The following is a 57,671-nucleotide window of genomic DNA, read 5'->3' on the forward strand; positions in this document are numbered from 1 at the left end:
CGGTGGTCGCGGTGGTCGCGGTTCCACCCAGGGCGCTTTCGGGCGCGGCGGCGGCGCTCCGCGGGGACGCAAGTCCAAGCGGGCCAAGCGTCAGGAGTTCGAGCAGCAGAGCGCGCCGTCGATCGGCGGTGTCATCGTCCCGCGCGGTGACGGCTCCACCCCGGTGCGCGTGCGCCAGGGGGCCACGCTCACGGACCTGGCCGAGAAGATCAACGCCAATCCCGCGGCCCTGGTGACCGTCCTGTTCCACCTCGGTGAGATGGCCACGGCCACCCAGTCCCTCGACGAGGACACCTTCGCCCTCCTGGGTGCCGAGTTGGGCTACAACGTCCAGATCGTCTCACCCGAGGATGAGGACCGTGAGCTCCTGGAGTCCTTCGACATCGACCTCGAGCCCGACGAGGACGACGCCAACCTCATGCCTCGGCCCCCGGTGGTCACGGTCATGGGTCACGTCGACCACGGTAAGACCAAGCTGCTGGACGCCATTCGCTCCACCGACGTCGTCGCCGGCGAGGCCGGGGGCATCACCCAGTCCATCGGCGCCTACCAGGTGCGCGTCAACCTGAACGACGAGGAGCGCCCGATCACCTTCATCGACACCCCTGGTCACGAGGCCTTCACGGCCATGCGTGCCCGCGGTGCCGAGGTGACCGACATCGCCATCCTCGTCGTGGCCGCCGATGACGGCGTCATGCCCCAGACCGTCGAGGCCCTCAACCACGCCCAGGCGGCCAATGTGCCGATCGTCGTGGCGGTCAACAAGATCGACAAGGAGGGCGCCAACCCGGACAAGATCCGCGGCCAGCTCACTGAGTACGGGCTGGTCCCCGAGGAGTACGGCGGCGAGACGATGTTCGTGGATATCTCCGCCAAGCAGCGTCTCCACATCGACGAGCTCCTCGAAGCCGTCCTGCTCACCGCGGACGCCGCTCTGGACCTGCGGGCCAACCCGGAGACCGAGGCCCGAGGTGTCACCATCGAGGCCAAGCTCGACAAGGGGCGCGGTGCCGTGAGCACCATCCTGGTCGAGCGCGGCACGCTGAGGGTCGGTGACCCGATCGTGGCCGGAAGCGCCTACGGGCGTGTGCGCGCCATGTTCAACGAGCACGGGGAGAACCTCACTGAGGCCGGACCCGCACGTCCGGCCCTGGTCCTGGGACTGACGAACGTGCCCAGCGCCGGCGACTCCTTCATCGTCGCCCCCGACGACCGCACGGCCCGCCAGATCGCCGACAAGCGTGAGGCCGCCGAGCGCGCCGCCATGCTGGCCAAGCGCCGCAAGCGGGTCTCCCTGGAGAACCTCACCGACGTCCTCAAGGAGGGCAAGGTCGACACCCTCAACCTCATCCTCAAGGGCGACAGCTCGGGTGCGGTCGAGGCCCTGGAGGACTCCCTGCTCAAGATCGACGTCGGCGAGGAGGTCGCTCTGCGCGTCATCCACCGCGGCGTGGGTGCTATCACGCAGAACGACGTCAACCTGGCCACGGTGGACTCCGCCGTCATCATCGGCTTCAACGTCCGGCCCGCCGAGCGCGTCTCGGAGATCGCCGACCGCGAGGGCGTCGACATGAAGTTCTACTCGGTCATCTACAACGCGATCGAGGACGTCGAGGCCGCTATGAAGGGCATGCTCAAGCCCGTCTACGAGGAGGTCGAGCTCGGCACAGCCGAGATCCGGCAGATCTTCCGCTCCTCGAAGTTCGGCTCCATCGCCGGCTCCATCGTCCGCTCGGGCATCATCAAGCGGGGCGCCAAGGCCCGTCTGGTGCGCGACGGCGTCGTCATCAACGGCGATCTGTCCATTGAGACGCTGCGCCGCGAGAAGGACGACGTCACCGAGGTCCGCGAGGGCTACGAGTGCGGTATCAACCTGGGCTACAAGGACCTCGCCGAGGGCGACGTCATCGAGACCTGGGAGATGCGCGAGAAGCCTCGCGACTGAGCGCGACCGCGTTCATCGATGGTGGCCGGCCACCCCGCACTCGGGTGGCCGGCCACCATCATCAGTGATGGGCTCGCGTCGACTGTCTTTACGAGGATGATCCAGTGCCGTGAGGACGTCAGATGCGCGCGTTGACGTCCTGGTACCCGGAGTCCTCGCGGGTCCCGCCCATGCCGTCGCCGACCTCGCTGTAGTGACGGATCAACGTCACCGACCGGACCCACTTGATCATCTTGTAGCCGTGGCTCGTCTCGCAGCGCAGGCGCAGTGGAGCGCCGAACATGCCTGACAGCGGCTCGTCATTGCGGTCCCAGGCCAGAATCGTGTCATCCTCAAGGGCCATGTCCAGAGACAGGCACGTGTAGTACGGCTCGACCGGGCGTCCGTCGTGCATGCTCTGGGCCATGCCGAAGGACTCGAACATCACCCATCCGGCCTCGGGATCGATCTGACCGACCTGCTCGAGCAGGTCTCTCACACGGATCCCCGTCCACTTGGCGATACCCGTCCATCCCTGCATGCAGGTGTGCATGGTGATCTGTGACTGGCTGGAGATCGCCTTGAGCTCCGCCAGGGAGAAGGACGCCGGTGCCGAGACCATGCCACCCACCTCGAGGCGGAAGTCGGTGAAGTCGTTAGCCGCCAGCTTCTGGTACTCCGGGGACTCCTCCCGTGAGGGGGTGCGGGTGTTGACCCAGTGGAACTTGGAGATGTCCTTCTCCGTCCATGGCTTCTTGGCCGCCTGCTGCGAGTTGAAACGGTCCACCGTGACACCGCGGATTCCCCGCGTTGCGTCCCACAGGATCCGTTGGCTGCGGCGAGTGTCCGTCAGCGTCCAGTAGGACATGGCGATCCACAGCGCCACAACGACGACGATCGTCACGATCACGGTGACGTAGGCCTGGCCCACCCGGTTGGGGTCGTAGGAGCCGAAGACGAGGTGGGTGAGGTTGTGAGGAGCGTGAACGATGAACACCAGGCCCACGTGGACGACGGCGAAGCCCAGGTAGATGAACATTCCGATCAGGTGCAGGGAGCGAGCGGCCTGGCGGCCACCGAACATCTTGGCGTACCAGGGGAAGCGCCCGACGACGGCCGGAGACATGACCGGCCCCGTCACGATCATCAGCGGAGCGGCGATGAAGACGATGAAGAAGTACCCCAGCTGCTGAAGGCTGTCGTAGGGGGTGAAGTCGCACAGGGACGGGGTGCGCAGGTGCGCGTAGGTCAGCAGGGAGTCCCAGGCGTCGGGCAGGATCTGCCACGTCGTCGGAACCAGACGCCGCCACGCCCCAGTGCCCACGAGGAAGGCGACATACACGACGCCGTTGAGCAGCCAGAAGCTGGTGGCTGTCCCGTGCCAGGCGCGCCCCAGTCCGATCTTGGCTCGACCGGGTAGGGACAACACGGGGGAGAGGTCTCGCTGGTCGTCCCGGGCGGTGAAGGCGCCCTCCTCGAGTGGCACCTTGTCCTTGGTGAACCGGATCCACTCGGAGCCGGGCTCGCACTGGTCCTTGAAGTAGAAGCGCGGGTGCGAGGCGATGATCTCGATACCGGAGCGGATGAGGACGCCCATGAGGAGGAAGTTGATGAAGTGGGTGACTCGCAGCCACAGCGGAAAGGTCTCGGTGTCGACGCACTGCTGGGCGACGTCGTTGGCGGTCTGTGCGGCTAGGGGCAGAAGAGACATCGTCGTGCCTTACTAACGAACGAGGGTGACAAACTTGCCGTGTGAACTAATTGTACTGCTCCTTCTCGGTTCTATATAGGGGGTAGTGACAAGATGTCGTGATCAAGGGGTTGGGTGCGACCGGGTAGAAGTTAGGTAAACCTTGTTTAAATAAGTAATGAAAAACTTGTTAAAAAATGTGACACCATCGCGGTCGCGTCGTTCCACGTGTTGAATACAGACGGAGAGAATCTGATGAAATGCGACCAATCGGTCGGTATATCGACGGAGGGGCCACGGATCGTTCCGCTAGCAGGCTTCGTGAGACTTGTACGGTGACTGGTGGGACGCGGAAGACGTCCGCCGTCTCCTGAGATACACGGAGGTAATCTCATGTCATCGGCTGCCGTGACTGAAGGGACGGATTCCCGGCGAGCCCGCCTCATCGGCAAGGGGTGGATCCAGGGTGTCGCCCTGGTCATGCTCTTCGGATTCACCGTCATGGGCCTGCTGGCTTATCGCACCTACACCAATTCCATGCCGCAGCCGCAGAGGGTGGTCACCGAGAGCGGCGAGACCGTCTTCACGACGCAGGACATCACCGAGGGGCAGAAGCTCTTCCAGGCCAGAGGGCTCATGGAGTACGGCTCCATCCTGGGGCACGGCGGCTACCTCGGCCCCGACTTCACTGCCGAGTACCTCCGCATGGAGGCCACGAGCGTCAAGGAGCAGCTCACGGCCCAGGGGGTCGATGACCCGGCCGCCGCCACCAAGGAGATGCTGCGGACCAACCGCTACGACCCCTCCACGGGAACCCTGGTGTGGACCAATGAGCAGGTCAAGGCCTACAACGAGGCCGTCGGCCACTACACCAAGATGTTCGGGCCCGACGCCCACAGCCACGGCCTCAAGCCGGATCTCATCACTGATCCCGTCCAGGTCAAGCAGGTGACGGCCTTCTTCGGCTGGACCGCCTGGGGCTCGTCTGCGCAGCGCCCGGGTCACGACTACTCGTACACGAACAACTGGCCTGCCGAGTCCCTGGTCGGCAACGCGCCCACCGGTGACCTCATGATCTGGTCGGTCCTGTCGCTGATCGTCCTCATCGGTGGAACCGGGGCCATGTTCGCCATCTACGGCCGCTGGAGTCGGAGGATCGGTTGGCACTCCGAGGAGGCTCCGGCCCTGTCCTTCCGACAACCCGAGGAGATCGGGTTGACCAAGTCGCAGAGGGTGGTTGCCTGGTACGTCTTCACCATCGCCGCCCTGTTCCTCGTCCAGACGCTCCTGGGAGCCCTGGCCGAGCACTACCGGGCCGATGTGCTGTCGTTCTTCGGCCTCGACCTGGGCCGGCTCCTGCCCTTCTCCCTGGCCCGCACCTGGCACGTCCAGCTCTCCTTGTTCTGGACCGCCATCGGGCTGCTCGCGGCCGGCCTGTTCCTGACCCCGTTCATCGCCAGGCGCGAGCCGAAGAAGCAGCACGTGCTGGTGTGGACCCTGTTCATCGCGGCCACGGTCGTCGTCGTCCTGTCCTGTTTGGCGGAGGGCGCCAGCCAGCACGGCCTGAGCTGGGCCAAGGGGCCGCTGTTCTCCCAGCAGTGGGAGTATCTCGACCTTCCCTTCGTCTTCCAGGTGCTGCTCACCCTGGCCCTGTTCGTCTGGGTGTTCATCATCTGGCGCGCCATGCGGTCGCGCCTGAGCAACGAGCACGTGGCGAACATGCCCTGGCTGTTCATGTTCGCAGCCCTGGCTATCCCCGCCTTCTACGCCGTGGGGATGATGGCGCGCACCGGTACCCACGTCACCGTCGCCGAGTTCTGGCGCTTCTGGGTGGTGCACCTGTGGGTCGAGGACTTCCTCGAGCTGTTCACCACCGTCATGGTCGCCTACGTGTTCGTCCTCCTGGGCGTCGTCCGGGAGAGGATCGCGCTGGGCATCATCTTCATGGACATCATCCTGTACTCCGCAGGCGGCGTTATCGGCACCATGCACCACCTCTACTTCTCCGGCACGCCGGTGGAGCACATGGCCCTGGGCGCCTTCTTCTCAGCCGCCGAGGTGATCCCCCTGACCTTCCTGACGGTGGAGGCATGGGCCTTCATGCAGCTGGGCGCCAACCGCCACGGCAAGGAGGCGGGCCCCTTCCCGCACCGCTGGGCCGTCATGTTCCTCATGGCCGTCGGCTTCTGGAACTTCCTAGGGGCCGGTGTCTTCGGCTTCCTGGTCAACCTGCCCATCGTGTCCTACTACGAGATCGGGACCGCGCTGACGGCCAACCACGCCCACGCCTCCATGATGGGCGTCTACGGCTTCATGGCGCTGGCGCTGGGAATGTTCGCCCTGCGCTACCTGGTGCCGGCCGACAAGTGGCCCGAGAGACTCGCCAAGACCTCCTTCTGGAGCCTCAACATCGGCCTGGCCTGGATGTGCTTCGCCACCCTGCTACCGCTGGGCATCCTCCAGCTGCGCTACTCGGTGGGCACTGGCTACTTCGAGGCCCGCCAGCTCACCTACGTCACCAACTCGGTCAACACGATCATCGAGTGGGGGCGGATGCCCGGAGACCTCATCTTCATCATCGGCGGAGTCCTGCCCTACCTCTACATCGCCTTCCTGGGACTGAGGAACTGGCGTCGTGGACGGACGGTGGACACCTTCGCCGAGGACGCCCTCTACGAGGAGATCCAGGGTGGGCGCAAAGCCTGGCGTGGTGAGCGCGCGGAGCTGAACGACTGATGGACTCACCCGACCTGAGCGTATGGCTCGTCTCCGCCTACGCGCTCATCATGCTGGCCGCTGGGTGGGTCGTGGACGTCCTCGGCTCGCGCAGCGCCCGGCACTCGATGTCCTGGCGGCACTCGGACTTCATGTACCACGACGACGTCGACGGCTGGAGGTGCCACGAGGACCAGTGGCTCTGGCCCACCGCCTTCGACCCGGATAAGCGCGTCATCCGCTACGAGGGGGCTCATGCTATCTGCGGGCGCTGTCCGTCCAAGGACAGCTGCTCGCCCACCCCCGGTCCGCGGGAGATCACCCGGCCCGTCGACCCGTGGCCCTACTCCGACGCCGGACGCTTCCATCGCGGTGTGGGCCTGGTCATCACCTGCGTCGGTGTCTTCATTCCGATGCTGCTCATGATGGCCTTTCACGCCACCGGCGACCTCATCGTCCTGGGCACGACGACCGTCGTCGTCATTGTCGCCGGAGTCCTGCCGCTGGCCCGCCATCTGTGGAACACCCCCGACAACGCGCCGGCCCACCTGCCCCACGTCGGCTCCAAGGAGTACCTCGAGGCCGAGGAGGTCCGTCGCTCGGCGAGCGCCGCCTCAACCGGGCCGGTGCCAGTGACGATCTCCTCACGCCCCTCGGGTTACCGCTCAGTGCGTGAGGCGGCCGAGGCGATCGCCGCCGCTCAGGCTCGTGCGGCAGCAACGGGGCGGACCGTGCGCGTCCCCTTCCTTGCCGACTCCGACGGCGCCGGGAAGGCGGACAGCGGGACTGCCGCCTCCGCAGAGCCCGAGCTGCGTCGCGTCACCGCCCTGCGCACCCGCAAGCGAGTCCCGGTCACCGGCGCCGAGCTCGGCTCTGTCGATGTCGGCGATGGTGCTCGCGGCGGAGCCCGGCGCTCATGGTCCTCGGTGTGGAACGAGGCCACCGACACCACAAGCAGATGATCCGGCCCCACCACTGAGCCGCTTCGACTCACCCTCCTGAAGGACCCTCCATGACTACTCTCACCACCGCCATCGTGGCCCTGGCCGTCCTCGTCCTACTCGCCCTGGCACTATCTCTCAAGATCATCACCCAGTACGAGCGGGGCATCGTCTTCAGGCTGGGGCGACTACGACCCGTCTACGAACCCGGTCTGCATCTGGTCGTCCCCTTCCTCGAGCGCCTGGTGCGGGTCGACACCCGAGTGGTCACCCTGACCATTCCGCCCCAGGAGGTCATCACTGAGGACAATGTGCCGGCGCGCGTCAACGCCGTCGTCCTGTTCAACGTCACCGACCCTGTCAAAGCCGTCATGGCAGTGGAGAACTACGCGATCGCCACCTCCCAGATCGCGCAGACCACACTGAGATCCGTCCTGGGCCGGGTCGACCTGGACACCGTGCTCGCCCACCGCAGCGCCCTGAACGCCGACTTGCGCGACATCATCGAGAAGCTCACCGAGCCCTGGGGCGTGGAGGTCAGCGTCGTTGAGATCAAGGACGTGGAGATCCCCGAGCAGATGCAGCGGGCCATGGCCCGCGGTGCCGAGGCCGAGCGCGAGCGCCGCGCCAAGATCATCAATGCCCGCGGTGAGCTCCAGGCCTCCGAGGAGCTGCGCCAGGCGGCGGACACACTCTCCAAGTCTCCGGCCTCCCTCCAGCTGCGCTACCTGCAGACCCTTCTGGAACTCGGCGCCGACCAGAACTCCACGGTTGTCTTCCCTTTGCCGATGGACATCATCGGCCCGCTCCTGGAGCGCTTCGGCTCCCAGGTCGCTCTGCCGGACGCTGACGAGGACGAGGACGGCGAATGAGCTGGCGCACCGCGTCACCGATGAAGACCGCAACCGCCGCCCACACCAGCACCATGGCTGCCCAGCGGGCCGGCAGGATCCGCTCATGGAAGGCGCCCCAGGCCAGCAGGAACTGGATGGTCGGCGCGATGTACTGACTCATTCCCACCACCGACAACGGCACCCGCCTGGTCCCTGCTGCGAAGAGCAGCAGGGGCACGGCCGTGACCGGGCCGGCCACCACGAGCAGCACCATCATCTGCCAGCCCTGGTCGGGGGCCTGCCAGACCGACTGCCCCTGCCAGGCCATGTGACCCAGGTAGGCGAGCGCGAGGGGAGACACGACGGCGCTCTCCACCGCAAGCCCGCTCAGAGCGTCCACCTCGGGGCCGATCCTCTTCTTGACCAGTCCGTACAGGGCGAAGGAGAAGGCCAGTACCAGGGAGATCCACGGCAACGAGCCCTGGAGCACCACCAGGAGGGCCACGGCGACGCCCGCCAGCGCGAGCGAGACCCGGTGCGCCGGCCGCAGGCGCTCGCGCAGCACCAGCGAGGCCAGTGCCACCGTCACCAGCGGGTTGATGAAGTAGCCCAGGGCCGCGTCGGCCGTGCGTGCGGTGTTGACGCCGTAGACGTAGACGAGCCAGTTGACCGACACCAGGAGTCCGCAGGCGGTCAGCGCCCCCAGCAGTCGGGGCGTGCGGCAGACGCGGGCAAGGCTTGCCCAACGGCGGCGCGCGACGATGAGCGTCAGACAGGTGCCCAGGGTCCACACGATCCGGTGACCGATGATCTCCACACTGCCGGCCGCGGACAACAGGTGGAAGTAGAGAGGGAAGGCGCCCCAGAGGGTGTAGCAGCCGATGACCAGGGCCATCCCGGTACCGTCAAGCACCCCGGAGGCCGACGCGGGCCCCCGGGCGCCTGCCGGAGAGCCCGGCGTCGCGGAGGCTTCAGGTTCCAAGGAGGATGCACTGGGGGAGGAGCTCATTGTGATCTGTTCCTGATCCGTTCGCGCTCGGGGATGGCGGCGGTGGCCGCGTCGCTGCTCCGCGTAGCATAGTGAGGCGCACTGGACTGCCTCGGAAGGTCTCGCTCTTTCGCGGGTGAGGACGGCGCGCCGAGATCGGTCCCGATCGCTCAGTCCTGGGCCTCACAGACCCGGCCCCCGCACGTGAAGGAGCCCTGCCATGGCCGACGCCGCCCGCGCCCGCAAGGTCGCCGACCGCATTCATGAGACCGTCGCCCGCCTCCTTCAGGGGCGTATCAAGGATCCGCGCCTGGGTTTCGTCACCGTCACCGACGTCCGTGTCACCGGCGACCTGCAGCAGGCGACCATCTTCTACACCGTCTACGGCAGCGATGAGGAGCGCGAGGAGACGGCCAAGGCGCTGCGCTCAGCCAAGGGACTCATCCGCTCCGAGGTGGGCAAGGCCCTCGGTATCCGCCTGACCCCCTCACTGTCCTTCCAGCTCGACGCCCTTCCCACCACAGCCAAGACCCTGGAGGACGCCCTGGCTCAGGCCCGGGTGCGTGACGCTCAGATCGCCAAGGTCGCTGAGGGGGCCACCTACGCCGGTGACGCCGACCCCTACCGTCATGACGAGCAGACCGAGGACGGCGCCCCGGAGGCCGAGGAGACCGATCAGGAATCCGCAACGGATGCCGAGGGCCTGTGAACGCCTCCGAGTGGGCTGAGCCGGTGGGGCTGTCCGGTCGCGATAGCGGCCACGACCGCGTACGTCGTCGCCCCGACGTCGCTCGCGGTGCCGTCCCGGCCTCCGACGGGATCCTTGTGGTGGACAAGCCCCAAGGGCTGACCAGCCACGACGTCGTCGGCGCCACCCGCCGCCTGGCCGCCACCCGCAAGGTGGGGCATGCCGGCACCCTCGACCCCATGGCCACCGGCCTGCTGCTGCTGGGCATCGGGCGCGCCACTCGGTTCCTCACCTACCTGGTGGGGGCTGACAAGACCTACGAGGCCACCATCCGTCTGGGGGCGGAGACCACGACGGAGGATGCCGACGGGGAGATCACCCAAGCCCGCGGCTGCCGGATCGACGACCTTCCCGAGGACCGCCTCCAGGAGGTGCTGACGGGGTTGACCGGACAGATCCAGCAGGTGCCCAGTGCGGTCTCCGCCATCAAGGTCGACGGCGTGCGAGCCTACAAGCGAGTCAGAGACGGGCAGGACGTCGAGCTGCGGGCCAGGCCTGTCACCATCCACGAGCTGCGCCTGGCAGGAGGGCCCCGAAAGGCGATCGTCGACGTCGACGGTCCCCAGACCGATGGCGGAGGCACGGTGGAGGCCGTGGACGTCGACATCCTTGTCTCCTGCTCCTCAGGCACCTACGTGCGCGCCCTGGCCCGGGACCTGGGGCGGGCACTGGGCTGCGGGGCTCATCTGACCGCGCTGCGGCGCACCGCAGTCGGCCCCTTCGGCATCGACGAGGCCCGCACCCTGGAGGACCTGTCCGAGCAGGTTGAGGCCGATGCCTCCGCCACCGAGCCTCGCGGGGTCGCTACGGTTCCGCTGGAGGAGGTCGCCCGGCGCTGCTTCGAGCAGCTGGTCCTCACGGAGGAGGAGGCGCGCGCACTGCGCTACGGTCAGCCTCTCGACGCGAGGGTCCTGGAGCGGGCCGAGGCCCCCGGCGGCAGGCGACCGCCGACCACCCAAGGGGCAGCCGAGCAACGCGTCGTGGCCGGATTCGCTCCCAGTGGGCGCCTCGTGGCACTGTTGAGGCACCAGGGCCCACGTGCGCGCCCGGTGCTGGTCCTGGACCCGGCCTGAGACGCGTACAACGGGCCGCCGGCCCGTCCGGCGAGAGCACACACGATGAGTACCTTTCCGTGAGGAGACATGATGAGCCAGACCGGCGGGTGCCGCTGCGGATGCGGCGGGCACGGCAAGCGCAATGAGCAGGACGAGCGGGCCGCCGCTCCCGCAGTCGCCCAGCCGGTGGGAGAGGGCTACCGGCCGGAGCCCGCACAGACCTCCCCGGAGAACGTCGACGCCGTCGCGATCGCCTCAGCGGTGACGACGGCGCTGGGGGCGGCCGCGCCGCAGGGCATCACCCCCGGGCACAAGGCCGGCAACCTGCTGGGCCTGCGCGATGTCTCCGCCTCCGCCTCGAGCGGTGGCGGCTGCGGCTGCGGAGGCCACTGAACCGGCCCGTCACACGCTGTGGTGCTGGAGGGCCTCGGTGACCGTCGTCAGGCGTGAGGGCCCCTCAGCCTCCACGTATCGGCCCAGGGCCAGGTCCTCCGTGATCTGCCCGTCCACGAGCACCAGGACGCGGTCGGCCCGGGCCGCCACCTGGGTGTCGTGGGTGACCATGACCAGAGTCGTTCCCGAGGCGTGAATCTCCCCGAGCAGGTCGAGGATCTGCAGCGCGGTGGCGGAGTTGAGCGCTCCGGTGGGCTCGTCGGCGAAGACGATCCCGGGGTCGTTGATGAGGGCCCGGCAGATGCCGGCGCGCTGCAGCTGGCCTCCGGAGACCTCGGTGACGCCGCTGGCGGCCAGCTCGGCGATCCCCATGCGCCCCATCAGCTCCTCTCCGCGCGCCGTGACCTCGGGGCGCGGGCGCAGACCCGCCAGGAACCCGGGCAGGACGATGTTGTCCAGCAGGCACAGGGTGGTCATGAAGTGCGTCTGCTGGAAGACGAATCCGAAACGCGTCAGTCGTAGCGCCGCCAGCTCCTTCTCACTCAGGCTCGTGATGTCCTGGCCGCCCAGGAGCACCGAGCCGGCATCGGGCCGGTCCATACCGCTCAGGCAGTGCAGGAGGGTGGACTTCCCGGACCCGGAGGGCCCCATGATGGCGACGAACTGCCCCTGCGCGACATCCAGGTCGAGGTCTCGCAGAACGGGGGAGTGGTAGCTCTTGGTCAGGTGCTGGGCCCGCAGAGCCGATTGCCCGGCTGCTGAGCCGGTGCGCATTGAAGAGCCCGATGGGGTGGAGGCGCGCATTCTGTCTCTCCTTACTCGCCGGTGGTCAGGGTCATGGTCAGGGGCATGGTGCGCAAGCGTCTGAGTGCCAGGGCGACGGCGCCGACGACGGTGGCCAGCAGTGCCCCCGGCAGGACGAGTCCGACCAGCCACCAGTTGGGAAGGAGCTGAAGGTCGGGGGCTCCGCGCGAGGCCATGACCGTCCCGATCGCGGGGCTGCCCAGAGTGGAGGCCCCCAGGAGCCCCAGGGCGGTCCCCACCAGCGCCAGGAGGCCGAAACGGATGAGGTACTGCCCCGCAACGGCCCGCCTGGTGCACCCCAGCGCCATCAGGACGCCGATCTGAGGCCGCTCCCGTGAGACGATGAGGACGGTGAACAGCATCGTGATGAGGAAGGACAGCCCCAGCGCGATGACGCAGGCCAGCGTGGTGACGACGCGGACCTGGGAGCCGGTGGCCCCGAAGAACTGGGCGGCGTACTGATTCATGCTGATTGCCTGGATCCCCGGGTACTGGCCGCTCAGCTGCTTGGCGAGGGCACTGGCCTGTTGGGGGGAGCCGGCGTCGGCGTAGACGATCTGCCACAGCGCGGGGGTACCGTCGTCGAAGGTGGCCTTGGCGGTGTGCCCATTATTGGTGATGTCCTGGTAGACACCCGTGACCGTCAGGTCCTTGTCGCCGTCGGCGGTCTTGACGGTGACCGTGGATCCCTCCTTGGCGCCCGCGTCCTGGGCCTGGCTGTAGGACAGGGCGACCTCGTCGTCGGTGGCGGGAGCGCGCCCGGAGAGGTACTCCATAGGGAAGGCCTCATGGTCCCCGATATCGATGAGCGCTGTCTCCCAACCGCCGGCGGCCGTGGACATCTTGTAGTTGCGGCGCAGCATGGTGGCGTGCCGGGTGACGCGAGGGTCGGAGTCGACGGCCTTCTCAACGGCGGCCAGGTCCTGGACCCCGGCGCGCACGTCGATGCGTAGATCGGCCCGACCGGCCCCCAGGTAGGTGGCCACACGGGGGTCGTTCAGGGTGGAGGAGACATTCGACGGCAGCACCATGGTGAAGGTGCACAGCGCCAGGACACCGAGCATCAGGGCATTGGAGGGGCGCAGCGCCTCGCGCGCCCCGAGCCATGCCTGAACCGGGAGGCGGCGAAGGGATGTCAGTCTCCAGTGCTGCCGGCGCGGGCGCAGGGAGGCGCTGGTGCCGCTGCGCAGGGCCTCGATGGCCGAGATATGGCCGATGCGCCGCAGGGCCAACCAGGTGAAGCCGATGACTCCGAGTGCCAGACCCAGCACCGTGAGGATCGGCAGTCCCACGCTCCACAGGGTTGTCGGGGGCCGACCCAGGTAGAGGGTCGTCGGGGCCTCCAGGGCGGCAGCCAGGGGCTGGCCTGCCACGTAGCCCAGGGTCGCCCCCAGTGCTGACAGAGCCAGGTACTTGGCCACGTAGAGGCGGCGTATCCGCCTCAGTGGTGCCCCGATGGCCTTGAGCACCGCGATCTGGGCCAGGTCCGTCTCGACGGCGGCGAGCACCGTGTAGCGCAGGGCGAGGACGGCGACAACCGCCAGAATGATCGCCACCACCAGGGCCACGGCCACGATGAGCATGGCGTTGAGTGAGTTCATGAACTGGATCATCGAGGCGTTGACGTTGATGCCGTTACTGGGCAGACCCGCCTCCTTGTAGGCGTCGATGACGCCGCCGGGACGGGCGGAGCTGGTCAGGGCCATCTCAATGAGGTACTCGGGCTCGGTGATCTGCTGCTCCAGGGCGGAGAAGTCCTCTGGCGAGACCACCAGGCGCTTGGAGGGGATCATGGCGGCATTCATCTGGGCGTCGCGTGCGAATCCCACAACGGTCAGGGTCGTTGTCTTGCCGCCGCTGCTGACGGTCACGGTGTCACCGACCTCGGCGCTCTTGATCGCCCGGTAGTGGATCGGCAGGACCACCTCTCCCGGCCCCGGGCTGACGGGGTTGCCATCGTCGTCGAGCAGGAGGTCGAGTTGCTTGGGGGAGGTGACGAAGGCAGGCTCGTTGTAGGACTCGGACTGGTTGACACCGTCGATGGACAGCTCCTGGCGCGCAACCGGCAGGCTCTTGATGACTTCGTGGTCGGTGACCTCGCTGCGCGCCTGCATCCACGTCTCGATCGCCTGCAGGTCGCGGTCGTCGATCCGGCCGGAGTGCATCTGCACCAGGTCCGGCAGCTTGGCCCGCTGCGAGAGCCGTTGCGTCGCCGACAGGCTGTCCACCACCAGGGACGTCCCGGCCGACATCAGTGTGGCCGCCAGGGCGATGAGGGCGGTCAGGGTAGCGGCCACAACGGCGCCGCGCGCCAGGTCCGCCTTGAGAAGTCGCATCAGCATGACAGCAGCCTCCTTGGAGTCTGTCCTCGGTCTTGCGGGCTCTTTCCCAGGTGAGGGAACGGTTCTTAACGCTAATCGACTGGCAGTCGGTATTGAGAATAGACTGACGGTCGAAACGCGTCAAGGCGTGTCGAGGGTGGCTGGTTCGCATCCGGCGGCGCCCCCGTGGCAGGGTTGTCCCGCGCAAGCACCTCTCCCGACCCGGCGGGGTGGGCGGGAGCGTGCGGATGCGGATGCAGACAGGGCGCGGTGCGCCCCACGGGCCGATGAGAGCAGGAACAGCGACAGTGGAGGTCTGGTACGGCGCCGAGCAGGTGCCAGCGAGCCTGAGCGCTCCGGAAGGACCGGGTGCGGTGGTCACGATGGGCATCTTCGACGGCGTCCACCGCGGGCATCAGGCGGTCCTGGGACGTGTCGTCGAGCTGGCCGACGAGCTCGCCGGCGACGGCCGGCGGCCCCTGGCCGTCGCGGTCACCTTCGACCCCCACCCCCGCAGCGTCCACCAGCCCGAGGCCGACCTGCCCCTCATCGCCTCCCTGACCGACCGCCTGGCCTCTCTCAAGGACCTTGGTCTCGACGCGGTCCTGGTCATCACCTACACCCTCGACTTCGCCGCCCAGAGCCCGCAGGACTTCGTGCGCACCTGGCTGGAGGAGCTGCTCGGGGCCCGCGCGGTCGTCGTCGGCGACGACGTTCGCTTCGGCTGGCGCAACTCCGGGGACGCCGCCACCCTGGAGCAAATCGGTCACGACGACGGCTTCGAGGTGGAGATCGTCTCCACCATCCGCTCCGACGAGGGGCGGCGCTGGTCCTCGACGTGGATCCGCCAGTGCCTCAAGGACGGGGACATGGGGCAGGTAAGCCAGGTCCTGGGTCGTCCCCACCGGCTGCGCGGCATCGTCGTGCGAGGCCTGCGCCGCGGCCGCGAGCTCGGGTTCCCCACCGCCAACCTGGAGGCCGCCACCGCCGGCGTCGTGCCGCCCGACGGGGTCTACGCCGGCTGGCTGATTCGCGGCTGCGCAGACGAAGGCGACGTCCAGCGGCTGCCCGCCGCCATCTCGATCGGAACCAATCCCACCTTCGATGACGTCCCCCAGCGCACGGTCGAGGCCCACGTCCTGGGACGTGCCGACCTCAACCTCTACGGCGAGGAGGTGGGGATCGAGCTCATTGAGCGCCTGCGCCCCATGCTCGCCTTCGACGGACTGGACCCGCTCCTGGTCCAGATGCGTGCCGATATCGAGGACACCGCCCGGATTCTGGGAGTGCCGGTCCCCGAGCCGATCCGTCCCGAGGACGTCACCGCGCAGTAGCTCTGGGGGCGGGGCGGGGCCATCGCGGGGCGCTCGTCGTCGAGCCCGAACGACATCCCGCTTCAGACCTGCAATTGTGCCGGTTCGCACAGCCTCTGACGTGAATGGAGGGAAGCGGCGCTGGTAAGGTTGGCGGGCCGTCGATCGGCCACGGATACCTCATGCCCGGGAGAACCTGCCCCGGCGCTCCGTGCAACGAGACCCGAAGGAGTCCGCATGTCGGTTACCGCAGAGCGCAAGCAAGAGATCATCGCCGAGTACGCCACCCACGAGGGTGACACGGGCTCCCCGGAGGTCCAGGTCGCCATCCTCACCGAGCGCATCTCCAACCTCACCGAGCACTTCAAGGGCCACGCCCACGACCACCACTCGCGTCGCGGCCTCTACCTGCTCATCGGTAAGCGCCGTCGCCTGCTCGACTACCTCATGAAGGAGGACATCGAGCGCTACCGTGCCCTCATCGCCCGCCTCGGCATCCGCCGTTGAGCGCGCTGACAGCCTCGAGCCGTGCGGCCCGGCACCCTGTAAGGGGAGCCGGGCCGCACGGCGTTTCCGGGACGCTTCGCCTACGCTCAGAGCAGTGAGGTGTAGAGCGCCTTGATGTCCTCGTGGGTCGCAGGGCGTGGGTTGCCCGGCGTGCACACGTCGGCGAAGGCATCGTCGGTCAGGGCCTCGATGCCGTCGGCCTCCACTCCGACCTCGGAGAGCCGGGTGGGGTTGCCCAGCTCCCGCGTCAGCTCGGCCACAGCCTCCACGGCCGCGGAGCGCGCTTCCTCCAGTGGCATCGTCTGGGCCCCCTCGACCCCGAAGGCCTCAGCGATATCGCGATACTTCTCCCCGGTGTGCTCGGCGTTGAAGGCCATGACCGGTGCCAGGAGGATCCCGTTGGCGACCCCGTGCGGGGCGTTGTAGCGCCCGCCCAGAGGGTGGGCCATGCCGTGGACCAGGCCGAGCCCGACGTTGGAGTAGGCCATGCCGTTGATGTAGGCGGCCAGGCCCATCTGCTCGACGGCGTCGGCGTCCCCGTCGGCAGCGGCCCGCAGGTTCGCCGCGATCATCTGGATGGAACGCAGGCACAGGGCGTCGGAGAGCTCCCACGCACCCGGCGTGATGTATCCCTCGATGGCGTGGGTGAGGGCGTCCAGCCCGGTGGCGACCTTGAGTGAGCGGGGCATGCCGTCCATGAGGTCGGGGTCCACGATGGCCAGGACCGGGATGTCGTGGGGGTCGACGCACACGAACTTGCGCTGCTTGGCGGTGTCGGTGATGACGTAGTTGATGGTGGTCTCGCTGGCCGTACCGGCGGTGGTGGGCACGCCGATGATCGGCACGCCCGGCCTGGTGGTGGGGGACAGGCCCTCCAGGCTCAGCACGTCCTCGAAGTCGGGGTTGGTGGCGATGACGGAGATCGCCTTGCACGTGTCCTGGGGCGAGCCCCCGCCCAGGCCGATGAGCACGTCGGCGCCCGAGGCGCGGAAGGCGGCCAGACCGGCCTGGACCTTCTCGATCGGCGGGTTGGGGGCGACGTCGGAGAAGACCTCCCAGCCGATGCCGGCCTCGTCGAGCAGGTCAGTGATACGGGCGGCGGTGCCGTTGTCGGCCAGGACCGGGTCGGTGACGATGAAGGCCTTGGTCAGGCCCCGGCGGGTGATCTCGGGGGCGATATGGGCGATCGCGCCCCTGCCGAAGTAGCCGGTCTGATTGAAGATCATGCGGTGGGTCATCGTTGACACTCCTGAGAAGAAACGAGACAGGACTGCTTCGTCCTGCCGTTGGTCACCACTCTGTCACGATCGGGCGAGCCCGGTCCAGGAAGTCAACGGTTCCGCGCGTCCCATCTCACGTGGCATCCGGTGGCGCTGATCGGCATCATGAGGCCGCGCACGATAGAATCTGCGCGGCTGCGCCCTCGGGTACTCGCCACGGTTCTTCGATGCTCTCCCAGCGTGTGAGCCGACCAGGAGTACGGGGGGAGTCGCAGTCCGCCTCCGGGAAGAGACCCGGGGAGCGGCTGGCCCCGTCGGTTTTCGGTGGTGGCCTCCGGAACCGCGCTCGCGCCGTTGGATCATGGAGATCTGCGTGTGGCAGGACTCGGCTCCGTGGGCCTCGATCGAAGGCCACGGACCCGGCACGACGATCGCGAGAAAGAGACTTCATGTTCATTGACGACCCCGAGGTCACCGCCGCCGAGGCAGTGATCGACAACGGCTCCTTCGGCAAGCGCGTGGTGCGCTTCGAGACGGGCCGCCTGGCCAAGCAGGCCGCCGGAAGCGCCATGGCCTACCTCGACGGTGAGACCGCCGTCCTGTCAGCCACCACCGTGGGCAAGCACCCCAAGGACCAGTTCGACTTCTTCCCCCTGACTGTGGACGTCGAGGAGCGCCAGTACGCCGCCGGTCGCATCCCCGGCTCCTTCTTCCGCCGTGAGGGCCGCGCCGGCACCGCCGCCATCCTGGCCTGCCGCCTCATCGACCGCCCGCTGCGCCCCTCCTTCGTCAAGGGCCTGCGCAACGAGGTCCAGGTCGTTGAGACCGTCCTGGCCATCCACCCCGACGACGACTACGACGTCCTGGCCATCAACGCCGCCTCGATGTCCACCCAGATCGCCGGTCTGCCCTTCTCCGGGCCCGTGGCCGGCACCCGCCTGGCCCTCATCGACGGGCACTGGGTGGCCTTCCCCCGCTACTCCGAGCAGCAGCGCGCCACCTTCCAGATGGTGGTGGCCGGCCGCGTCCTGGAGTCCGGCGACGTCGCCATCATGATGGTCGAGGCCGGCGCCACCGAGCACGCCTGGGAGCTCATCAACGCCGGGGCCGTGGCCCCCACCGAGGCCGTCGTCGCAGAGGGGCTGGAGGCCGCCAAGCCCCACATCAAGGCCCTGTGCGAGGCCCAGCTCGAGGTCGCCCAGCACGCCTCGAAGCCCACCGCCGAGTTCCCCCTCTACCTGGACTACTCCGACGAGCAGTACGACGCCGTCGAGAAGGCCGCCGAGGCCCACGGCCTGGCCGACGCCATCGCCACCGAGGGCAAGCAGGCCCGCGACCTGGCCACCGACGCCGTGCGCGACGAGGTCCTGGCCGAGCTCGCCGAGTCCTTCCCCACCGAGGAGGACACCAAGGCCCTCAAGGCCGCCTTCCGCTCCGTGACCAAGAAGATCGTGCGCCACCGCACCCTCACCGAGGGCGTGCGCATGGACGGGCGCGGCCTGAAGGACATCCGCACCCTGGCCGCCGAGGTCGAGGTCCTGCCCCGCGTGCACGGCTCGGCCATCTTCGAGCGCGGTGAGACCCAGATCCTGGGCGTGACCACCCTCAACATGCTGCGCATGGAGCAGCAGGTGGACGACCTCTCCCCGGTCACCCACAAGCGCTACATGCACAACTACAACTTCCCGCCCTTCTCCACCGGAGAGACCGGCCGCGTGGGCGCCCCCAAGCGCCGCGAGATCGGCCACGGCAACCTGGCCGAGCGGGCCATCGTGCCCGTCCTGCCCACTCGCGAGGACTTCCCCTACGCGATCCGCCAGGTCTCCGAGGCCCTGGGCTCCAACGGCTCGACCTCCATGGGTTCGGTGTGCGCCTCCACCCTGTCCCTGCTCAACGCCGGTGTGCCGCTGCGCGCGCCCGTGGCCGGTATCGCCATGGGCCTCATGCACGAGGTCATCGACGGCGAGACCAAGTGGGCCACCCTCACCGACATCCTCGGCTCCGAGGACGCCTTCGGGGACATGGACTTCAAGGTCGCCGGAACCCGTGACTTCATCACGGCCCTCCAGCTGGACACCAAGCTCGACGGCCTGCCCTCCGAGGTGCTGGCCGGCGCACTCGGTCAGGCCCGTGACGCCCGCCTGTTCATCCTCGACGTCCTGGCCCAGGCCATCGACACTCCCGACGAGATGGCACCCACGGCCCCGCGCGTCCTGGCCGTGCGCATCCCGGTGGACAAGATCGGTGAGGTCATCGGCCCCAAGGGCAAGATGATCAACCAGATCCAGGAGGACACCGGCGCGGACCTGACGGTCGAGGACGACGGCACCGTCTACATCGGCGCCTCCGACGGCCCCTCGGCCGAGGCGGCCCGCGACGCCGTCAACGCCATCGCCAACCCGCAGATGCCCGAGATCGGCGAGCGCTTCGTGGGCACCGTGGTCAAGACCACGACCTTCGGCGCCTTCGTCTCGCTGACCCCCGGCAAGGACGGCCTGCTCCACATCTCCCAGATCCGCCGGCTCGTCGGCGGCAAGCGTGTGGAGAACGTCGAGGACGTCCTGAACGTGGGTGACAAGGTTCAGGTCGAGCTGGCCGAGATCGACCAGCGCGGCAAGCTGAGCCTGCACGCGGTCCTCACCGACGAGCAGCTCGCCGCCGAGGCCGAGGGCGAGGCCTCCCGCAAGGCCTCCCGTGAGAACGGCTCTCGCCGCGAGGCCAAGGACGAGGACGGCGAGCAGCCGCGCCGCGAGCGTCGTCCGCGCCGTCGCCGCATGCGCAGCGCCGAGTCCTCCGAGGAGGAGTGAGACCCGTTCAGCGGCCCTAGCCGACTGACACATCTCTCCGGTGTCCCCGTCCGGTCCTCTGGGCCGGGCGGGGACACCGTCGTCATCGGGCAGGGCGTTCGCTGCGCGCGGCAGGGCGCGGCCGGGTAGGGGAACGACAGTGGGCCCGCTCGCCCGCTAGTCTTCGCGGGTGACCAACCCAGACATGCGCGCCGGATCAGCCCGGCAGGCGGCCTCTCAGTCCTCCTCGACCCCCGCGACCGGGGAGTCCTCGAGCCCGACCGACTACGCCGAGGTGGATCTCGGGCGCGGGCGGCCCGGCCGCGATGGCACTGAGCTGACTCTGCACGACGACGGTGCGCTCACCCGCCGCTCCGTCCTGCCCGGAGGGGTGCGCGTCATCACCGAGTCCGTGCCGGGGCTGCGATCGGCCTCGATCGGCATGTGGTTCGGCGTCGGCAGCCGCGACGAAGTGCCCGGCCAGGAGGGCTCCACCCACTTCCTGGAGCACCTGCTGTTCAAAGGCACCGCCACGCGCGACGCCCACGACATCGCCGAGGCCTTCGACATGATCGGCGGGGAGTCCAACGCCGCCACCTCCAAGGAGCACACCTCCTACTACGCCCGCGTGCTCGCCCCCGACAGCATGCAGGCCCTCGATGTGCTCGCCGACATGGTGACCTCCTCCCTCCTGGAGCCGACCGACGTCGAGACCGAGCGCGGCGTCATCGTCTCCGAGCTGGCCGACGCCGCCGACGACCCCGCCGACGTCGCCCAGGAGGCCTTCGCCCGTGCCGCCTTCGGTGAGGACACGCCGCTGGGCCGGCCCATCGGCGGCACCAACGAGACGGTCACCGCGGTTCCGCGCGACGCCGTGTGGGAGCACTACAAGCGCACCTACGCCTCCGACACCCTCGTGGTGGCCGCCGCCGGCGCCGTCGACCACGACGAGGTCTGCGAACGGGTCCTGGCCGATCTGGCCGCGGCTGGCTGGGACGCCTCACCCGACGCCGTCCCGCGCGAGCGCCGCTTCGAGATCGAGCCCTTCGCGCCCCTGGATGTCCACGACATCACCGTCCCGCGCGAGAGCGAGCAGACCCACCTGTACCTGACCTGCCAGGGCATCGCCGTGCGCGACGAGCGGCGCTGGGCCATGAGCGTGCTCACCACCATCCTGGGAGGGGGCATGTCCTCGCGCCTGTTCCAGGAGGTGCGCGAGAAGCGGGGCCTGGCCTACACCACCTACGCCTTCGACACCTCCTACGCCGGCGCCGGCGCCTTCGGGCTCTACGCGGGCTGTGCGCCCGGTGACGTCGACGAGGTGTGCGCCGTCATGATCGGCGAGTTCGAGAAGCTCGCCGAGCACGGCGTCACCGAGCGGGAGATGATGCGTGCCCGCGGCCAGCTGCGCGGGGCCATGGTCCTCGGGGGAGAGGACTCCCTGGCGCGCATGGGTCGCCTGGGGCGGGCCGAGGTCGTCACCGGGCGCCTGCGCTCCATGGAGGAGAACCTGCGCCGCCTGGAGGCCGTCACCCCCGAGGAGGTCCGGGAGATGGCCGCCTGGCTGGTGGAGCAGAAGCGCGCCCGCATCCTCGTGGGCCCGGTCGACTGACTGCTGCTGACAACCGACGGGGCTCATGACCCGCTCATCGAACACTGCAGGAGTCAGAAGAGAGGCTGAATGTCCAAATCGGTGACAAAGGCGCGGATCGCTCTCATCCAGCCGATGCGCAACCGCATGATTCCAAGGTTCTCCAGCCTGTGCTCTGGAAGCTGAAGGTCCTTTGTCACCGATCTGGACACCAACGGGCTGATTCCAGTCGTCGGCCCCTGGTGCTACTGGTCCGCGTGGGCCTGAGCGTCGCTCAGCGACGGAAGCCGAAGGCGGCACCGATGAGCTGATCGAAGGCGCGGTCGGGCAGGACCCGACGCGCGGCAATGAGCGGCTTGGCCATGAAGCCCACGGCGTAGCGGGTCCGGGGATGGCGGGCGGTGACGATCTTTCCGACGGTACGGGCGATGACCTCAGGCGGGGAGTAGCGCCGCCGGTTCGACTCGCTGCGCATGGCTCCGGCCACGGATCGGATCTGATCGGCGTAGGCACTGCCCTCGGTCGTGGCCTCCAGGTGGTCGGCGGCGATTGATGCCCACTCTGTGCGGATGCCGCCGGGCTCGACCACGACGACGTCGATCCCGAAGGGAGACAGTTCGATGCGTAGCGCGTCGCTCAGGGCCTCGACGGCGTACTTGGTGGCGTGGTACCAGCCGCCCAGTGGTGTGGTCAGCTTCCCACCGATGGAGGAGATGTTGATGATGGTGCCCGAGCCCTGGGTGCGCATGTGCGGGGTGATGAGCTGGGTGAGGCGCGCCAGACCGAAGACGTTGACCTCGAACTGGCGGCGGGCCTCGTCGAGCGGGACGTCCTCGATGGCCCCGTAGGAGCCGTAGCCGGCGTTGTTGACCAGAACGTCGATGCGTCCGGTCTCCTCCAGGATGCGGTTGACGCCGGCGCTCATGGAGGCGTCGTCGGTCACGTCCATGTCCAGCGGGCGGATATCGTCGGCTGTCAGGGCCTGGAGACGGTCAGTACGGCGGGCTGCGCCGTAGACGATGTAGCCCAGTGCCCGGAGCTTGCGGGCGGTGTCCTCGCCGATGCCGGAGGAGGCACCGGTGACGAGCGCTACCCTCGTCCCGGGTGCCTCGGAGAATGCCTGGGGCGCAGCGGCCGGTTCTTGCTCCGTGGTTGTAGTCACGAGCGGTTCCCTTTCTGATGATGTGGGAGTGCCTTCAGCATCCACCATGATTGCTGACTTTGATCGGATCGACTCCCGGCTGCTGCCCGTGGGGGACGACGCATTCAGCCTCCCACCTGAGGCGGATCCCGAACGTCCAGGTGCTGGGCAACTGGAGCCGGTGTCGGGAGGCGGACGTGACCTCGTGGTGGGCGGGCCAGTCGCTAGGGTGGGGCCATGACGATTCGCGTAGCTGTTGTGGGCGCCGCCGGGCGCATGGGATCGACCGTCTGCCAGGCGGTCCAGGACGCCGAGGGCCTCGAGCTCGTGGCCCGCCTGGACGTGGGGGACGCCCTCGACGCCGAGCACCTGGCGGGTGCCGACGTCGCCGTCGACTTCACCGTCCCCAGCGTCACCGAGGCCAATGTCCACGCCCTGCTCGACGCCGGAGTGGACGTCGTCGTGGGTACGACCGGCTGGAACGAGGAGTCCTACGGGCGCATCCGTGAGCACCTGGGCCGGCCCGAGGCCGTCGGCCGCAGCGTCCTCATCGCCCCGAACTTCGCCCTGTCCGCCGTGCTGGCCATGAGCTTCGCCGCGAAAGCCGCCCCCTACTTCGAGTCCGCCGAGGTCATCGAGCTCCACCACCCCAACAAGGTCGACGCGCCCTCGGGCACCGCGGTCGCCACCGCCCAGGGCATCGCCGCCGCCCGCGCCGAGGCGGGCCTGAGCGCCATGCCGGACGCCACCCAGACCGACCCCGACGGCGCTCGCGGTGCGGTGGTCGACGGCGTCCACGTCCACGCCGTGCGCCTGCGGGGGCTGACCGCCCACGAGGAGGTCGTGCTCGGCAACCCCGGTGAGCAGCTGACCATCCGCACCGACTCCTTCGACCGGGCCTCCTTCATGCCCGGCGTGGTCCTCGCCGTCCGGCAGGTCTCCAGCCGCCCCGGCCTGACCATCGGTCTGGACTCCCTGCTCGAGCTCTGAGACGGGGGAGAGGCTGCAGTGGCCGCTTGGGGGCCTACAGCGAGGCCGCCCAGCAGTCCTCAGTGATGCCCTCGCCGACACCGAGCACCCGGTGGGCCCCGGTCGGCGCCATGCCCACCGAGCTCAGGAGCCGGCTGACCGACTCGTCCCCGCGCACCGCCCAGGCCACGAGCGCCCTGGCGCGGTCCTGACGGGCCAGGTCCGCGGCCGCCGCCAGGAGCCGGGAGCCGTGCCCGCGGCGCTGACTGGCCGGCTCTACGCCCAGGGCCGTGACCTCCACGGCCTGCACCCCGGCCTCGTCGACGTGCCCCTCGGCGTCCATGGACTGGGTGGGGGCCAGACCCAGCAGGCCCACCACCGTCCGGCTCGCAGCGTCCGCCTGGGCGGTGGTAGCCACCAGGACGTGGTGCTCGGGCGAGGGCGGCTCGGTCACCGCCGCCTCCCAGCCTGCCGCGATGACGGGGGCGGCGATCATCGCCCGCACGCCCTGGGGCAGTGGCGCACCGTGCTCGGCAGTGTGGCCGGCCTCCAGGGAGGCCAGCATGGTGGCGGCCTGGACCTGCCCGATCGCCATCAAGTCCTCCATCCGGGCCGGGCGCACGAAGCCTGCCGGTGTCTGGGGGCCTTCATGATCATGCTCCGCACAGTCGTCAGCACCGTGGGAGTGGTGGACCGGCGCGTTCGCGTCCATGTCGGGGTTCAGCCCGGCCAGCGGGTCGGCGCCCAGGACGGAGCCGTCCCGGCTCCCGGAGGGCGATGAGGGCGATGCGGGCGCGGGGGTCGAGGAGGTCATGGACCGAGCCTAAGTGACGGCCCTTCCGGGTCCCTGAGCGCATCCGGTAGCGGAGAGGTACCTATGAGACAGATCATGAGATGAGCCCCTCGGCGGGCCGGGTGCACGTTAGGGTGGCGCCATGAGCGCAGCCCCCTCCCGCAGCTTCGGTTCCGTCGGCGTCGCCATGGTCACCCCCTTCACGCCCAGTGGGGAGGTCGACTACGACGCCGCCCGAGCCCTGGCGGTCAGCCTGGTCGACGACGGCGCCGACCTGATCCTCCTGTCGGGCACCACCGGTGAGTCCCCGACCACCCACACTCCCGAGAAGCAGGAGCTGATCCGCCAGGTCAAGGACGCCCTGGCCGGCCGCGCCATGATCATGGCCGGCGCCGGCTCCAACGACACCGCCCACGCGGTGCGCATCGGCGTGGCCTCCCAGGAGGCCGGCGCCGAGGGCCTGCTCATCAACGCCCCCTACTACAACCGCCCCAGCCAGGAAGGTGTCTACCGGCACATCAACGCCGTCGTGGAGGCCACCGACCTGCCCGTCATGGTCTACGACATCCCCGGGCGCACCGGCGTGAAGATCACCGAGGAGACCCTGGCCCGCCTGGCCGAGAACCCCCGCGTCAAGGCCGTCAAGGACGCCACCGGCGACGTCGAGCAGGGCTTCCGCCGCATGGAGTCCACCGGCCTGGAGTACTACTCAGGCGACGACGGCCTCAACTTCGCCTGGCTCACCCACGGCGCCTCCGGCGTCATCTCCGTGGCCGCCCACGCCGACGCCCACTCCTGGCGCCAGATGATCGGCGCCGTCGACGCCGGCGACCTGGCCAGCGCCCGCACCCTCGCCCGGAACCTGCGCCCCCTCGTGCACGCCATCATGGGCGGTGGGCAGGGGGCCGTCATGGCCAAGGAGGCCCTGCACCTCCAGGGACGCCTGCCGAGCCCCGCCCTACGCCTGCCCCTCGTGCGGGCCGAGGAGGCCGAGGTCGCCGCCCTGCGCGAGGTCCTGGCCGCCTCCGGGCTGCTCTAAGAACCGGCAGGGAGGGCCCGCCATGCGCATGTGGTCGCTGCACCCGCGCCACCTGGACCGTGCGGGCCTGGTGGCCTGCTGGCGCGAGTCGCTGCTGGCCCAGGCGGTCCTGGCCGGACGCACCCGCGGCTACCGCAACCACCCCCAGCTCGAACGCTTCCGCGCCGCCCCCGATCCGGTCACCCCCGCGGTGGCGGTGGGTGCCTACCTGTGGGGGCTGCGCGAGGAGGCCGTCCGGCGCGGCTACCGCTTCGACGCCTCCCGCATCGACCTGCCAGAGGCGGAGTGCACCGGCGTCAGCCTGACGGTCACCGAGGGGCAGATGGACCTGGAGCGCAGGCACCTTGAGGCCAAGCTGGCTGGGCGCGCCCCCGAGCTCCTGCCCCTGCCGGAGCGGCTTGAGGCGCACCCGATCTTCCGGGTCGTCCCCGGCGACGTCGAGCCCTGGGAGAGAGGAAATATATAATCTAGGTCAGTATCTAGTACTTCATGTACTGATTCTCTGAGTCAATTTATGAAGGTATTATTTAATGTCTAGCAATCCCTCAAGTGAACCTTCATCTGGAAGACAAGATGATGGTGTGGTTGCACTTGGTAGTGCATACAGATTCTTTGGTGCTGCGCCTGCGTGGGTATTGTCTGGGATAGGGCTTGCGGTAGTCCTTGTGCAAGCGATGTGGCTGACGGGTTGGAAGTTAGACCTGGCGATGCGTGTAATTCAGCTCGCAGACCGCTCCACGCTGCTGATAATGGCAGTATATCAGGTTGCGTTCTTCGAAGGCTTTATATTGCTTCTAGGGTACCCTGGGTGGTATGTGTGGAAATCGGTTGGTCGGATACGTGAAAACAATGGGGGTGGATTATTTAAAGACTTCCTTGTGACTTTCCTGTCGTCTGCAATAATCGATATTGTCTTGTTTTTTGTGGTGCCGTGGATTCTGTTTGTCTTGGGTCTCGTTTCTCAGTTTGTGATTCTTGTCGCACATGGTAAGTGTCTATATAAAGTGCACAAGGAGAAAAACATGGAAGACTGGATTAATCGACTCGAAGGAGGGTGGAGTGGCGGTAAAAGGGGACGGCCTAACTGCTCCCAGGGTGTCGACATAAAGTATGGGGTGGTGTTGAACTTACTCAGTAAGTCATTTGCGCAAAATAGTAACGTGATTACGGTGGCAGTAATAGCGGCAATTATTGCTGCGATTTTTGTTCCTGGCTCATGGTTTCCAAGTCAGAAGATTACATACCAAAACAATGACCGTGGGATCTATGGTACATTTGTAGGCGAGGTGCTTGGAGAGAATGAAGGTGGAGTTGTTGTTTTGAGGGACGGAGAAATGGATATACTTAAGAAGGGCGACGTCATAAAGGAGGAATTTTGTGGGAGAATTCCATGGTCGGTGATCGACAATGATACGTTGTTTGTAAAAATTAATGGGTCAGGCGTGCCTGACTGTTCGGTGATGTAAATCCTGTAGATGTCCTTGGGGGAATTGCGTTGGTGATTGTCACCTGATCATCAAACATTACAGTCTAAACTCAGTACCCGCTCGCGCACGACGCGACGCAGGATCTTGCCGATCTGGGAACGGGGCATCTCCTCAATGACCTCCAGGCGGTGCGGCAGCGCGTAGCGCGGGACCGTCCGCTCGGCGTGCTCCCGCACCGCCTCCAGGGTCACCGACCCCGGCTCGGTCCCCTCGGTCAGGACCACAGCGGCGCACACGAGCTCGCCCATCGCACCGTCGGGGAGCCCCACCACGGCGACGTCGGCCACGCCCTTCATAGAGCGGATCGCCGCCTCCACCTGACTGGGGTAGACGTTGAAGCCACCGGTGAGGATCAGCTCGCGCTTGCGGTCGGCCATCCACAGGAAGGAGTCCTCCCTGCGCACGATGTCGCCCGTGCGCAGCCACCCACCCGGCAGCATCGCGGCCTGCGTGGCCGCCTCATCCTCCCAGTAGCCGGCGAAGACCTGCGGGCCACGCACCAGCAGCTCGCCCGGCTCGCCGTCGGTGACCTCCCGGTCGGGGTCCGGCTCCTCGGGGTCGACGACGCGCACGTCCGTGGACGGGAAGGGCAGGCCCAGCGCCCCCAGGCGGCGCGAGGGCCCCATGGGCGTGCCCGCGACGATCGGACTCGTCTCAGTCATGCCATAGCCCTCGACGAAGAACCCGCCGGTCGCCTTCTCCCATCGCGCCCCGACCTCCGGTGGCATCGGGGCCGCCCCGCACACCCCATAGCGCAGGGTGCCAAGGCTCGTGCCCCGCTTCTGGGCGCCGTCGAGGATCCGTTCGAACATGACCGGCACGCCGACGAAGAAGGTGAAGGGGCGCCGCTCGTGCGCGGCGAGGACCTGATCCACCGAGAACTTGGGCAGCATCACCTGGGTGGCGGCCTTCTGCACCGCGCAGAAGAGGTTGAAGGTCAGCCCGAAGGCGTGGAAGAAGGGCAGCAGGCACAGGAAGTTCTCCCCGCCCTCGTGCAGCATCGGCACCCAGGCGATGGCCTGGTTGGCGTTGGCCCGCAGATTGGTGTGCGTGAGCATCGCCGCCTTGGGCGTGCCGGTCGTCCCACCGGTGTGCAGCAGGACCGCCACATCGGAGCCGGCCGGGTAGGGGAAGCGCGAGGGGATCCGGTGAGCGCCGGCCACCTCCTTGTCCCAGGAGCGCACACCCGCCGGCAGGCTCTGGGCCCGGAATGCGGCCCGCTGCCGACGGGCCCGCTCCACCGGGAGACGCAGCGCGGCGCGCAGGCGCTTCGGCATCGCCGCCGAGAGATCCACGCTGAAGACCGTGCGTCCCTGGAGCGCATCGCCGCCGTCGTGCGAACCAGTGGCGGGAGCCGTGACGAGATCGACGCCCTTCTCCCACACGATGACGACGCGGGCTCCGTGAGCATCCAGCTGGGATCGGATCTCCTCGGCGGGCGCCAGCGGGTTGTGCTCGGCCACGATTGCGCCGATGCGCAGCGCCCCGTAGAGGGCAACGGCGTGCTGCGGACAGTTCGGCATGATGAGAGCCACCCGGTCGCCCTTGTGCACCCCCGAGGTCCGCAGCACCTGCGCCGCGCGCTCCGAGGCCTCCAGCAGTTCGCGGTAGGTCATCGCCGCGCCCAGGAAGTCGATGGCGACCCGGTCGGGGTAGAACCGCGCCGCGGTCTCCAGCAGCTCGCTCAAAGGTGCGTCGGGAACCTCGATCGCCGCGGGGATGCCGGGCTGGTAGTGAGGGCGCAGGTAGTGGCGGTGGTCCTGGGTGGCCTGCTGCGGCGAGACGCCGGCGTCGATAGTGGTGCTGTCACTCATGTCTGTGGGGTCGGATAGGGCTGTCACGGTGTGGGGGAGAGAAAACAGTCAGGTGATCTGGAACGGCGGCGGTCTTAAGGGCGGGCCTTCAGCGGTATGCTGCATCGCCCTGGGGCCCGGCCTTGCCGTCCTGGCCGGCCTCCTGCTTATTGCTCTCCTTGCGGTCACTCCTGCCGGGGAAGTGCTCAACGATGGAGACGGCCGCGGCCGTCGCCGCCCCGGAGGCCGCCTCACGGGCCGCCAGGAGCTCGTCGCGCACCACGCGCCGCAGCACCTTGCCGATCTGGGATCGGGGCATCTCGGTCAGGATCGCGATCTGGCGCGGCAGGGCGTAGTTGGACAGGTTCTTGGCCGCCCACTCGCGCACCTGCTCCAGGGTGACCGTCTGGCCCTCCTTGGGCAGGATCGCGGCAACGACGGACTCGTTACCGGCCTCGGCCGGCAGCCCGACGACGGCGACGTCCTCCACCTGCGGCATCGAGCGGACCGCGGCCTCCACCTCCGTGGGGTAGATGTTGAAGCCCCCCGAGATGATGAGCTCCTTGCGGCGGTCGGCGATGACGTAGAAGCCGTCCGCCTCCTGGCGCACCAGGTCGCCCGTGCGCAGCCAGCCCCCGTCCAGCAGCACCTCGGCGCTCTCCTCGGGGTTGTCCCAGTAGCCGGTGAAGACCTGGGGGCCGCGGGCCAGCAGCTCGCCGACCTCACCGGGGGCCACCTCGCGCTCGACGTCCTCGGGGTCCACCAGACGCACCTGGGTGGAGGGGTAGGGCACCCCGAGGGTGCCGGGTCGACGCGCCGGCGAGATCGGGTTGCCCAGGATGATGGGGGAGGACTCGGTCATCCCGTAGCCTTCGATGATGGTGCCGCCGGTGGCCTCCTCCCAGGCCTGCGCCACCGCCAGCGGGTTGGGGGCGGCCCCGCACACGGCGATCTTGCAGGAGGACAGATTCGCTCCCGTGGTCCGCGCTCGGGTCACCAGACGGTCGAACATCACCGGCACCCCCGGGAAGAAGGTGGCCGGGCGCCGCTTCCAGGCGGCCAGCACCAGGTCCGCCCCGAACTTGGGCAGTACCACCTGGGTGGCGGCCAGTCCCACCGCGCACAGCAACGACAGAGACATGCCGAAGGCGTGGAAGAAGGGCAGGACGGCGTAGAAGGTCTCCTTGCCCGCACTCGTGGTGCGAGACGCCCAGGCCAAGGACATCTCAGCGTTGGAGCGCAGGTTCTCATGGCTGAGGCACACGGCCTTGGGAGTTCCCGTCGTCCCCCCGGTGTACAGCAGAGCCGCCGCCTCCGAGACGCTCGGCAGCGGGAATCCTGTGGCCAAGGGGATGGCGGAGGCGGCCAGGTCGTCCCAGGAGCGCACCCCGGCCGGTACCCTGCCGCGCAGCTCTCGGCGCTGGGTGCGGGCGGCGGCCACTGGCAGCCTCAGGGCCAGGCGGCTGCGCAGTGGGAGATGACGGGACAGGTCCACCGAGTACACGTTCAGGCCCCCCAGGCCGGCCGCCTCCAGGGAACCCACTGCCGCCACGAGGCGCTCGAGGGTCTTCTCCCAGGCGATGATGACACGCCCGCGGTGGATGTGGAACTGCTCGCGCAGCTGGGCGGCAGGCGCCAACGGGTTGTGCTCGGCCACGATCGCCCCGATGCGCCAGGCCGCGTAGGCCACGACCACGTGCTGAGGACAGTTGGGAAGAATGAGCCCAACGACGTCTCCGCGCCCGACCCCCAAGCCCCGCAGGGCCTCGGCGGCCCGTCCCACCTGGTTCTCCAGCTGGGAGTACGTGGTGGTGGCGCCCAGGAAGTCCAGGGCCACCCGGTCCGGGAAGTCCCGGGCGGCGTCACGCAGCATGCAGGACAGGGGCTCGCTGACCTCCGGGATCGTGGAGGGCACCCCGGCCTGCCGGTAGACGGCGTCGAGGGCCTCATCCCGAGAGGCGCCTGAACCGGTCGCCGATGCGGCGTCGTCAGTGAACGCGGGTACCGACGTGCGTGAAGCACTCATGGGTCTTCCCCCTTGTCTGCCGTGAGCCTTCCCCTGCCGGAGAAGGTCTCGCCCGCCGCGGGTGCCGCACGGCGCGACGACGAGAAGTCAGGAGCAACCGTAACCTACGGTGGCGTAACCTGCGCGGTCAGTGCCGTTGACAACCGTGTGCGATCCGGCTCACCGGTTGCTGGAACGCGGCTCCAGGCCCCGGGGCAGAGGCAGGCGGCTGACCACCCGCAGGCGGCGCGTGGGGCGAGTCATCGCCACGTACAGGTCGCCCGCGCTGCGCTCACCGACCTCAGCCGGGTCGACGAGCACCACGACGTCGAACTCCAGCCCCTTGGACAGCACCGGGTCAACCACCAGCAGCCGCGAGCGCAGCACATCGCCTCCCGGCGCCTCCATCGCCGCGGCCAGGTCCGCGTCCTGGCGCAGCAGCGCCTCCGTGCGGCCGGGGGAGGGGGAGATGACCGCGATACGCCCGACGCCGGCGCCCACCTGCTCATCCAGGCGGGCCGACTCCTGGGCGACGACCTCGCGCAAGAATCCCGCCCCGGCATCGGCCTGTGCGCCCTGAGGGGACTGCGACAGGTCCGTGACCTCCAGACAGTCCGGCAGGTCGCGCACCGAGCGCACCGGGTAGACCGGCGGATGACCCAGATGCGCCACCGTCTCCTCTGCCACCTCCATGATCGTGGCCGGCGTGCGGTAGCAGACGCTGAGCGCCTCCTCGCGCAGTGGGGTCGACCCGCCTCGCGAGCGCCCCGACTGCCTGCTCTGCCGCGAGCGCGAACGGGCCCGGTGACGGGACTGCGAGCGGGAGCGGCCCTCAGCCTCCTGGGTCGACGCCGTCCCCAGAGCGGTCAGCACCTCGCCCCAGCTGCCCGGGGCGTGGGGACCCGAGTACTGGGCCAGGTCTCCCACTACCGTGAAGGAGCGCACCGGGCAGCGACGCGCCAGTGCCCGCCACGCCATGGTGCCCAGCTCCTGGGCCTCATCGACGACGACGTGCCCGTAGGTCCATGTCCGATCCGCCCGGGCCCGCTCAGCCAGAGTGAGAGTGGGACCGCTCTGGGAGACCCGGTCGGCCAGCATCTCGGCACTGACCATCCCATCGCCCAGCTCCTGGGACTCGATCGCCTGGGCCGCGTAGGCCACCAGGTCCTCGCGGCGGCGGGCCTCCAGCCGGGCGCGCCGGGCCTGGGCGTCCTCACTGGGGCCCAGCAGCTCGGCCAGCTCGTCAATGAGGGGAATGTCCGCCGCGGTCAGTCCGCTTCCCGGCTCACGGCGCAGCAGCTCGCGCTCCTGCTCGCTCAAGGAGGGCGCCACCTGCTCCAGGAGGGATGGCCGGCTCCACAGCCGCTCCAGCAGCCCCTGGGGCGTCGTCGGCATCCAGCACAGGTTGATCTCCCGGCGGGCGTCGCGGGCGGTACGGATGTCCTCACGGATCCAGGCGCGCGTGTCGGCGTCCGAGGCGTCCTGGTTCGTGGCCTCCGCGTACTGGTCGGTCAGGCGCTCCAGAAGCCAGATCACGAATGCCTCGCGGGCCAGGTTGTGGGGCTTGCCGCCCCGACGGGCCCGTGAGGCCGCCTCACGCACGTCGTCGGGTTTCAGCGACAGACGCACACCCTGCACCTCGATCTCACGTGGAGCCTCCGGGACGCGCTGCAGGCCCCGCACAGCCCGCTCCAGGGCCTTGACCCACAGGGAGCGTCCCTTGAGCTCGGCGATCCGGGCGTCCTCCTGCGCCGCGGCCCGCACCCCGGGGACCAGGTCGCCGATCGTCGTGGAGACCACCCCCGTCTCGCCCAGGGAGGGAAGTACCTGTTCCACGTAGCGCAGGAAGGTACGAGACGGTCCCACCAGGAGCACGCCGGAGCGCTCCAGGCGCTCGCGCTCGGAGTAGAACAGGTAGGCCACCCGGTGCAGCGCCACCGCCGTCTTACCCGTTCCCGGACCGCCCTGGACCACGAGCACACCCCGGCCCGAGGAGGTGACGACCCGGTCCTGCTCGGCCTGGATCGTGGCCACGATGTCACCCATACGGCCGTCACGGGCGCTGGACATCGCGGCGATGAGCGCCCCCTCGCCCTGCAGCTGCCCGGCAGCCACGGCGGTCCCGGACGAACCCGCCGGGGCCTCGCCGGCCTCCAGGGCGGTCAGATCCAGGACCTCGTCCTCCACCCCGAGCACCTGGCGGGCCCGGGTATCGATATGCCGCCGACGCACCAGCCCCATGGGCTGGGAGGCCGTGGCCTGATAGAAGGCTCGGGCCAGAGGGGCGCGCCAGTCCAGGATCACCTCACGGTGCTGAGCGTCCTGCAGGCCGATACGACCCACGTAGTGACGCCGCCCCCCATCAGTCACCGGGGAGGAGCCTCCCGCCGCGCCCTTACCGGAGCCCGTGGGGGAGGCAGAGGCCTTCCCGGAGGCTCCTGAGTCCGGTGCGTCATCGGGTGACCCGCTCATGTCCATCCGTCCGAAGACCAGACGGTCCTCAACTCCCTCCAGGGAGGAGACCAGTGACGAGTAGTGCACGGCGTAGGCGTCCCGCTCTCCACGAGACTGGTGGGTGCCGCTGACGCCCTGGGCCTCGGTGCGGGCAAGGGAGTGACGGGCCTGAGCCAGCTGACGGTCCAGCTCGCTGTAGGCGAGGTCGACGACAACCTGCTCACCGCGCATCTCGCGCTCGCGGACGCTGCCCGCATCTTCCTCCGCCCGCTGAGACGCTTCCCGCTGGGAGTGCGGTGGGGGAGAGGGGATCGTCTGACTCACAAGGCCTCGCATCGGTTCTGGTTCTGGTCGGCAGGCGCGTAGGGTGCGCTGACCGGCTCTGGTTGACGCTGACGGGTACTGGGGTCGGTGATGGCTTCAGTACGGTCGACCCATTATTCTCCTGCTGACGCCCCGACGGGGACGCCGAGGGCGAACAAGCCGCCCGAACCCGGCGTGGGTGGGAACATCGACAATCCGGAAGGTGTTGGCAGGAGTGCCCAGGACGCTAACCACCGTTCCCGGGCACTCACCCGGACGAATCCTGATAAAACGCCGAATCGTGTCACTGAGCCGAGGTCACTCGACGTTGCTCGACCGAGACACGACTGAGACGTGACTGAGACGGGGCCGCTCCGGGCAACGAACCAAGACCATGCTGAGACCATTGCACGACACGGACACGCTCTCCTCGGCGCCGTCGGTCTCGCCCGTCCGTCAGGTCGGGCGAGACCGACGGGCCCATGCCGCGGGAGGATGAAGAGGATGAATCAGACCAGACAGGAGGAGACGGGCTCGTGAGACCACTGTTCACCATCCAGCACCCCGCGGATCAGCCGATCTCCCCGAGGGTCCTCATCCACCACTTCGAGGGCGCCATGGACGCCGGCAACGCCGGCGCCCTGGCCGTCGACCAGCTGCTCATGACACTTCCCAGTGAGCGTGTCGCCACCTTCGACATCGACGCCCTCGTGGACTACCGCGCCAGGCGTCCCACGATGACCTTCGTCCACAACAACTACTCCTCAGTCATCATGCCCGAGCTGGTCCTGGATCTCCTCCATGACGACGACGGCGAGGACGTCCTCCTGCTCCACGGCAGCGAGCCGGACTACCGCTGGGACGAGTTCGTCGGAGCCGTGGCCCACCTGGCCGTCTCCATGGGCGTGAGCCAGGCCATCGGCATGAGCGGCGTCCCCATGGCCGTGCCCCACACGCGTCCGACCTACGTGCACCATCACGGCAGCCAGCCCGACCTGCTGCCCAACCAGCCCGAGCTCTTCGGACATGTCGAGCTGCCCGGGTCGATGTCGGCCTATCTGGAGCTGCGGCTGGGCGAGCTGGGCCTGGACTCCCGGGGAGTCTCGGCCGCGATCCCGCACTACGTGGCCCGCGACGAGTTCCCGCAGGGGGCCTCGGCGCTGCTGACCGCCGTCGTGCAGGCCACCGGCCTGGCGCTGCCAGTGGGGGACCTCGAGGCCGCCGCCAGCATCAACCGCGCCGAGATCAACGCCGAGGCCGCCCAGCAGCCGGAGGTCAGCGCCGTCGTATCGGCCCTGGAGGCCCAGTACGATGCCATGGCTCCCAAGATCGCCATCGGTGAGGTCGACACCTCCGCGCCGATCCTCAACCTGCCCAGCGCCGACGAGATCGGTGCCCGCCTGGAGGCATTCCTGGAGGCCAACGACTCCGGGGACCTGGGACCCCAGGGCTGGAACCCCGGCCCCGGGGGCTGAGCGTTGCTGAGCGGCCCGAGCCGGTCTGGCCGGTTGGCCCCCTCTAGCGGGTCCGGCCGCTCTCGGGACGCGGTACCGCGGCGTCGTTGAACGTCCAGGTGCGCACCGGCAGCGGCAGGCGACGCACCGCGCGCTCGACCTCCTCGAGCTCGCTCGCCGTGAAGGGATCCTGGCGGGCCACCAGCACCAGGTTGCCTCGACGCCGGCCACGCATCGCGGCGGGGTCGGCGACGATGAGCGCGCGGGAGGTGTCCCCGTCCAGGACGCTGGTGAGCGCTGCGATCTCGGCGCCCGTCTGTGCGCGTGGCACGGAGGCGGTGTTGACCAGCAGCAGTCCGCCAGGCGCCAGTGCCCTGAGGCAGGAGTCGAGGAACTCCTGGCTCCTGCAGGAGGCAGGCACGCCTCCGCCGTTGAACACGTCCCGCACCACGACGTCCCACTGGCCGGGCCGCAGCCCAGTAACCACCTCGGCGGCGTCGCCGACCCGGATCCGCAGCCTGGGGGATCGGGGCAGGTCGAACCAGGTTCGCACCCGGTCCGCGAGGATCTCGTCGATCTCGACGGCGACCTGCTGGGAGCCGGGTCGGGTCACGTCCCACGCCCTGGCCAGGGCGCAACCAGCCCCACCCAGGTGGAGTGCCCTGACAGAACCGCCCTCGCCGCGCAACGCCGTGAGTACCGCGTCCATCTGCTGGTGGTACTCGAAATCCAGGTGGGAGGGGTCGCGCAGGTCCAGGAATGAGGACTCCGCGCCGTCCAGCATGAGAAGGATCCCGGTGTCTCGCGCCACCAGCTCGGCAGTGGCGCAGGAGGTGCTCACCGGGCCTGAGGGCAGGTCGGTCAGTGCCGGGGCGCGGGAGGTCCTGCGTCTGCGTGTCACAGCCCCACGGTAGCCTGAGAGGAGCGCAGGAGACTCATCTGGTCCTGCCAACCGGTGAGCACGTCGCACTCGTTGAGGAGGTGGAGATGAGCAGGGCGCCCCGTTCCCGGGCCGCGCGCCGGTCCTGGGGGGACGATGACTCCGCCACCCCCATCATCCACGTCGACATGGATGCCTTCTTCGCCTCGGTCGAGCTCCTCGAGCACCCCGAGCTGGTCGGCCGCCCCGTCATCGTCGGCGGCCGCGACGGCAGGGGCGTCGTCTCGGCCGCCTCCTACGAGGCCCGCGCCTTCGGCGTCTCCTCGGCGATGTCCATGGCAGAGGCCTCCCGGCGCTGCCCCCATGCCGTGGTCCTGCCCGTACGTCACGGCCTCTACTCCCAGGTCTCCGCCCAGGTCATGGCCGTCCTGGCGGAGGTCACCCCCGTCCTGGAGAAGGTGAGTATCGACGAGGCCTTTCTGGACGTGACCGGGGCCAGGCGCCGCATGGGCTCTCCGGTGACCATCGGCCGGTGGATCCGCACCGAGATACGCCGGCGAGTGGGTGTTCCGGCCTCGGTGGGCATTGCCTCCACCAAGTTCATCGCCAAGCTCGCCTCCTCCCACGCCAAGCCCGATGGTCTGCTCCTGGTGCCGGCCGGCGCCACGCAGGACTTCCTCAACGTGCTGCCGGTCGGGGCACTGTGGGGTGTGGGCGCCCGAACGCAGGAGGTCCTGGCCAGGTGGGGGATCAAGGACGTGCGCACGTTGGCGGGCACCGACGTGCGCCACCTGGAGAGGATCCTCGGCCGGGCCGCCGGACGCCACCTGCACGAGCTGTCCCACGGTGTCGACCCCCGCCGGGTGGAGCCGGTGCGTGAGGAGAAGTCGGTGGGGACCGAGACGACCTTCTTCGAGACCCTCACCGACCGGGAGCACGCCCGACGGGTACTGCTGGACCAGACCCACCAGTGCGCCGCACGCCTGCGCGCGGCAGACCTGCGCTGCCGTGTCGCCGTTCTCAAGGCCCGAGGGGCCGACTTCACCACCGTCACCCGATCACGCACCCTGGCCACTCCCACCGACCTCGCTCAGGACATCTGGGAGACCGTCTCCTCGCTCTACTCCGCCCTGCCCACCCCACCCGGAGGCTTTCGCCTCCTGGGGGTGCGGGTCGAGGGACTGCTGCGCCCCGACGACGGTGTGCAGCTCCTCCTGGACGAGGATCCTCGGCGCGGCGCCTCCGAGCGGGTTGCCGACGCCGTACGCCGCAGGTGGGGCGCACACGCGCTGGCCCCTGCCAGCCTCCTGCCGGGAGACGGGGCCGCCCGGACACCGCCCGACGAGGCGAGGCGACAAGGGCCGGATGACGCGAGCGAGTCGCAGTAGCGACGGGAGACCGTCACGATGGAGGCACTGAGTCGGACGATCCCCGGACGAGGCCGATCAGGGCAGGAGGGCGGTTCCGCCCCGGATCGGTCCGGTCCAACCGCTCAGGAGAGTTTTTCCTGAGCCGCCATAGCGCCTATCCTGGCAACTACGGCGCAGATCCCCGGCCCCGCCCGGAAGCAAGGAGCATGATGGCACTGTCAGAGCGAGAGCAGCAGGTCCTGCGAGACCTGGAATCGCAGCTCCATGAGGATGACCCCGAACTGGCTCAGACGTTCCAGCGTGAGGAACGTCGGCTCTCACGCCCCTCGCCCCGCCATATCGGTGGCGGCGTGGCCCTGGTCCTGGTCGGTCTGGCCCTTCTCATCGCGGGGGTCTCGGTGCCCCACAACGTCCTCTCCATCCTGCTGGGGGTCGCGGGCTTCCTCGTAGCCGTCGGCGGTGTCGCGCTGGCACTGACCCGGGTCGAGAGCTCTACGAGCTCACGTCGGCCCGCGGCAGGTCGAGGCAGGCCAGCCAGGGATGGGAACAGAGGGAAGAAGCGCTCCTCCTTCATGGACCGCCAGTCCGAGCGCTGGGATCGCAGGCGCGACTCCGAGGACTGACCGGCTCACATCCCCTCTCCCTCCCTGATCTTCTCCGTCCGCATCCCTGCGTCCCTCAGGCCGCGTCAATGCACACCGGTCTCCACCTTCCTCCACTTCCCCCACTTCCCTCCACCCCCGCATCCCTCCCGCTGGTACGACTCGACAGGTCCTGTCTCCAACGCTCACCCGTTCGAGGCGTGACCTGAGCGTATGGAGGACCCGATCAGCGCTCGGCAGACCCCGCGAGCCCGGGGATAGTCATCGAGATTCCAAGGACTTCATCGGATTTCAGCAGGCTTCGGGAAGAGCACCGCGGCTCTCCTCGTGTCTCTCCGCAGAAATCCTGAGCCCCACCGGAACTCTGCGTGCGGGCCGAGTGGATTCTGCTTTTTTCCTGTATGTCCACCACGCCGAGGAAGGTGGTGGTGAACGCCTCCCTCCACCTGTCCTCCACCTTCCTCCACCCCGCTTCCCGAGGTGCTGGATCGCTGTCATTCCAACGAAGAGTGAGGGGGTTGCGGTGGTGGTGGTGCCGTCGGTGATATGTAGTTGTGATGCTCTCGAAGGGGAGGGGTGGGAGAAAAGGGAGGGAAGTGGAGTAGGGTGGGGTGCACGGGGTCGTCGAGGGGAAGGAGGTGGCTCATGTTCCTGGGGACGCATGCACCCAAGCTGGACGAGAAGGGCCGTCTCATCCTCCCGGCGAAGTTCCGTGAAGAGCTTGCGGGCGGCGTGGTTCTGACCCGGGGTCAGGAGCACTGCCTGTACGCCTTCACCGCCGCCGAGTTCGAGCGCATGTATGCCCAGCTGCGTGAGGCCCCCCTCGCTCAGAAGCAGGCGCGCGACTATGTGCGCGTCATGCTCTCGGGGGCGGACTCGCAGATCCCGGACAAGCAGGGGCGTATCACGCTGCCTGCGCCACTGAGGGCCTACGCGGGCCTGAAGAAGGACCTGGCGGTGATCGGGGCCGGCGCCCGGGTGGAGATCTGGGACTCCGAGTCCTGGAGCACCTACCTGGAGGCTCAGGAACAGATCTTCGCCGATACGGCCGAGGAGATCATCCCGGGCTTCTTCTGACACCGCGACCTTCTCGACAACTGAACAAACCCGACGGACCGCACGCAGACGCCATCAGGGCTCTGGCGAACCATCTCGTGAGGTCTCCGCCCGATGTCGAGTCCGACGCCTCTTCCCCGGCGCCGGAACCACGGGAGGAGTCCTGGTGAGATGGCCGCCCCCCGGTTCCTCGGGGAGCGTGAGCGGCGGACGTCGAGGACCCAACAGCAACTGAGAACCAGCCAGGTACCCGGACCAGGTGCCGAGCCAGCACCAGAAAGGAGCACGCCTCATGACCAGTTCGCAGGCACAGGCATCCGCTGCCGACGCCGCCGGCCGGCACGAGCCGGTGCTCCTTGAGCGCTGCCTGGACCTGCTCGCTCCCGCCATCGAGAGCCCCGCCGACGGTACGTCGACGGGCAGTCCGGCCCGGCCGGTCATGATCGACTGCACCCTGGGTATGGGTGGGCACACCGAGGCGGCGCTCGAGCGATTCCCGGCTCTGAAGGTCGTGGGCATCGACCGCGACCCCGAGGCGATCGCGCTGGCCTCGGCGCGTCTGGCGCGTTTCGGGGACCGCTTCATCGCGGTTCAGGCGACCTATGACGCCGTCAACCAGGTGGCTCGTGAGCACTCCGCCAGCGCGGAGGGAACGGTGGACGCCGTCCTCATGGATCTGGGAGTCTCCTCCCTCCAGCTCGACGAGGCCTCACGAGGTTTCTCCTACGCCCGCCCCGCGCCTCTCGACATGCGCATGGACCAGGGCTCGGGAATGACCGCCCAGGACCTGCTCGAGACCGCGGACGCCGTCGAGCTCACCCGCATCCTGCGCACCTACGGCGAGGAGCGGTTCGCCTCCCGCGTCGCCGCCGCCATCGTGCGTCGCCGTGAGGCCGGGGAGCCGGTCGCCACCACCCAGGACCTGGCTGAGCTCGTCCGTCAGGCAGTACCTGCTCCGGCGCGACGCAGCGGCGGGCATCCGGCCAAACGGACCTTCCAGGCGCTGCGCATCGCCGTCAACGCCGAGCTCGACGTCCTGGAGCGGGCCGTGCCCCGAGCACTCAACAGCCTGCGCGTAGGAGGGCGCCTCGTGGTGGAGTCCTACCAGTCCCTGGAGGACCGCATCGTCAAACGGGCCCTCGCCCACGGAGCCACCTCCCGGGCGCCCCAGGACCTGCCAGTCATCCCCGAGGCGGACCGTCCCTACCTCGAGCTGCTCACCAACGGTGCGGAGAAGGCCGATGCCCGCGAGCTCGACCACAACCCCCGCTCCGCGCCAGTGCGACTGCGGGCAGCCGCCCGTCTGCGTCCGGCCGACCAGGCTCCTTCACCGGAGACGTCAGCACCCGCCGACGGCCGCGGGCGGGATCCCGGCCGCAGGAGTGGTGAACACTCCGTCCGCCGTCGCCACCGGGGCTAGGCGGGCCCTCCGTTCCAGACGTCGGCAGACCGTCCCAGACGGTCATCGACTTCCACTGCACCATCGTCCATCCACACCAGTCCAGCTACGCCACAGGGAAGGCACATTGATGAGCGCCACTGCTACTGCTCGAGTCACCCGCCCAATCGCGACGCGGCGCACCGCCCAGGCAAGTGGTTCCACCAGCACCCAGGGGCGCGCGGAGGCGGGCTCCGTCAAGCGGCCCCAGCTGCGCGTCGTCAGCGGCTCCTCCCGAGCGGCCTCATCGTCCCTCCCCTTCCTCTCCCTCATCATCTTCGTGCTGGCCGGTGCTCTCATCACCTCGATGCTCCTCAACGCCAAGATGGCCGACACCGCCTACCGGATGAAGGAGAAGCAGGTCGAGCTCAACGTCGCCGAGGACCACGTCGAGACGCTGCGCACCCAGGTCCAGGAGGCATCGGCACCCGACGCGCTGGCCGGCCGCGCCAAGGAGCTGGGGATGGTGCCCGCCGCTGCGCCCGGCGTCGTCGACGTCAACAAGGGGCAGCTCACCGAGGGAACTCCCGCCCATGCCCCCAAGACCGGGAAGTAGGCGCCTGTGAATCCTTCGCGTCGTCAGGCCCTCCAGCTCGGAGGGCTGCTCGTGTTCTCCGCGCTGGCCGGGCGCACCGTCTACGTCCAGGCGGTTGACGGACCGGAGCTTGCTGAGAAGGCGAAGGCCGAGCGTACGGTCACCTGGGTCAACCGAGCCCCCCGAGGTGACATCACCGGTCGGGACGGTACCGTCCTGGCCTCCTCGGCAGTCAGCTACGACGTCGGCGTCAACCAGCCCCTCATCGCTCAGTACGAGCGCACTGAGATGCGCTTCAACGAATCCACCGGCGTCAACGAGGAGGTCGTCGTCGACTACGGGGCGGCGGCGGTCGCGGCCCAGCTCGCACCGATCCTCAACGTCGATCCTCTTGAGCTCGGAGCCAAGCTCGTGGGCAACCGGAGCTACGAGGTCATCGCCCAGGAGGTATCTCCTGACACCTGGCGAAAGATCAAGGCCCTGGACATCTCCGGGGTTGAGCCCGACCAGCGCACCCGACGCACCTACCCGGCCGGGACCGTGGCCGGCAACGTCCTGGGCTTCACCCACGAGGGCGAGCACAACCGCGAGCTCATCGGGGCGGCCGGGCTCGAGCTCACCCAGAACAAGCACCTCACGGGAACCGACGGCAAGGGAAGCGAGGAGGTCGGGCGCAGCGGCGTCATCATCCCCACCGGTGAGCAGGAGGACAAGCCTGCCCGGCCCGGCGCCACGGTGCGCACCACCCTTAATCCCGACCTGCAGTCCATCGCCCAGGAGACCATCGACCGAACGGTCGCCGCCCAGCACGCGGACTGGGGCATCGTCATGGCCATGGAGCCGGCCACCGGCAAGGTCGTGGTCCTGGCCGACTCCAACTCGGTCGACCCCTCCGATCCCTCAGCCACATCCGAGGAGAACCGCACCGCCCGCAGCGTCCAGGCCGTCTTCGAGCCCGGAAGCGTCGGGAAGGTCGTCACCTTCGCCACCGCTCTGGAGGAGGGGGCGGTCAAGCCCGAGGACACCTGGACCATCCCCTACACCTGGTCCTCGGCCAGTGGGCAGACCTTCAAGGACGCCCACGAGCACGAGACCCAGACGATGACCACCGCCGGGGTCCTGGCGGAGTCGTCCAACGTCGGCACCGTGCAGATCGGCGAGAAGGTCTCCGACGATGTCCGCTACGACTACATGAAGCGCTTCGGCTGGGGGCAGGCCACCGGCATCGAGATGCCGGCGGAGTCCGACGGCATCCTCTACCCGCCCAGCTCCTGGGACGACCGCACCCGCTACACCACGATGTTCGGGCAGGGCGTCGCCGGCACCACCCTCCAGTCCCTCCAGGTACTGGCCACCGTGGCCAACAAGGGCGTGCGCGTGGCCCCGCGCGTCATCGACGCCTGGATCGATGCCGACGGCAAGGAGACTCCGCAGACCCGCCCCGAGGGGGTGCGGGTCATCTCCGAGGCGACTGCCAAGACCCTCACCGAGATGCTCATCGGCGTCACCCAGGAGGGCGGCACCGCGGAGTCCGCCTCCATCAACGGATACCTGGTGGCCGGTAAGACCGGAACCACCGAGATCCTCACCGACGACTCCACCGTGGCCTCCTTCGTCGGCTTTCTGCCGGCCCGCAACCCGGTGCTGGCCATCGCGGTCATCGTCAACCGGCCCGAGGGAATCTATGGAGGCACCGTTGCCGCCCCCGTCTTCCGGGAGGTGGCTCTGGCCGCCATGCAGGCCCTCAATATCGCCCCGGACCCGAGCGTCGTGGCGGCCCAGGCCGCTCGGAACGGAGCCGGTGGCGAGCGGGACGCGAGCCAGTGAGGTGGTGTATGGGGTGAGAGAAGCGTGACCACCAGCACCTCGGCGAAGTAGGCCGGAGATGCTCTTGTGGAACATCGACAGTGGAAGGTCGCGATAGATTGAGGAACTATGAGCAACCACGCCTACGAGTCGGCCGCCGCCCTACGGCCGAGCTCCAATGGTCCCATCCCCATCAGTACCCTGAGCGAGCGCTTCTCCCTGGCTCCCGCCTCAGCTGAGGATGCCGCCACCCTCAACGACCTGAGCATCCTGGGGGTCAGTGTCGACTCCGCCGACACCGCCCCGGGCGAGCTCTTCGTGGGGCTGCCCGGTTTCACCGCCCACGGCGCCCGCTTCGCCGCCGAGGCCGTCGCCTCCGGTGCCGTTGCCGTCCTGACCGATGCTGACGGAGCCCGGATCGTCCACGAGTCCGCTCCCGGTACCCCGGTCCTTGTGCACGACGACCCCCGTGCCGTCGTCGGCCCCCTGAGTGCCGAGGCCTACCACCATCCGGCTCGCGGTCTGATCACCACCGCCGTCACCGGGACCAACGGCAAGACGACCACCGCCTACTTCCTCGACGCGATCCTGTCCGCCCACGTCGGCGGCTGCATGGTGGCCGGAACCGTCGAGCTGCGCGTGGGGGAGCACTCCGTGGAGTCCCCGCGCACCACCGTCGAGGCCCCCGTCCTGCAGCGGATGATGGCCCTGGCCGTGGAGGACAGGGTCGGCGCCGCCTCCCTGGAGGCCTCCAGCCACGCCATCGTCCTGCACCGCCTCGACGGCCTCGTCGTCGACGTCGCCGGCTTCACCAACCTCCAGCGCGACCACCTCGACTTCCACAAGACCATGGAGGGCTACCTCGAGGCCAAGGCGCAGCTGTTCACCCCCGAGCACGCCCGCCGTGGCGTGGTCTGCGTCGATGACCAGTGGGGCGCCGCTCTGGCCGCCGAGGCACCCATCGAGATCGACCGCGTGCGCGCCTACCCCGGTGACACTCCCGCCGACTGGTGGGTCAGTGACGCCGCCGTCTCCCTGACCGACTCCGCCACCACCTTCACCCTCCACGGGCCCGACGGCGAGCAGATCGAGGCGTCCTGCCCCCTGCCCGGACTCGTCAACGTCCAGAACGCCGCTTTGGCCCTGGTCATGGCCATCCGTGCGGGGGTGCCCGCCGCCACGGCCGCCGCCGCCCTGGCCGGTGCCCACAACATCCCCGGCCGCATGCAGCGCATCAGCCAGCGCGACGGCCGACGCGGCCTGTGCATCGTCGACTTCGCCCACACCCCCGAGGCCATGGAACTGGCCCTCAAGGCCGTGCGTCCCATCACCCCGGGCCGTCTCATCGTGGTCTTCGGCTCCGACGGCGACCGCGACCAGGGCAAGCGGCCCATGCTGGGCGAGGTGTGCGCCCGCCTGGCGGACGTTCTGGTCGTCACCGACGAGAACCCCCGCAGCGAGGACCCCCAGCTCATCCGCGACGCCATCCTGGAGGGGGTGCGCGGCGTGCGCCCCGACCTGAAGGATGTCGAGGAGATCACCACCTGGCGCGGCGACGCCGTGCGTAGGGGCGTCGAGCTGTGCGAACCCGACGACACTGTCATCGTCACCGGGAAGGGGCACGAGCCCTTCCTGGAGATGGCCGGGGAGTTCATCCGCTACAACGACGCGCCCGTGATGGCCGAGGCCGTCGAGGAGAAATGGGGACGGGCATGAGGCTCAGCCTGAGTCAGATCGCGGCCGCCGTCGGCGGCAGACTCATCGGCCCGGACGCCCCCGTGACCGGACCGGTCGTCACCGACTCGCGTCAGGCCGCCGAGGGCTCGCTGTTCGTCGCCGTTCACGGCGAACGCACCGACGGCCACGCCCACCTGGGATCGGCCGGAGCCCTGGGCGCCGTCGGAGCCATCGTCTCCGACCTGGAGGCCGCCCGCAGCGGGCTGTCTCAGGGGCGGACCGAGGAGCCGTCCATGGGGCTCGTCCTCGTGGAGGACACCGTGACGGCCCTCGGCGCGCTGGCCCGTACCCACCTGGACGCTCTGCGCCGGGCCGCGGCCGAGCGCGGTGAGCGTCTCACCGTGGTGGCGATGACCGGCTCGGTGGGCAAGACCACCACTAAGGACCTCACCCGTCAGCTCCTGGCCGCCTCCGGCCCCACGGTGGCCCCCAGGGCCAGCTTCAACAACGAGATCGGCCTGCCGCTGACCGTGCTGGAGGCCGACGAGTCCACCCGCTACCTCGTCCTGGAGATGGGGGCCTCCGGGCCCGGGCACATCGCCTACCTCACCGACATCGCCCCCCTGGACGCGGCCGGGGTCCTCATGATCGGCCACGCCCACATGGGCGGTTTCGGCTCCATCGAGGGCGTCGCCGCGGCCAAGGCGGAGATCATCGCCGGCCTGCGGCCCGAAGGAACCGCCGTCCTCAACGCCGACGACGCCCGCGCCGCAGCCATGGCCGAGCTCGCACCGGCACAGGTCCTCACCTTCTCCGCCCAAGGTCGGGCGGCCGACCTGAGGGCCGAGAACGTGGACTTGGACGCGGCCGCCCGAGCCGCCTTCGACCTTCACCTGCCCGGTCTGGACGCCCCCCGACGCGTCCAGCTGGCAGTCGCCGGCGCTCACAACGTCGCCAACGCCCTGGCCGCCGCGGGACTGGCCCTGGCCGCAGGGATCGCCCCGGAGCTCATCGCCGAGAGGCTCTGCTCCGTGAGCATCGAGAGCCCCCACCGCATGGATGTGTCGGAGCTCGGTGGGGATCTTCTCCTTATCGACGACTCCTACAACGCCAACATCGACTCCATGACGGCGGCGCTGGCCGTACTACCGGCTCTGGCCGGGGACCGGCGTCGCGTCGTCGTGGTTTCCGAGATGCTCGAGCTGGGGGAGTCCTCGGCCGCCGATCACGCGCGCACCGGAGAGCTAGCGGCCCAAGCCGGAGCCGCTATGCTCATCGGCATCGGCTCCACCCAGGAGGCACTCGAGGCGGCCGGGGCGCGAGGGGTCGAGGTCGTCGGCTTCGATGACGCCGCGACCGCCATCTCCCAGATCGACGCCCTGCTGTCCGACGGCGACGCCGTCCTGGTCAAGGGCTCCAACGGCTCGGGCGCCTGGCGCCTGGCCGATCACCTCAAGGAGGTTCGTCCCCGATGACCGCCATCCTCATCTCCGGCGTGGTCGGACTGGTGGGCACCCTGTTGGGGACCCCTCTGCTCATCCGCTACCTCCACGCCAAGGAGTACGGACAGTTCATCCGCCAGGACGGCCCCCAGGGACACTTCACCAAGCGCGGCACGCCGACCATGGGCGGCCTCGTCATCATCATCTCCACCGTCCTGGGATACACCCTGGCCAATCTCACCCAGCTGCGCACACCGCGCGCCTCCGGGGTCCTGCTGCTCTTCCTCATCGTCGGGCTCGGGCTCATCGGATTCCTGGACGACTTCGAGAAGATCTCCAAGCAGCGCTCCCTGGGGCTGCGGGCCTGGCAGAAGATCGTGGGGCAGGCGCTCATCGGTATCGGATTCTCGGTGGCGGCCCTGCACTTCGCGGACCGCAACGGGCTCACCCCCGCCTCCACCCGGATCTCCTTCGCCCGGGACTCGGCGATCAATCTGGCCTTTGCCGGCAGCGTCGTCGGGCTCATCCTGTTCATCCTGTGGGCCAACTTCCTCATCACCGCCTGGTCCAACGCCGTCAACCTCACCGACGGTCTCGACGGACTGGCCGCCGGCGCCTCCGCCATGGTCTTCGGCGCCTACACGCTCATCGGGGTGTGGCAGACGAACCAGTCCTGCAACTACGGCCACGAGACCATGGTCCCCACCACCTGCTACCAGGTCAGGGACCCACGAGATCTGGCCATGATCGCCGCCGCCCTCATGGGTGCCTGCTTCGGCTTCCTGTGGTGGAACGCCTCACCGGCCAAGATCTTCATGGGCGACACCGGGTCGCTGGCCCTGGGAGGGGCCGTCGCCGGCCTGTCGATCCTCACCCGCACCGAGTTCCTCGCCGTCATCCTGGGCGGACTCTTCCTGGCCGAGGTCATGAGCGACATCATCCAGATCGTCTCGTTCAAGTCGACAGGCCGACGCGTCTTCCGCATGGCTCCACTGCATCACCACTTCGAACTGGGAGGATGGACCGAGGTCAATGTGGTGATCCGCTTCTGGATCATCGCCGGCCTGTGCGTCATCGCGGGACTCGGACTCTTCTACGCCGAGTACCTGCGCCAGCTCATCTTCGGGTGAGCCGGGATGCTCGGGCCTCTGCGACCCGACGAACCATTGATGCAGTCATATCCCGCCGGCCGCCCGGCGAGGAGCAGCAAGGAACCAGGAGCGTGAGCCCGCACCGTGACCAGTCTGACTGAAGTCCCCGGTGATCCGCCCAGCGCCGTCACCGGCCCCGGCGGGTCCCTGAGCGACCAGCTCGACGGCGCCCACGTGGCCGTCGTCGGACTCGGGCGCACCGGGCGCGCCGTCGTCGATGCCCTGGCCACCCTGGGGGCCCGCATCCACGTCTTCGACAGCCGTGAGTCCTCCATCGAGACGCTGGAGACCCCCGTGGCCTCTACCACGATCGCCGACGCCGAGGCGACCGCTGCCGCCCTGGCGGACTCACCGGCGCGGCTCCTCGTCGTCTCGCCCGGAGTCCCGGCCACCGGGCCGGTCCTGCGAAGCGCCGAGGCGGCGGGTATCGAGACCTGGAGCGAGGTCGAGCTGGCCTGGAGAATCCAGCAGGACTCATCGCGTCCGGACGTCCCCTGGCTGACTCTGACCGGTACGGACGGCAAGACCACCACGGTCAGCATGCTCTCGGCGATCCTGGCGGCCCAGGGGCTCACGGCCCCGGCCGTCGGCAACATCGGTACCCCCGTCATTGAGGCGGTCCTTGCCGGCAGCGCCGACGCCCTGGCCGTGGAGCTGTCCAGCTTCCAGCTCCACACCACCAGGACCCTGGCGCCCCTGGCCTCGGCCTGCCTCAACCTGGCCGCCGATCACCTCGACTGGCACGGGGGTCTGGAGGCGTACGCCCAGGACAAGGCCCGCGTCTACTCCCGCACCCGGCTGGCCGCCGTCTACAACCTCGCCGACGCCACCACCGAGGACATGGTCCGTCAGGCCGACGTCGTCGAGGGCTGTCGCGCTGTCGGCTTCACCCTGGCCGCTCCGGCGTTGGGACAGGTCGGCATGGTCGAGGACCTGCTGGTCGACCGCGCCTTCCACGCCCAGCGACGCTCCAGTGGCATCGAGCTGGCCACCACCGCCGACCTCGCGCACCTGGCCCCAGGGCGGCGCGCCCAGAACCTTCCCGCGCACCTGCTGGCCGACGCCCTGGCGGCCGCCGCACTGGCCCGTGCGGCCGGAGTCGACCCGGAGGCGGTCGTGGCCGGACTGCGCGCCTACAGTCCCGGAGCCCACCGGATCGTCACCGTCGCCGAGGCGGACGGCATTGCCTGGGTCGACGACTCCAAGGCCACCAACCCGCACTCCGCCGAGGCCGCGCTGACCTCTCTGCCGCAGGGGACCGGCGTCTGGATCTGCGGCGGTGACACCAAGGGCGCCCAGTTCTTCGATCTGGTCCGCACGGTGCGCCCCCACCTGCGCGGCGCCGTGGTCATCGGTAAGGACCAGGACGACATCCTGGCGGCTCTGGAGCGGGAGGCTCCCGGCCTGCCCGTCACCCGCGTCAGTGACGGCACCGCCGAGCAGGTGAGCGCCGCGGCCGTGGAGGCCGCCGGCGCCATGGCCCGCAGTGGTGACACCGTCATGTTGGCCCCTGCCTGCGCCTCCTGGGACCAGTTCACGTCCTACGCCCAGCGCGGTGACCTGTTCGCCGCCGAAGCCCAGGCCTACACCCGGAGCGATGGCGGCCGGGACACGGACGCCTCCGGCGACCAGGAGCAGCTGTGAAGACCGGGTCTACCTCGGCAACCGCTCCCCGCTCGTCGACCCCCTCCTCGTCAGGCTCCTCGCGGGCGTCCGCACGTTCGCCACAAGGGGCCGGCGCCGGTCGCAAGCAGGAGCGGACCGCGCCCCGGAGGGGGACCGCCACGCCGTCCAAGCAGCCGAGGAAGCCATCCGGCTCACTGCCCACCGGGTCGCGTGATCGCCTGCGTGACGCCTGGCGCAGGCGCCTGGCGCACTGGGGCGAGCGGCTCTCGCGGCCCTGGGACGGTGATGGGGGCTCCCAGGTCGATGGTGCCTCTCAGAAGCGTCGTCGGCGTCCCTCAGCCGGCGGGCCCGACTCCGCTCAGAGCTCCGAGCAGGTGACTCTGACCTACTACTGCCTGCTCGTCTCCACCCTGGTGCTGGAGACCTTCGGACTCATCATGGTCTTCTCCGTGCAGTCGGTGACTGTTGCCGCCAACGGTGGCAACGCCTTCACCGACTTCGCCAAGTACCTCATCTTCGCGGCGGTGGGGACCCTGGGCATGGTGGGGGTCTCCCGCATACCGCTGTCCTGGTTCCCGCGGATGGCCTGGGTCCTCCTGGTGCTGACGATCGCCATGCAGTGCCTGGTGTTCACGCCCATCGGTGTCAACGTCTACGGCAACCGCAACTGGATCCAGGTCCCGGGGGTCGGCACGGCCCAGCCCTCGGAGTTCATCAAGGTGGCCCTCGCCCTGGTCCTGGGCACCCTGGTGACCTGGTACACGGACAAGCGCCCTCGCGACCGGGTGTGGGCGGCGGGCTGGTGCGGCGTCGCCGTTGCGATCCTGACTGTCTTCGGCGGACAGGATCTGGGAACCGTCATCATTCTGGTGAGCATCGTCGCCGGAGCCCTGTGGGTGGGGGGAATGCGGAAGCGCTGGTTCGCCCTCCTGGGTGCCGGTGGCGTCGTCATGTTCGCGGCCGCCTCCATGCTCAGCGCCAACCGGCGCGCCCGGATCACCGCCTGGATCCATCCCGAGGGCGCGGACCCCACGGGCGTGGGATACCAACCCAAGCATGGGATGTGGGCGCTGGGGACCGGAGGCTGGCTCGGGGTGGGACCGGGATCCTCGCGCCAGAAGTGGGGCTACCTCACCCAGGCCGACTCCGACTACATCTTCGCCGTGCTCGGTGAGGAGTTCGGACTGGTGGGTACGCTCGTCGTCATCGCCCTGTTCGCCGCCATCGGTGCTTGCTGCCTGCGGCTCATGAGACGTCACACCTCCACGTACGTCGTGGCCACGACCTCGGCCATCGGTGCGTGGATCGTGGGGCAGGCGATCATCAACATGGGGGTCGTCACCGGCGCGCTGCCGGTGCTGGGAGTCCCGCTTCCCCTCGTCAGCCGTGGAGGGACCGCGCTGGTGTCGGTCCTCCTGGCCATCGGGGTGCTTCTCGCCTTCGCGCGCCACGAACCCGGCGCGCAGGAGGCCCTGTCCACGAGTCCCGGGGCGCTGCGTCGTTCCCTGGCAGTGATTGTCCCAAGGAGGAACCGTGCCCGAGACAAGTGAGAGCGCAAACTCGCCCCAGCAGGTGGGTCCCAGCGGCGCGGAGCGGCCCCGGCCGTTGCGGGTACTGCTGGCCGGTGGGGGCACTGCCGGCCATGTCAACCCGTTGCTGGCCACGGCCGCGGCCCTGCAGGACCCGGCCCTGGGCGGCGATCCTCGTACGCAGATCCTCGTCCTGGGGACCGCCGAAGGACTGGAGAATCGGCTGGTGCCCGAGGCCGGCTTCGAGCTGGCGCTCGTTCCCAGGGTCCCTCTGCCTCGGCGCCCCAGCGGTGACCTGCTGCGTCTGCCGCACCGGCTGGGGAAGGCGATCAGCGCGGCCACCGAGGCCATTGAGACGGTCAGGGCCGACGTCGTCGTCGGTTTCGGCGGCTACGTGTCGACCCCGGCCTACCTGGCCGCCAGGAAGGCCGGCGTACCGGTCGTCATCCATGAGCAGAACGCCCGCCCGGGGCTGGCCAACCGACTGGGGGCGTCCTGGGCGCAGGCGGTCGCCCTGACCTTCGCCTCCACCCGCCTCAAGGCATCCAAGGGACGCACCGAAGTCACAGGACTGCCGCTGCGCCCGGCCATCGCCACCCTGGTGGCGCAGAGGGCTACGAGCGAGGGGACGCGCCGGGCTCGCGTCGAGGGTGCGCAGGCACTGGGACTCGACCCCGACCTGCCCACGCTGTTGGTGACGGGCGGCTCCCTGGGGGCCCAGCACCTCAACGAGGTTCTGAGTGAGTCGCTGGGCTCCCTGCCCACCGGACTGCAGGTGCTGCACCTGACCGGTAAGGACAAGGACGCCCCGGTGCGCGCCGCTCTCGAGGCGGCAGTGGCCTCAGGTGCTGCGGAGGACCTCACTGGGCGGTACCACGTGCTCGACTACCTGACCACGATGGAACAGGCCTACGCCTGCGCCGACGGAGTCCTGTGCCGGTCCGGCGCCGGTACCGTCGCAGAGATCACGGCTCTGGGACTTCCAGCGCTCTACGTCCCCTTGCCGATCGGCAACGGGGAGCAACGTCTCAACGCGGCTGACGTCCTGGCCTCAGGAGGCGGACGCATGGTGCTCGACGCCGATCTCACGCCCTCCGACATCCTTGACTTCGCGATGCTCATCTCCGACCCTGAGCGGCAGGCCGCCATGGCCCGGGCCGCTGCCTCCACCGGCGTCCAGGATGCGGCGGCACGCTTGGCCGCCCTCATCCAGCAGTGCGCCTCCATCCACGGCACTCCCACTGATGAGGAGAATGCGGCATGACTGCCACGACATCCCAGGACAGTTCCCGCACCGCCGGCCGGCCGGCCGGCGGCGACCAATGCACGCTGGCAGACAGGGCCTTTCACCTCATTGGTATCGGGGGAGCGGGGATGAGCGTGGTCGCTCAGCTTCTCGCCGCCCGTGGGGCCCGGGTCTCTGGCTCCGACGCCCGTGGCGGTCCCGCCTTCGACCACCTGACCGACCTGGGCATCACGACCCACCTGGGGCATGACGCCGCACACGTTCCCGAGCGGAGCACAGTCGTGGTGTCCACCGCGATCAAGGAGACCAACCCGGAGCTCGCTGAGGCCCGCCGGCGGGACCAGGAGGTCATCCACCGGTCTCAGGCGCTGGCCCTGGCCGCTCAGGGGCTGGACTTCGTCGCCGTGGCGGGTGCGCACGGCAAGACGACGACCTCAGGCATGCTCGCCGAGGCCCTCACGGATGCCGGCGCCGACCCCTCCTTCGCCATCGGCGGGGTCGTGCGGGCCCTGGGGACCGGAGCCCACCTGGGGAGCGGTCCCGCCCTGGTCGCGGAGGCCGATGAGTCCGACCGCTCCTTCCTCAACTACTCGCCCCGCGTGGAGATCGTCACCAACGTCGAGCCCGACCACCTCGACAGCTACGGCACCGCGGAGGCCTTCGAGGAGGCATTCGTCGACTTTGCTCACCGTCTGGTGCCCGGGGGGCTCCTGGTTGCCTGCGCCGCCGACGCCGGCGCACTGCGTCTGGCGCAGTCCGCAGCCGCCGAGGGCCTGCGCGTGGTCACCTACTCCTTCGGAGGCCCCGACACCCTCCCCGGCGGAGCGCTCGTGGGGGAGGGACACGTCCACCTGGATATCCAGGATCGCGGAGCCTCAACCACTCATGCGCTGCTGACCCTCACCGCGGCGACCGACCGTGCGCCCGCCGGCGGCACCGGCGAGGAGGCGGTCCACAGCCCGGTTGAGCTGGTGCTTGCCGTGCCCGGCGACCATGTGGCCCTCGACGCCGCCGGCGCCTGGGCCGCGGGCATCGAGCTCGGCGTCGAACCCGTCCGAATGGCCCGGGCACTGGGAGCGTTCGGAGGTACGGGCCGGCGTTTCGAGGACAGGGGCGAGGTCGACGGCGTGCGCGTCATCGACGACTACGCCCACCACCCCACGGAGATCGAGGCACTGCTGCGTACGGCGCGGGGCGTGGCCCAGGAGCGCGGAGGCCGGGTCCTGGTTCTGTTCCAGCCGCACCTGTTCTCCCGTACCAGGGCCTTCGCCGACCACTTCGGACAGGCACTTGCCCTGGCTGACGCCGTCGTCATCACGGATGTCTACCCCGCTCGAGAGACGCAGTCGGACTTCCCCGGTGTCACAGGAAACACGGTCGCCCAGGAGGTCCCCGGTGGCAGAGCCAGATTCGTCGCCGAGCGCCTCGACGCCGCGCACACGGTGGCCGACCTGGCGCGCCCCGGTGACCTGCTGCTGACAGTCGGGGCCGGAGACGTCACAGAACTCGCCGCCACGGTACTGACCGACCTGGCGGCGCGTGAGGGCGGTGCAGCCTCCTCACCTGAAGACCGAGGCGAGCGGGCATGAGGAAGCCCTCAGCCCCCCGTCCCGAGCGCTCCAACCTCGCTCAGGACGCTCCGGCCAGCATCCCGCCGCGCCGTTCCGGCCCCCGACGTCCGCGCCCCGCCCGTTCGGCACAGGGGCCGTCAGCGACGAGCACCCCGACGGATCGGGGGACCGAGCAGGCCGGTCCGTCGGCTCCCGTCAGGCGGCCCCGGACCGCTGCCGCCTCCAGGACATCCAGGGACGCGAACAGCGGCGCGTCGGCGCCTTCGCGGCCTCGACGTCCGACGACGTCGAGAGGCGCATCCGGCGCGTCTCCCGCGTCGCACCGCAGCGGCGAAGGTTCCAACCGGACCAGCCCTGAGGAGACGTCCTCCAGCCCCGATGGAGCAGCAAGCACCGAGCTGACAGTGTTCGGCCGCCGGCAGGTGGCTCTTTCCAGAGGAGACGACCGGGTTGTCTCCACCGGGCTCGCCGATCGTCTCAAGGAGCGTCAAGCCGCCTTGCGCCGGTTGCGCCTGACAAGGGCGGTGAAGACCGCCGTTGTTGTGCTCGCCATCGTCCTGACGGTCTGGGCCCTGGCCTTTTCACCCCTCCTGGGCCTACAGGTCCGAAGGATCTCCGTGGCGGGGTCGGACGGCAGTGTCTCCGATAAGCAGGTCCGTGACGTTCTGGCCTCGTATGAGGGCGACTCGTTGTTGCGGCTCGACACCGGCCGGCTCTCCACCCAGGTCAGTGACAAGCTGGTCCGGGTGCGTCGGGCGCAGGTGACCAGGGCCTGGCCCCATGGGCTGCGGGTGCACCTGACGATGCGTGTGCCGGTGGCCACCGTGCAGGACTCGGACGGCTACCAGGTCCTCGACAACGAGGCCGTGGTCCTCGAACGGGTCTCCGAGGCGCCGTCGGGGCTGGTGACCATCGTGCCCGACTCAGCTGCGCAGACATCGGGGCCACAGAGGATCTCAGCCAAGCAGGTCGCCGCCGTCACCCAGGTGGTGGGCTCCCTCACACCTGAGACTCTGGCGCAGGTGAGCAGCGGAAGCGCCACTGAGGCGGGACAGGTCACACTCACCTTGTCCAGCGGGGCGAGCGTGGTCTGGGGGAACAGCCAGGACAACGGGCTCAAGGCGCGCGTCCTGGCGACTCTCATGACGACCACTGCGTCCGTCTACGACGTCTCATCGCCTCATCGCCCCACCACCCGGTCCGCCGACGGGGCGGCCACGACCGCCGCGGCACCATCTCAGGCATCCTGAACGGATCCTCCGCGCCACCGCTGAACGACGCTTCACGGGACTGTGGAGCGGAAAGCAGCATGCACTACTCGCTCCTTCAGGTTTATTGCAGGTAAATCGCAGCGATATAGCAGGGAATCCGCAGGCAACTGCACACGAACACGCCGGGCTTCAATGCGATACGACGTCCTGGAAGTCTCATAGCGTTATGCCCGTCGTTCAAAGAATGACATAAGTATTGACCTTAACTTGAGGTTGAGGTTTGAGGGGAGTCCTCGTCAGAGGACTCATGACGAAACTCGCGGAGGGGACGCCAGTGGTCGAGAGCATGGCTGTGGACGACTCACAGCACTACCAGGCAGAGATCAAGGTCGTCGGTGTTGGCGGTGGCGGTGTCAATGCCGTCAACCGCATGATCGAGGCCGATCTGCGTGGCGTGGAGTTCATCGCCGTGAACACCGACGCCCAGGCGCTGCTCATGTCCGACGCTGACGTCAAGCTCGACGTCGGGCGAGACCTGACCCGAGGCCTGGGAGCGGGGGCCGACCCGGCGATCGGCCGCAAGGCCGCCGAGGACCACGAGGCCGAGATCCGTGAGGCCCTCGACGGGTCGGACATGGTCTTCGTCACCGCGGGTGAGGGAGGTGGCACCGGCACCGGTGCGGCCCCCGTCGTCGCCCGCCTGGCCAAGAGCATCGGCGCTCTGACCATCGGTGTGGTCACCCGTCCCTTCTCCTTCGAGGGGCGCCGCCGCTCGGCCCAGGCCGAGGACGGTGTCCAGGCGCTGCGCGAGGAAGTCGATACCCTCATCGTCATCCCCAATGACCGCCTCCTGCAGATCGCCGACAAGAACATCTCCGTCGTGGACGCCTTCAAGCAGGCCGACCAGGTTCTTCTTCAGGGTGTTCAGGGCATCACCGAACTCATCACCACCCCCGGCCTCATCAATGTCGACTTCAATGACGTCAAGTCCGTGATGCAGGGCGCCGGCAGCGCGCTCATGGGTATCGGCTCGGCCACTGGTGAGGGACGTGCGATCACGGCCACTGAGGAGGCCATCGCCTCGCCGCTGCTCGAGACCTCGATCGACGGCGCCCATGGTGTGCTGCTCTTCTTCCAGGGTGGCTCCGACCTGGGCCTGTTCGAGATGAACGAGGCCGCCAACCTGGTGCGCGAGGCCGTCCACCCCGAGGCCAACATCATCGTCGGAAACGTTGTCGATGGCGCCCTGGGCGACGAGGTACGGGTGACGGTCATCGCCGCCGGCTTCGACTCCGAGCCGATTGTCGGCGGTCTGGCCGATCCGATGACTCGACTGTCGCGGGCGGCCGCCGTCCCGCCGGTGCCCTCCTCCCCGGTTGATGACCTGCCCCCGGCTCCCGCTCCTCGCGGCGGTGCCCATGCCGCCCAGAACCCGGTAACTCGTCCGGTCCCGCTGGCTCCTCCGCCATCGTCGTCGCCGGCGGCCGCGGCGCATCTGTCGGAGGTCGGTGCGGCCGAGGCGCTTTCGTCGGGAAGCATGCCGGCCTATGTGGATGAGTCCTACGGCTCTTACGGCTCGGTATCGGCGCAGCAGCAGTCGGTCTCCGATCTTGAGGTTCCTCAGGTGATCGGGGTAGACGCCGACGACGACGGCATTGATCTGCCCGATTTCCTGCGCTGAACGGTGCCGCTGTCCGGGAACACTGCAGCCGTGTGTGACGCCAGCGCCGTTGAGGTTTCGGACCTGATCGAAGTGGATCTGGGCCCGCGGGCCCGTGGGTACTTCACTACCCGCGGTCTGCGGGCTCGTCCCGTTTCCGCTCCGAACGACGTCGGCACTCAGGCTCGGGGAGCCGAAGACGGTAGCGGTGGACGTGAGGACGGGGCCGCCTACGACGGGTGGAACCTGGCGCTCCATGTCGGAGATGACCCGCAACGTGTTCATTGTCACCGTCGTCGACTTGAGGAGCTGCTTGGACTTGAGCAGGGGCGTCACCTGGCCTGGATGAACCAGGTTCACTCCGCCGTTGTGTCCTCCGCCCAGGTCGATGAGGTTCCCACGGCGGATGCACTCGTCCTGGATGCCCGGACGGCCGACGCGTCTGCAGGGTGCTGCGTCCTCGTGGCCGACTGCGTCCCCGTCCTGCTGGCATCCCGGGATGGTGCTCTGACGGCGGCCGTGCACGCCGGGCGGCGAGGCATGCTCGACGGCGTCGTTCCCGCCACGATTGATTTCCTTCAGCGTGCGGGAGCGGAGCCGGCTGACCTGTGGGCCGCAGTGGGCCCCTCGATCTGCGGCTCCTGCTACGAGGTCCCGGATGACATGCTGGCGCTGTCCGCGCAGCGCGAACCTGCATGCGCCTCGCGCACATCGTGGGGCACGCCGGGCCTCGACGTGGCGGCAGGTGTCCTCGCTCAGTTGGAGCGTGCTGGCGTTGGGCACATCAGTGCTGGCCAGTGGTGCACGTACGAGGACTCCCGCTTTTACTCCTACCGACGGGACGGAGTGACCGGCCGCCTGGCAGGTGTTGCAATTCCAAGGTAAAGCCCAGTCTGCTGAGTGACTCCTGGGCGTGACCTACCTGAAACCTGAGGTGGGGGACACGCCGAGTTGAGGTCCCCGTGCGGTGTCGCAGGGGCGGATACCGTCGCAGCACATCCGGAACGCAGGGGACCGGACGAACCAAGGAGCGATAGATGGGCGCGCTGCGCAGTATGACCAGTTTCCTCGGCTACTCGGAGCCGGAGGAGGAGACCTACGAGGACAGCTATGAGGCTGTCGACGCGGGCTACGCCGTGCAGGAGCACGAGCAGGACTTCGTTGACGACGGGTACGAGGACTTCTCCGCCCCGGCTGCTCCCGAGCCCGTTGCTGCTGCCCCGGACCTTCGTCGTATCGTCACGGTTCACCCCTCGACCTACAACGAGGCCAGGATCATTGGCGAGTCCTTCCGTGACGGAGTCCCCGTCATCATCAACCTGACCGGCATGAGCGAGTCTGACGCGCGTCGCATGGTGGACTTCTCCGCCGGTCTGGTCTTCGGCCTGCACGGCGCTATCGAACGTGTCACCCCGCGTGTGTTCCTGCTGACTCCGGCCAGCGTGGAGATCGACGGCGGTGAGGTCGCCGAGGCTCGCGGCCGCTTCTTCAATCAGAGCTGAGCTGACCGGGACGTGAACCTCGTCTCCGTAGTGGCAGGGATCCTGTCGAGCATTTTGAGCCTGTACTTCCTCATCCTCCTGGTCAGGGTCGTACTCGACTGG

At 68.9% G+C, this 57,671-nt stretch carries 46 protein-coding genes (1 of these 46 running past the window's edge); 34 read left to right on the top strand and 12 right to left on the bottom strand.

Translation table 11 applies throughout. From position 1 onward, the window contains the following. On the top strand, nt 1–1,945 hold a 1,945-nt coding region (infB, locus tag RIV12_RS05315; protein ID WP_309322694.1), incomplete at its 5' end, for a translation initiation factor IF-2. A 118-nt stretch (nt 1,946–2,063) separates the two neighbouring features. Here the strand turns inward: infB and RIV12_RS05320 are convergent. After that, nucleotides 2,064–3,635 (bottom strand): molybdopterin-dependent oxidoreductase, encoded by a 1,572-nt coding sequence (locus RIV12_RS05320; protein WP_309322696.1) that lies wholly within the window; start codon nt 3,633–3,635, stop codon nt 2,064–2,066. Between the two features lie 372 nt (nt 3,636–4,007). On the opposite strand from RIV12_RS05320, the gene RIV12_RS05325 reads away from it, so the two are divergent. From RIV12_RS05325 to RIV12_RS05335, 3 genes are read left to right on the top strand one after another with little or no spacing between them, the layout of a single operon-like run. Then, entirely contained in the window at nt 4,008–6,350 is a 2,343-nt protein-coding gene (locus RIV12_RS05325; RefSeq protein WP_309322698.1) for a nitric-oxide reductase large subunit, read from the top strand. Next, complete coding sequence (locus tag RIV12_RS05330; protein WP_309322700.1) at nt 6,350–7,291, top strand: hypothetical protein; 942 nt, start codon at nt 6,350–6,352, stop codon at nt 7,289–7,291. The genes RIV12_RS05325 and RIV12_RS05330 overlap by 1 nt, the downstream gene beginning before the upstream one ends. A 50-nt stretch (nt 7,292–7,341) precedes the next feature. Next, nucleotides 7,342–8,142 carry a slipin family protein gene (locus RIV12_RS05335; protein ID WP_075418923.1) on the top strand — a complete coding sequence of 267 codons (801 nt, stop codon included), beginning with the start codon at nt 7,342–7,344 and terminating at the stop codon, nt 8,140–8,142. On the opposite strand, the gene rarD is transcribed toward RIV12_RS05335, so the two are convergent. Then, nucleotides 8,066–9,112 carry an EamA family transporter RarD gene (gene rarD / locus RIV12_RS05340; protein WP_309322702.1) on the bottom strand — a complete coding sequence of 349 codons (1,047 nt, stop codon included), beginning with the start codon at nt 9,110–9,112 and terminating at the stop codon, nt 8,066–8,068. The two genes, RIV12_RS05335 and rarD, sit on opposite strands and share 77 nt — an antisense overlap. 199 nt (nt 9,113–9,311) lie before the next feature. On the opposite strand from rarD, the gene rbfA reads away from it, so the two are divergent. From rbfA to RIV12_RS05355, 3 genes are all read left to right on the top strand, one after another. Then, a complete protein-coding gene (rbfA, locus tag RIV12_RS05345) occupies nt 9,312–9,800 on the top strand; it encodes a 30S ribosome-binding factor RbfA (RefSeq protein ID WP_075418921.1) in 489 nt (162 codons plus the stop codon). Continuing rightward, complete coding sequence (truB, locus tag RIV12_RS05350) at nt 9,797–10,912, top strand: tRNA pseudouridine(55) synthase TruB (RefSeq protein ID WP_081380133.1); 1,116 nt, start codon at nt 9,797–9,799, stop codon at nt 10,910–10,912. Before rbfA ends, truB begins: the two co-directional genes overlap by 4 nt. Before the next feature lie 72 nt (nt 10,913–10,984). After that, nucleotides 10,985–11,287: a hypothetical protein gene (locus RIV12_RS05355; RefSeq protein WP_075418920.1), complete on the top strand. Its 303-nt coding sequence runs from the start codon at nt 10,985–10,987 to the stop codon at nt 11,285–11,287. 9 nt (nt 11,288–11,296) lie between these two features. Here RIV12_RS05355 and RIV12_RS05360 read toward each other — a convergent pair whose 3' ends face one another. Both RIV12_RS05360 and RIV12_RS05365 read right to left on the bottom strand, forming a co-directional pair. Continuing rightward, nucleotides 11,297–12,091 carry an ABC transporter ATP-binding protein gene (locus RIV12_RS05360; protein WP_309322705.1) on the bottom strand — a complete coding sequence of 265 codons (795 nt, stop codon included), beginning with the start codon at nt 12,089–12,091 and terminating at the stop codon, nt 11,297–11,299. A gap of 11 nt (nt 12,092–12,102) precedes the next feature. Next, nucleotides 12,103–14,433 (bottom strand): FtsX-like permease family protein, encoded by a 2,331-nt coding sequence (locus RIV12_RS05365; RefSeq protein WP_309322707.1) that lies wholly within the window; start codon nt 14,431–14,433, stop codon nt 12,103–12,105. 287 nt (nt 14,434–14,720) lie between these two features. Here RIV12_RS05365 and RIV12_RS05370 point away from each other — a divergent pair, with 287 nt between their 5' ends. Together RIV12_RS05370 and rpsO are read left to right on the top strand one after the other, a co-directional pair. Further along, entirely contained in the window at nt 14,721–15,746 is a 1,026-nt protein-coding gene (locus RIV12_RS05370) for a bifunctional riboflavin kinase/FAD synthetase (RefSeq protein ID WP_309322790.1), read from the top strand. 216 nt (nt 15,747–15,962) lie between these two features. After that, a complete protein-coding gene (rpsO, locus tag RIV12_RS05375) occupies nt 15,963–16,232 on the top strand; it encodes a 30S ribosomal protein S15 (RefSeq protein WP_010613637.1) in 270 nt (89 codons plus the stop codon). Nucleotides 16,233–16,318: 86 nt separating this feature from the next. Here the strand turns inward: rpsO and fucO are convergent, their stop codons facing one another. Beyond that, entirely contained in the window at nt 16,319–17,470 is a 1,152-nt protein-coding gene (gene fucO / locus RIV12_RS05380) for a lactaldehyde reductase (RefSeq protein WP_309322709.1), read from the bottom strand. A gap of 431 nt (nt 17,471–17,901) precedes the next feature. Here fucO and RIV12_RS05385 point away from each other — a divergent pair, with 431 nt between their 5' ends. Both RIV12_RS05385 and RIV12_RS05390 read left to right on the top strand, forming a co-directional pair. Beyond that, nucleotides 17,902–20,259 carry a polyribonucleotide nucleotidyltransferase gene (locus tag RIV12_RS05385; RefSeq protein WP_309322711.1) on the top strand — a complete coding sequence of 786 codons (2,358 nt, stop codon included), beginning with the start codon at nt 17,902–17,904 and terminating at the stop codon, nt 20,257–20,259. A gap of 184 nt (nt 20,260–20,443) precedes the next feature. Continuing rightward, nucleotides 20,444–21,850, top strand: coding sequence for a M16 family metallopeptidase (locus tag RIV12_RS05390; RefSeq protein ID WP_309322791.1), 1,407 nt, complete (start codon nt 20,444–20,446; stop codon nt 21,848–21,850). 253 nt (nt 21,851–22,103) lie between these two features. On the opposite strand, the gene RIV12_RS05395 is transcribed toward RIV12_RS05390, so the two are convergent. Beyond that, nucleotides 22,104–22,991, bottom strand: a complete 888-nt coding sequence (locus RIV12_RS05395) for an oxidoreductase (RefSeq protein ID WP_309322713.1) — start codon at nt 22,989–22,991, stop codon at nt 22,104–22,106. A 216-nt stretch (nt 22,992–23,207) separates the two neighbouring features. On the opposite strand from RIV12_RS05395, the gene dapB reads away from it, so the two are divergent. After that, a complete protein-coding gene (gene dapB, locus RIV12_RS05400; protein WP_309322715.1) occupies nt 23,208–23,960 on the top strand; it encodes a 4-hydroxy-tetrahydrodipicolinate reductase in 753 nt (250 codons plus the stop codon). 34 nt (nt 23,961–23,994) lie between these two features. Here dapB and RIV12_RS05405 read toward each other — a convergent pair whose 3' ends face one another. Further along, a complete protein-coding gene (locus tag RIV12_RS05405; protein ID WP_309322717.1) occupies nt 23,995–24,753 on the bottom strand; it encodes a GNAT family N-acetyltransferase in 759 nt (252 codons plus the stop codon). Between the two features lie 121 nt (nt 24,754–24,874). Here RIV12_RS05405 and dapA point away from each other — a divergent pair, with 121 nt between their 5' ends. From dapA to RIV12_RS05420, 3 genes are all read left to right on the top strand, one after another. Further along, complete coding sequence (gene dapA / locus RIV12_RS05410) at nt 24,875–25,771, top strand: 4-hydroxy-tetrahydrodipicolinate synthase (RefSeq protein WP_309322719.1); 897 nt, start codon at nt 24,875–24,877, stop codon at nt 25,769–25,771. 22 nt (nt 25,772–25,793) lie between these two features. Then, nucleotides 25,794–26,237 carry a pyrimidine dimer DNA glycosylase/endonuclease V gene (locus RIV12_RS05415; protein WP_309322721.1) on the top strand — a complete coding sequence of 148 codons (444 nt, stop codon included), beginning with the start codon at nt 25,794–25,796 and terminating at the stop codon, nt 26,235–26,237. Nucleotides 26,238–26,301: 64 nt separating this feature from the next. Beyond that, entirely contained in the window at nt 26,302–27,237 is a 936-nt protein-coding gene (locus RIV12_RS05420; RefSeq protein ID WP_309322723.1) for a hypothetical protein, read from the top strand. A 50-nt stretch (nt 27,238–27,287) separates the two neighbouring features. On the opposite strand, the gene RIV12_RS05425 is transcribed toward RIV12_RS05420, so the two are convergent. The 3 genes from RIV12_RS05425 to RIV12_RS05435 all read right to left on the bottom strand — a co-directional run bounded on the left by RIV12_RS05425 (nt 27,288) and on the right by RIV12_RS05435 (nt 33,846). Further along, nucleotides 27,288–29,072, bottom strand: a complete 1,785-nt coding sequence (locus tag RIV12_RS05425) for an AMP-binding protein (RefSeq protein ID WP_309322726.1) — start codon at nt 29,070–29,072, stop codon at nt 27,288–27,290. Nucleotides 29,073–29,160: 88 nt separating this feature from the next. Then, a complete protein-coding gene (locus RIV12_RS05430; protein ID WP_309322728.1) occupies nt 29,161–31,077 on the bottom strand; it encodes an AMP-binding protein in 1,917 nt (638 codons plus the stop codon). Between the two features lie 159 nt (nt 31,078–31,236). Next, nucleotides 31,237–33,846 (bottom strand): HelD family protein, encoded by a 2,610-nt coding sequence (locus tag RIV12_RS05435; protein ID WP_309322730.1) that lies wholly within the window; start codon nt 33,844–33,846, stop codon nt 31,237–31,239. Nucleotides 33,847–34,349: 503 nt separating this feature from the next. Between RIV12_RS05435 and RIV12_RS05440 the strand changes: the two genes are divergently transcribed. Next, a complete protein-coding gene (locus RIV12_RS05440) occupies nt 34,350–35,288 on the top strand; it encodes a PAC2 family protein (RefSeq protein WP_075418906.1) in 939 nt (312 codons plus the stop codon). A 43-nt stretch (nt 35,289–35,331) separates the two neighbouring features. Here the strand turns inward: RIV12_RS05440 and RIV12_RS05445 are convergent, their stop codons facing one another. Then, nucleotides 35,332–36,168 carry a spermidine synthase gene (locus RIV12_RS05445; protein WP_309322732.1) on the bottom strand — a complete coding sequence of 279 codons (837 nt, stop codon included), beginning with the start codon at nt 36,166–36,168 and terminating at the stop codon, nt 35,332–35,334. 86 nt (nt 36,169–36,254) lie between these two features. Here RIV12_RS05445 and dinB point away from each other — a divergent pair, with 86 nt between their 5' ends. From dinB to murC, 13 genes are all read left to right on the top strand, one after another. Then, nucleotides 36,255–37,535, top strand: a complete 1,281-nt coding sequence (gene dinB / locus RIV12_RS05450; protein ID WP_309322734.1) for a DNA polymerase IV — start codon at nt 36,255–36,257, stop codon at nt 37,533–37,535. Between the two features lie 191 nt (nt 37,536–37,726). Then, nucleotides 37,727–38,140, top strand: coding sequence for a DUF3040 domain-containing protein (locus tag RIV12_RS05455; RefSeq protein WP_075418904.1), 414 nt, complete (start codon nt 37,727–37,729; stop codon nt 38,138–38,140). A gap of 624 nt (nt 38,141–38,764) precedes the next feature. Beyond that, nucleotides 38,765–39,196, top strand: a complete 432-nt coding sequence (gene mraZ / locus RIV12_RS05460; RefSeq protein ID WP_309322735.1) for a division/cell wall cluster transcriptional repressor MraZ — start codon at nt 38,765–38,767, stop codon at nt 39,194–39,196. Nucleotides 39,197–39,467: 271 nt separating this feature from the next. Further along, the gene (rsmH, locus tag RIV12_RS05465; RefSeq protein WP_075418902.1) at nt 39,468–40,595 is read left to right on the top strand and encodes a 16S rRNA (cytosine(1402)-N(4))-methyltransferase RsmH; all 1,128 of its coding nucleotides are present in this window, start codon (nt 39,468–39,470) and stop codon (nt 40,593–40,595) included. Nucleotides 40,596–40,704: 109 nt separating this feature from the next. Beyond that, nucleotides 40,705–41,169: a cell division protein FtsL gene (gene ftsL / locus RIV12_RS05470; RefSeq protein ID WP_075418901.1), complete on the top strand. Its 465-nt coding sequence runs from the start codon at nt 40,705–40,707 to the stop codon at nt 41,167–41,169. Nucleotides 41,170–41,175: 6 nt separating this feature from the next. After that, nucleotides 41,176–42,975: a peptidoglycan D,D-transpeptidase FtsI family protein gene (locus RIV12_RS05475; RefSeq protein WP_075418900.1), complete on the top strand. Its 1,800-nt coding sequence runs from the start codon at nt 41,176–41,178 to the stop codon at nt 42,973–42,975. Between the two features lie 108 nt (nt 42,976–43,083). After that, nucleotides 43,084–44,670, top strand: coding sequence for a UDP-N-acetylmuramoyl-L-alanyl-D-glutamate--2,6-diaminopimelate ligase (locus tag RIV12_RS05480; RefSeq protein ID WP_309322736.1), 1,587 nt, complete (start codon nt 43,084–43,086; stop codon nt 44,668–44,670). Beyond that, nucleotides 44,655–46,106 carry a UDP-N-acetylmuramoyl-tripeptide--D-alanyl-D-alanine ligase gene (locus RIV12_RS05485; protein ID WP_309322737.1) on the top strand — a complete coding sequence of 484 codons (1,452 nt, stop codon included), beginning with the start codon at nt 44,655–44,657 and terminating at the stop codon, nt 46,104–46,106. Before RIV12_RS05480 ends, RIV12_RS05485 begins: the two co-directional genes overlap by 16 nt. After that, a complete protein-coding gene (gene mraY, locus RIV12_RS05490; RefSeq protein ID WP_075418897.1) occupies nt 46,103–47,203 on the top strand; it encodes a phospho-N-acetylmuramoyl-pentapeptide-transferase in 1,101 nt (366 codons plus the stop codon). The genes RIV12_RS05485 and mraY overlap by 4 nt, the downstream gene beginning before the upstream one ends. 105 nt (nt 47,204–47,308) lie before the next feature. After that, nucleotides 47,309–48,868 (top strand): UDP-N-acetylmuramoyl-L-alanine--D-glutamate ligase, encoded by a 1,560-nt coding sequence (gene murD, locus RIV12_RS05495; protein ID WP_309322738.1) that lies wholly within the window; start codon nt 47,309–47,311, stop codon nt 48,866–48,868. Further along, entirely contained in the window at nt 48,865–50,400 is a 1,536-nt protein-coding gene (locus RIV12_RS05500) for an FtsW/RodA/SpoVE family cell cycle protein (RefSeq protein WP_309322739.1), read from the top strand. The genes murD and RIV12_RS05500 overlap by 4 nt, the downstream gene beginning before the upstream one ends. Next, nucleotides 50,384–51,643 carry an undecaprenyldiphospho-muramoylpentapeptide beta-N-acetylglucosaminyltransferase gene (gene murG, locus RIV12_RS05505; protein WP_075418895.1) on the top strand — a complete coding sequence of 420 codons (1,260 nt, stop codon included), beginning with the start codon at nt 50,384–50,386 and terminating at the stop codon, nt 51,641–51,643. The genes RIV12_RS05500 and murG overlap by 17 nt, the downstream gene beginning before the upstream one ends. Next, the gene (murC, locus tag RIV12_RS05510) at nt 51,640–53,214 is read left to right on the top strand and encodes a UDP-N-acetylmuramate--L-alanine ligase (protein WP_309322740.1); all 1,575 of its coding nucleotides are present in this window, start codon (nt 51,640–51,642) and stop codon (nt 53,212–53,214) included. Before murG ends, murC begins: the two co-directional genes overlap by 4 nt. A 40-nt stretch (nt 53,215–53,254) precedes the next feature. On the opposite strand, the gene RIV12_RS05515 is transcribed toward murC, so the two are convergent. Beyond that, entirely contained in the window at nt 53,255–53,590 is a 336-nt protein-coding gene (locus RIV12_RS05515) for a hypothetical protein (protein WP_143224138.1), read from the bottom strand. Nucleotides 53,591–53,618: 28 nt separating this feature from the next. Between RIV12_RS05515 and RIV12_RS05520 the strand changes: the two genes are divergently transcribed. From RIV12_RS05520 to RIV12_RS05540, 5 genes are all read left to right on the top strand, one after another. After that, nucleotides 53,619–54,446: a cell division protein FtsQ/DivIB gene (locus tag RIV12_RS05520; RefSeq protein WP_309322741.1), complete on the top strand. Its 828-nt coding sequence runs from the start codon at nt 53,619–53,621 to the stop codon at nt 54,444–54,446. Nucleotides 54,447–54,714: 268 nt separating this feature from the next. After that, nucleotides 54,715–56,088 (top strand): cell division protein FtsZ, encoded by a 1,374-nt coding sequence (gene ftsZ / locus RIV12_RS05525; RefSeq protein ID WP_178388877.1) that lies wholly within the window; start codon nt 54,715–54,717, stop codon nt 56,086–56,088. A gap of 30 nt (nt 56,089–56,118) precedes the next feature. Further along, nucleotides 56,119–56,952 (top strand): purine nucleoside phosphorylase YfiH/LACC1 family protein, encoded by an 834-nt coding sequence (locus RIV12_RS05530; protein WP_309322742.1) that lies wholly within the window; start codon nt 56,119–56,121, stop codon nt 56,950–56,952. Between the two features lie 152 nt (nt 56,953–57,104). Next, entirely contained in the window at nt 57,105–57,569 is a 465-nt protein-coding gene (locus RIV12_RS05535; RefSeq protein WP_075418891.1) for a cell division protein SepF, read from the top strand. Between the two features lie 12 nt (nt 57,570–57,581). Then, nucleotides 57,582–57,671: the start of a YggT family protein gene (locus RIV12_RS05540; RefSeq protein WP_075418890.1), read on the top strand. The gene runs 207 nt beyond the window's last position; only the first 90 of its 297 coding nucleotides appear in the window; the start codon lies at nt 57,582–57,584; its stop codon lies off the right edge, out of view.

Source organism: Actinomyces stomatis (genome assembly GCF_031292835.1).
Classification (GTDB): Bacteria; Actinomycetota; Actinomycetes; order Actinomycetales; family Actinomycetaceae; genus Actinomyces; species Actinomyces stomatis.

Bases quoted from the DNA above. Each gene is read 5' to 3' on its own strand.
- RIV12_RS05430 (WP_309322728.1), bottom strand. From the start codon at position 31,077: ATGAGTGCTTCACGCACGTCGGTACCCGCGTTCACTGACGACGCCGCA.
- RIV12_RS05535 (WP_075418891.1), top strand. From the start codon at position 57,105: ATGGGCGCGCTGCGCAGTATGACCAGTTTCCTCGGCTACTCGGAGCCG.
- rpsO (WP_010613637.1), top strand. From the start codon at position 15,963: ATGTCGGTTACCGCAGAGCGCAAGCAAGAGATCATCGCCGAGTACGCC.
- dapB (WP_309322715.1), top strand. From the start codon at position 23,208: ATGACGATTCGCGTAGCTGTTGTGGGCGCCGCCGGGCGCATGGGATCG.
- RIV12_RS05335 (WP_075418923.1), top strand. From the start codon at position 7,342: ATGACTACTCTCACCACCGCCATCGTGGCCCTGGCCGTCCTCGTCCTA.
- murC (WP_309322740.1), top strand. From the start codon at position 51,640: ATGACTGCCACGACATCCCAGGACAGTTCCCGCACCGCCGGCCGGCCG.
- ftsL (WP_075418901.1), top strand. From the start codon at position 40,705: ATGAGCGCCACTGCTACTGCTCGAGTCACCCGCCCAATCGCGACGCGG.
- mraZ (WP_309322735.1), top strand. From the start codon at position 38,765: ATGTTCCTGGGGACGCATGCACCCAAGCTGGACGAGAAGGGCCGTCTC.
- rsmH (WP_075418902.1), top strand. From the start codon at position 39,468: ATGACCAGTTCGCAGGCACAGGCATCCGCTGCCGACGCCGCCGGCCGG.
- RIV12_RS05480 (WP_309322736.1), top strand. From the start codon at position 43,084: ATGAGCAACCACGCCTACGAGTCGGCCGCCGCCCTACGGCCGAGCTCC.
- mraY (WP_075418897.1), top strand. From the start codon at position 46,103: ATGACCGCCATCCTCATCTCCGGCGTGGTCGGACTGGTGGGCACCCTG.
- RIV12_RS05485 (WP_309322737.1), top strand. From the start codon at position 44,655: ATGGGGACGGGCATGAGGCTCAGCCTGAGTCAGATCGCGGCCGCCGTC.
- RIV12_RS05365 (WP_309322707.1), bottom strand. From the start codon at position 14,433: ATGCTGATGCGACTTCTCAAGGCGGACCTGGCGCGCGGCGCCGTTGTG.
- RIV12_RS05425 (WP_309322726.1), bottom strand. From the start codon at position 29,072: ATGAGTGACAGCACCACTATCGACGCCGGCGTCTCGCCGCAGCAGGCC.
- RIV12_RS05320 (WP_309322696.1), bottom strand. From the start codon at position 3,635: ATGTCTCTTCTGCCCCTAGCCGCACAGACCGCCAACGACGTCGCCCAG.
- RIV12_RS05360 (WP_309322705.1), bottom strand. From the start codon at position 12,091: ATGCGCGCCTCCACCCCATCGGGCTCTTCAATGCGCACCGGCTCAGCA.
- RIV12_RS05435 (WP_309322730.1), bottom strand. From the start codon at position 33,846: ATGCGAGGCCTTGTGAGTCAGACGATCCCCTCTCCCCCACCGCACTCC.
- RIV12_RS05325 (WP_309322698.1), top strand. From the start codon at position 4,008: ATGTCATCGGCTGCCGTGACTGAAGGGACGGATTCCCGGCGAGCCCGC.
- dinB (WP_309322734.1), top strand. From the start codon at position 36,255: ATGAGCAGGGCGCCCCGTTCCCGGGCCGCGCGCCGGTCCTGGGGGGAC.
- RIV12_RS05405 (WP_309322717.1), bottom strand. From the start codon at position 24,753: ATGACCTCCTCGACCCCCGCGCCCGCATCGCCCTCATCGCCCTCCGGG.
- RIV12_RS05390 (WP_309322791.1), top strand. From the start codon at position 20,444: ATGCGCGCCGGATCAGCCCGGCAGGCGGCCTCTCAGTCCTCCTCGACC.
- RIV12_RS05385 (WP_309322711.1), top strand. From the start codon at position 17,902: ATGTTCATTGACGACCCCGAGGTCACCGCCGCCGAGGCAGTGATCGAC.
- RIV12_RS05330 (WP_309322700.1), top strand. From the start codon at position 6,350: ATGGACTCACCCGACCTGAGCGTATGGCTCGTCTCCGCCTACGCGCTC.
- RIV12_RS05420 (WP_309322723.1), top strand. From the start codon at position 26,302: ATGTCTAGCAATCCCTCAAGTGAACCTTCATCTGGAAGACAAGATGAT.
- fucO (WP_309322709.1), bottom strand. From the start codon at position 17,470: ATGACCCACCGCATGATCTTCAATCAGACCGGCTACTTCGGCAGGGGC.
- rarD (WP_309322702.1), bottom strand. From the start codon at position 9,112: ATGAGCTCCTCCCCCAGTGCATCCTCCTTGGAACCTGAAGCCTCCGCG.
- rbfA (WP_075418921.1), top strand. From the start codon at position 9,312: ATGGCCGACGCCGCCCGCGCCCGCAAGGTCGCCGACCGCATTCATGAG.
- RIV12_RS05455 (WP_075418904.1), top strand. From the start codon at position 37,727: ATGGCACTGTCAGAGCGAGAGCAGCAGGTCCTGCGAGACCTGGAATCG.
- ftsZ (WP_178388877.1), top strand. From the start codon at position 54,715: ATGACGAAACTCGCGGAGGGGACGCCAGTGGTCGAGAGCATGGCTGTG.
- RIV12_RS05415 (WP_309322721.1), top strand. From the start codon at position 25,794: ATGCGCATGTGGTCGCTGCACCCGCGCCACCTGGACCGTGCGGGCCTG.
- RIV12_RS05355 (WP_075418920.1), top strand. From the start codon at position 10,985: ATGAGCCAGACCGGCGGGTGCCGCTGCGGATGCGGCGGGCACGGCAAG.
- dapA (WP_309322719.1), top strand. From the start codon at position 24,875: ATGAGCGCAGCCCCCTCCCGCAGCTTCGGTTCCGTCGGCGTCGCCATG.